Annotated in this window: 58 protein-coding genes (1 of these 58 only partly in view); 25 read left to right on the top strand and 33 right to left on the bottom strand. The window is 57.0% G+C overall.

Annotated elements, in window-relative coordinates:
* Positions 1–308 precede the first annotated feature (308 nt).
* Entirely contained in the window at positions 309–872 is a 564-nt protein-coding gene (gene smrA, locus AC1VYI_RS14395) for a DNA endonuclease SmrA (protein WP_023311482.1), read from the top strand.
* Between the two features lie 27 nt (positions 873–899).
* Here smrA and tcp read toward each other — a convergent pair whose 3' ends face one another.
* On the bottom strand, positions 900–2,561 hold the full coding sequence (gene tcp / locus AC1VYI_RS14390; RefSeq protein WP_023311483.1) for a methyl-accepting chemotaxis citrate transducer: 1,662 nt from the start codon (positions 2,559–2,561) through the stop codon (positions 900–902).
* A 144-nt stretch (positions 2,562–2,705) separates the two neighbouring features.
* On the opposite strand from tcp, the gene AC1VYI_RS14385 reads away from it, so the two are divergent.
* Positions 2,706–3,572: an aldo/keto reductase family oxidoreductase gene (locus tag AC1VYI_RS14385; RefSeq protein WP_023311484.1), complete on the top strand. Its 867-nt coding sequence runs from the start codon at positions 2,706–2,708 to the stop codon at positions 3,570–3,572.
* Between the two features lie 45 nt (positions 3,573–3,617).
* On the opposite strand, the gene AC1VYI_RS14380 is transcribed toward AC1VYI_RS14385, so the two are convergent.
* The gene (locus AC1VYI_RS14380) at positions 3,618–3,818 is read right to left on the bottom strand and encodes a hypothetical protein (RefSeq protein ID WP_023311485.1); all 201 of its coding nucleotides are present in this window, start codon (positions 3,816–3,818) and stop codon (positions 3,618–3,620) included.
* Positions 3,819–4,149: 331 nt separating this feature from the next.
* On the opposite strand from AC1VYI_RS14380, the gene umuD reads away from it, so the two are divergent.
* Together umuD and umuC are read left to right on the top strand one after the other, a co-directional pair.
* On the top strand, positions 4,150–4,584 hold the full coding sequence (gene umuD, locus AC1VYI_RS14375; protein ID WP_023311486.1) for a translesion error-prone DNA polymerase V autoproteolytic subunit: 435 nt from the start codon (positions 4,150–4,152) through the stop codon (positions 4,582–4,584).
* The gene (umuC, locus tag AC1VYI_RS14370) at positions 4,568–5,830 is read left to right on the top strand and encodes a translesion error-prone DNA polymerase V subunit UmuC (RefSeq protein ID WP_023311487.1); all 1,263 of its coding nucleotides are present in this window, start codon (positions 4,568–4,570) and stop codon (positions 5,828–5,830) included. Before umuD ends, umuC begins: the two co-directional genes overlap by 17 nt.
* 12 nt (positions 5,831–5,842) lie before the next feature.
* On the opposite strand, the gene AC1VYI_RS14365 is transcribed toward umuC, so the two are convergent.
* Both AC1VYI_RS14365 and AC1VYI_RS14360 read right to left on the bottom strand, forming a co-directional pair.
* On the bottom strand, positions 5,843–6,112 hold the full coding sequence (locus tag AC1VYI_RS14365; RefSeq protein ID WP_045356947.1) for a hypothetical protein: 270 nt from the start codon (positions 6,110–6,112) through the stop codon (positions 5,843–5,845).
* Positions 6,113–6,195: 83 nt separating this feature from the next.
* Complete coding sequence (locus AC1VYI_RS14360) at positions 6,196–7,083, bottom strand: LysR family transcriptional regulator (protein WP_134866425.1); 888 nt, start codon at positions 7,081–7,083, stop codon at positions 6,196–6,198.
* A gap of 97 nt (positions 7,084–7,180) precedes the next feature.
* Here AC1VYI_RS14360 and AC1VYI_RS14355 point away from each other — a divergent pair, with 97 nt between their 5' ends.
* Complete coding sequence (locus AC1VYI_RS14355; protein ID WP_134866423.1) at positions 7,181–8,236, top strand: SDR family oxidoreductase; 1,056 nt, start codon at positions 7,181–7,183, stop codon at positions 8,234–8,236.
* Positions 8,237–8,312: 76 nt separating this feature from the next.
* Positions 8,313–8,759, top strand: a complete 447-nt coding sequence (locus AC1VYI_RS14350) for a hypothetical protein (protein ID WP_134866421.1) — start codon at positions 8,313–8,315, stop codon at positions 8,757–8,759.
* Between the two features lie 2 nt (positions 8,760–8,761).
* Here AC1VYI_RS14350 and AC1VYI_RS14345 read toward each other — a convergent pair whose 3' ends face one another.
* Positions 8,762–10,198: an aminotransferase-like domain-containing protein gene (locus AC1VYI_RS14345; protein ID WP_134866419.1), complete on the bottom strand. Its 1,437-nt coding sequence runs from the start codon at positions 10,196–10,198 to the stop codon at positions 8,762–8,764.
* Between the two features lie 96 nt (positions 10,199–10,294).
* Between AC1VYI_RS14345 and AC1VYI_RS14340 the strand changes: the two genes are divergently transcribed.
* The gene (locus tag AC1VYI_RS14340) at positions 10,295–11,062 is read left to right on the top strand and encodes an arylamine N-acetyltransferase family protein (protein ID WP_134866417.1); all 768 of its coding nucleotides are present in this window, start codon (positions 10,295–10,297) and stop codon (positions 11,060–11,062) included.
* 22 nt (positions 11,063–11,084) lie between these two features.
* On the opposite strand, the gene AC1VYI_RS14335 is transcribed toward AC1VYI_RS14340, so the two are convergent.
* From AC1VYI_RS14335 to AC1VYI_RS14320, 4 genes are all read right to left on the bottom strand, one after another.
* The gene (locus AC1VYI_RS14335; RefSeq protein WP_134866415.1) at positions 11,085–14,162 is read right to left on the bottom strand and encodes an efflux RND transporter permease subunit; all 3,078 of its coding nucleotides are present in this window, start codon (positions 14,160–14,162) and stop codon (positions 11,085–11,087) included.
* Positions 14,159–15,307 (bottom strand): efflux RND transporter periplasmic adaptor subunit, encoded by a 1,149-nt coding sequence (locus AC1VYI_RS14330; protein ID WP_134866413.1) that lies wholly within the window; start codon positions 15,305–15,307, stop codon positions 14,159–14,161. Before AC1VYI_RS14330 ends, AC1VYI_RS14335 begins: the two co-directional genes overlap by 4 nt.
* A gap of 78 nt (positions 15,308–15,385) precedes the next feature.
* Positions 15,386–16,582, bottom strand: a complete 1,197-nt coding sequence (locus tag AC1VYI_RS14325; protein WP_063409427.1) for a sensor histidine kinase — start codon at positions 16,580–16,582, stop codon at positions 15,386–15,388.
* Positions 16,579–17,274 (bottom strand): response regulator, encoded by a 696-nt coding sequence (locus tag AC1VYI_RS14320; RefSeq protein ID WP_134866411.1) that lies wholly within the window; start codon positions 17,272–17,274, stop codon positions 16,579–16,581. The genes AC1VYI_RS14325 and AC1VYI_RS14320 overlap by 4 nt, the downstream gene beginning before the upstream one ends.
* A gap of 124 nt (positions 17,275–17,398) precedes the next feature.
* Here AC1VYI_RS14320 and AC1VYI_RS14315 point away from each other — a divergent pair, with 124 nt between their 5' ends.
* Complete coding sequence (locus AC1VYI_RS14315; RefSeq protein ID WP_134866408.1) at positions 17,399–18,184, top strand: MipA/OmpV family protein; 786 nt, start codon at positions 17,399–17,401, stop codon at positions 18,182–18,184.
* 28 nt (positions 18,185–18,212) lie between these two features.
* Here AC1VYI_RS14315 and yajD read toward each other — a convergent pair whose 3' ends face one another.
* On the bottom strand, positions 18,213–18,560 hold the full coding sequence (gene yajD / locus AC1VYI_RS14310; protein ID WP_003857471.1) for an HNH nuclease YajD: 348 nt from the start codon (positions 18,558–18,560) through the stop codon (positions 18,213–18,215).
* A 178-nt stretch (positions 18,561–18,738) separates the two neighbouring features.
* On the opposite strand from yajD, the gene AC1VYI_RS14305 reads away from it, so the two are divergent.
* On the top strand, positions 18,739–19,764 hold the full coding sequence (locus tag AC1VYI_RS14305) for an LLM class flavin-dependent oxidoreductase (RefSeq protein ID WP_032657621.1): 1,026 nt from the start codon (positions 18,739–18,741) through the stop codon (positions 19,762–19,764).
* Between the two features lie 28 nt (positions 19,765–19,792).
* Positions 19,793–20,740, top strand: a complete 948-nt coding sequence (locus AC1VYI_RS14300; protein WP_134866405.1) for a zinc-dependent alcohol dehydrogenase family protein — start codon at positions 19,793–19,795, stop codon at positions 20,738–20,740.
* A 3-nt stretch (positions 20,741–20,743) separates the two neighbouring features.
* Here AC1VYI_RS14300 and AC1VYI_RS14295 read toward each other — a convergent pair whose 3' ends face one another.
* Complete coding sequence (locus AC1VYI_RS14295) at positions 20,744–21,778, bottom strand: AI-2E family transporter (RefSeq protein WP_023311501.1); 1,035 nt, start codon at positions 21,776–21,778, stop codon at positions 20,744–20,746.
* 133 nt (positions 21,779–21,911) lie between these two features.
* Between AC1VYI_RS14295 and AC1VYI_RS14290 the strand changes: the two genes are divergently transcribed.
* From AC1VYI_RS14290 to mdtI, 3 genes are all read left to right on the top strand, one after another.
* A complete protein-coding gene (locus tag AC1VYI_RS14290) occupies positions 21,912–22,082 on the top strand; it encodes a protein YdgV (protein WP_085930315.1) in 171 nt (56 codons plus the stop codon).
* A gap of 118 nt (positions 22,083–22,200) precedes the next feature.
* Complete coding sequence (gene mdtJ / locus AC1VYI_RS14285) at positions 22,201–22,563, top strand: multidrug/spermidine efflux SMR transporter subunit MdtJ (RefSeq protein ID WP_023311502.1); 363 nt, start codon at positions 22,201–22,203, stop codon at positions 22,561–22,563.
* Entirely contained in the window at positions 22,550–22,879 is a 330-nt protein-coding gene (mdtI, locus tag AC1VYI_RS14280) for a multidrug/spermidine efflux SMR transporter subunit MdtI (RefSeq protein WP_024909144.1), read from the top strand. Before mdtJ ends, mdtI begins: the two co-directional genes overlap by 14 nt.
* Positions 22,880–22,917: 38 nt before the next feature.
* On the opposite strand, the gene AC1VYI_RS14275 is transcribed toward mdtI, so the two are convergent.
* The 5 genes from AC1VYI_RS14275 to AC1VYI_RS14255 all read right to left on the bottom strand — a co-directional run bounded on the left by AC1VYI_RS14275 (position 22,918) and on the right by AC1VYI_RS14255 (position 27,524).
* Positions 22,918–23,739: a trypsin-like serine peptidase gene (locus tag AC1VYI_RS14275; protein ID WP_226483737.1), complete on the bottom strand. Its 822-nt coding sequence runs from the start codon at positions 23,737–23,739 to the stop codon at positions 22,918–22,920.
* 102 nt (positions 23,740–23,841) lie between these two features.
* The gene (ydgU, locus tag AC1VYI_RS14270) at positions 23,842–23,925 is read right to left on the bottom strand and encodes a small membrane protein YdgU (RefSeq protein WP_021241182.1); all 84 of its coding nucleotides are present in this window, start codon (positions 23,923–23,925) and stop codon (positions 23,842–23,844) included.
* Positions 23,926–24,019: 94 nt separating this feature from the next.
* On the bottom strand, positions 24,020–24,484 hold the full coding sequence (gene asr / locus AC1VYI_RS14265) for an acid resistance repetitive basic protein Asr (protein ID WP_032657610.1): 465 nt from the start codon (positions 24,482–24,484) through the stop codon (positions 24,020–24,022).
* 227 nt (positions 24,485–24,711) lie between these two features.
* The gene (locus AC1VYI_RS14260; protein WP_134866403.1) at positions 24,712–26,196 is read right to left on the bottom strand and encodes a carboxypeptidase M32; all 1,485 of its coding nucleotides are present in this window, start codon (positions 26,194–26,196) and stop codon (positions 24,712–24,714) included.
* A gap of 74 nt (positions 26,197–26,270) precedes the next feature.
* Positions 26,271–27,524, bottom strand: a complete 1,254-nt coding sequence (locus tag AC1VYI_RS14255; protein ID WP_023311508.1) for an MFS transporter — start codon at positions 27,522–27,524, stop codon at positions 26,271–26,273.
* Between the two features lie 121 nt (positions 27,525–27,645).
* Here AC1VYI_RS14255 and AC1VYI_RS14250 point away from each other — a divergent pair, with 121 nt between their 5' ends.
* From AC1VYI_RS14250 to bioD, 3 genes are all read left to right on the top strand, one after another.
* Positions 27,646–28,578 carry a LysR family transcriptional regulator gene (locus AC1VYI_RS14250; protein WP_134866401.1) on the top strand — a complete coding sequence of 311 codons (933 nt, stop codon included), beginning with the start codon at positions 27,646–27,648 and terminating at the stop codon, positions 28,576–28,578.
* A gap of 94 nt (positions 28,579–28,672) precedes the next feature.
* On the top strand, positions 28,673–29,893 hold the full coding sequence (mlc, locus tag AC1VYI_RS14245; protein WP_023311510.1) for a sugar metabolism global transcriptional regulator Mlc: 1,221 nt from the start codon (positions 28,673–28,675) through the stop codon (positions 29,891–29,893).
* Between the two features lie 130 nt (positions 29,894–30,023).
* A complete protein-coding gene (gene bioD, locus AC1VYI_RS14240; RefSeq protein ID WP_134866399.1) occupies positions 30,024–30,719 on the top strand; it encodes a dethiobiotin synthase in 696 nt (231 codons plus the stop codon).
* On the opposite strand, the gene clcB is transcribed toward bioD, so the two are convergent.
* The 9 genes from clcB to AC1VYI_RS14195 all read right to left on the bottom strand — a co-directional run bounded on the left by clcB (position 30,654) and on the right by AC1VYI_RS14195 (position 39,736).
* Entirely contained in the window at positions 30,654–31,964 is a 1,311-nt protein-coding gene (gene clcB / locus AC1VYI_RS14235) for a voltage-gated ClC-type chloride channel ClcB (protein WP_134866397.1), read from the bottom strand. The genes bioD and clcB overlap by 66 nt on opposite strands.
* A gap of 102 nt (positions 31,965–32,066) precedes the next feature.
* The gene (osmV, locus tag AC1VYI_RS14230) at positions 32,067–33,215 is read right to left on the bottom strand and encodes an osmoprotectant ABC transporter ATP-binding protein OsmV (RefSeq protein ID WP_134866395.1); all 1,149 of its coding nucleotides are present in this window, start codon (positions 33,213–33,215) and stop codon (positions 32,067–32,069) included.
* Positions 33,215–33,862 carry an osmoprotectant ABC transporter permease OsmW gene (osmW, locus tag AC1VYI_RS14225; RefSeq protein ID WP_134866393.1) on the bottom strand — a complete coding sequence of 216 codons (648 nt, stop codon included), beginning with the start codon at positions 33,860–33,862 and terminating at the stop codon, positions 33,215–33,217. The genes osmV and osmW overlap by 1 nt, the downstream gene beginning before the upstream one ends.
* Positions 33,863–33,870: 8 nt before the next feature.
* Entirely contained in the window at positions 33,871–34,770 is a 900-nt protein-coding gene (gene osmX, locus AC1VYI_RS14220; protein WP_134866390.1) for an osmoprotectant ABC transporter substrate-binding protein OsmX, read from the bottom strand.
* Positions 34,771–34,788: 18 nt separating this feature from the next.
* Entirely contained in the window at positions 34,789–35,499 is a 711-nt protein-coding gene (gene osmY, locus AC1VYI_RS14215; protein WP_023335513.1) for an osmoprotectant ABC transporter permease OsmY, read from the bottom strand.
* A gap of 276 nt (positions 35,500–35,775) precedes the next feature.
* The gene (locus AC1VYI_RS14210) at positions 35,776–36,513 is read right to left on the bottom strand and encodes a YoaK family protein (RefSeq protein WP_226483739.1); all 738 of its coding nucleotides are present in this window, start codon (positions 36,511–36,513) and stop codon (positions 35,776–35,778) included.
* Positions 36,514–36,666: 153 nt separating this feature from the next.
* Positions 36,667–37,290: a glutathione S-transferase family protein gene (locus tag AC1VYI_RS14205; protein WP_134866388.1), complete on the bottom strand. Its 624-nt coding sequence runs from the start codon at positions 37,288–37,290 to the stop codon at positions 36,667–36,669.
* Between the two features lie 84 nt (positions 37,291–37,374).
* Positions 37,375–38,559, bottom strand: a complete 1,185-nt coding sequence (locus AC1VYI_RS14200; protein WP_134866386.1) for an MFS transporter — start codon at positions 38,557–38,559, stop codon at positions 37,375–37,377.
* Positions 38,560–38,608: 49 nt separating this feature from the next.
* Entirely contained in the window at positions 38,609–39,736 is a 1,128-nt protein-coding gene (locus tag AC1VYI_RS14195; protein ID WP_134866384.1) for an alpha/beta hydrolase, read from the bottom strand.
* A 114-nt stretch (positions 39,737–39,850) separates the two neighbouring features.
* Here AC1VYI_RS14195 and AC1VYI_RS14190 point away from each other — a divergent pair, with 114 nt between their 5' ends.
* Positions 39,851–40,735: a LysR family transcriptional regulator gene (locus AC1VYI_RS14190; RefSeq protein WP_226484500.1), complete on the top strand. Its 885-nt coding sequence runs from the start codon at positions 39,851–39,853 to the stop codon at positions 40,733–40,735.
* Between the two features lie 65 nt (positions 40,736–40,800).
* On the opposite strand, the gene AC1VYI_RS14185 is transcribed toward AC1VYI_RS14190, so the two are convergent.
* Positions 40,801–41,037 carry a tautomerase family protein gene (locus tag AC1VYI_RS14185; protein ID WP_134866382.1) on the bottom strand — a complete coding sequence of 79 codons (237 nt, stop codon included), beginning with the start codon at positions 41,035–41,037 and terminating at the stop codon, positions 40,801–40,803.
* 42 nt (positions 41,038–41,079) lie between these two features.
* Here AC1VYI_RS14185 and AC1VYI_RS14180 point away from each other — a divergent pair, with 42 nt between their 5' ends.
* Positions 41,080–41,604 (top strand): winged helix-turn-helix transcriptional regulator, encoded by a 525-nt coding sequence (locus tag AC1VYI_RS14180; RefSeq protein WP_134866380.1) that lies wholly within the window; start codon positions 41,080–41,082, stop codon positions 41,602–41,604.
* A gap of 398 nt (positions 41,605–42,002) precedes the next feature.
* On the top strand, positions 42,003–42,458 hold the full coding sequence (locus AC1VYI_RS14175; RefSeq protein WP_023311524.1) for a hypothetical protein: 456 nt from the start codon (positions 42,003–42,005) through the stop codon (positions 42,456–42,458).
* A 43-nt stretch (positions 42,459–42,501) separates the two neighbouring features.
* On the opposite strand, the gene AC1VYI_RS14170 is transcribed toward AC1VYI_RS14175, so the two are convergent.
* On the bottom strand, positions 42,502–42,912 hold the full coding sequence (locus AC1VYI_RS14170) for a YybH family protein (RefSeq protein ID WP_134866379.1): 411 nt from the start codon (positions 42,910–42,912) through the stop codon (positions 42,502–42,504).
* A 288-nt stretch (positions 42,913–43,200) separates the two neighbouring features.
* On the opposite strand from AC1VYI_RS14170, the gene AC1VYI_RS14165 reads away from it, so the two are divergent.
* From AC1VYI_RS14165 to AC1VYI_RS14155, 3 genes are all read left to right on the top strand, one after another.
* Positions 43,201–44,321, top strand: a protein-coding gene (locus AC1VYI_RS14165; RefSeq protein WP_087451024.1) for an IS3-like element ISSen4 family transposase whose coding sequence is annotated in 2 segments (ribosomal slippage) — positions 43,201–43,459 and positions 43,459–44,321 — 1,122 coding nt in all. Because the reading frame shifts where the segments join, the coding sequence is not laid out codon by codon here.
* Between the two features lie 134 nt (positions 44,322–44,455).
* Positions 44,456–44,758 carry a hypothetical protein gene (locus AC1VYI_RS14160; protein WP_226483741.1) on the top strand — a complete coding sequence of 101 codons (303 nt, stop codon included), beginning with the start codon at positions 44,456–44,458 and terminating at the stop codon, positions 44,756–44,758.
* Between the two features lie 138 nt (positions 44,759–44,896).
* Complete coding sequence (locus AC1VYI_RS14155) at positions 44,897–45,607, top strand: YnfC family lipoprotein (protein WP_069719330.1); 711 nt, start codon at positions 44,897–44,899, stop codon at positions 45,605–45,607.
* Positions 45,608–45,806: 199 nt separating this feature from the next.
* Here the strand turns inward: AC1VYI_RS14155 and AC1VYI_RS14150 are convergent, their stop codons facing one another.
* Together AC1VYI_RS14150 and AC1VYI_RS14145 are read right to left on the bottom strand one after the other, a co-directional pair.
* Positions 45,807–46,124: a YebG family protein gene (locus AC1VYI_RS14150; protein WP_024909116.1), complete on the bottom strand. Its 318-nt coding sequence runs from the start codon at positions 46,122–46,124 to the stop codon at positions 45,807–45,809.
* A gap of 70 nt (positions 46,125–46,194) precedes the next feature.
* Positions 46,195–46,548: a helix-turn-helix domain-containing protein gene (locus AC1VYI_RS14145; RefSeq protein WP_134866376.1), complete on the bottom strand. Its 354-nt coding sequence runs from the start codon at positions 46,546–46,548 to the stop codon at positions 46,195–46,197.
* Positions 46,549–46,884: 336 nt separating this feature from the next.
* Between AC1VYI_RS14145 and oqxA the strand changes: the two genes are divergently transcribed.
* Together oqxA and oqxB are read left to right on the top strand one after the other, a co-directional pair.
* Positions 46,885–48,060 carry a multidrug efflux RND transporter periplasmic adaptor subunit OqxA gene (gene oqxA / locus AC1VYI_RS14140; RefSeq protein WP_023311529.1) on the top strand — a complete coding sequence of 392 codons (1,176 nt, stop codon included), beginning with the start codon at positions 46,885–46,887 and terminating at the stop codon, positions 48,058–48,060.
* Between the two features lie 23 nt (positions 48,061–48,083).
* The gene (gene oqxB, locus AC1VYI_RS14135; RefSeq protein WP_045354781.1) at positions 48,084–51,239 is read left to right on the top strand and encodes a multidrug efflux RND transporter permease subunit OqxB; all 3,156 of its coding nucleotides are present in this window, start codon (positions 48,084–48,086) and stop codon (positions 51,237–51,239) included.
* Between the two features lie 97 nt (positions 51,240–51,336).
* Here oqxB and oqxR read toward each other — a convergent pair whose 3' ends face one another.
* From oqxR to AC1VYI_RS14120, 3 genes are all read right to left on the bottom strand, one after another.
* Positions 51,337–51,816 carry an efflux pump transcriptional repressor OqxR gene (gene oqxR / locus AC1VYI_RS14130; RefSeq protein ID WP_029739386.1) on the bottom strand — a complete coding sequence of 160 codons (480 nt, stop codon included), beginning with the start codon at positions 51,814–51,816 and terminating at the stop codon, positions 51,337–51,339.
* 137 nt (positions 51,817–51,953) lie between these two features.
* Positions 51,954–53,342, bottom strand: coding sequence for a sensor histidine kinase (locus AC1VYI_RS14125; protein ID WP_134866374.1), 1,389 nt, complete (start codon positions 53,340–53,342; stop codon positions 51,954–51,956).
* A complete protein-coding gene (locus AC1VYI_RS14120; protein ID WP_045354785.1) occupies positions 53,342–54,019 on the bottom strand; it encodes a response regulator in 678 nt (225 codons plus the stop codon). The genes AC1VYI_RS14125 and AC1VYI_RS14120 overlap by 1 nt, the downstream gene beginning before the upstream one ends.
* 203 nt (positions 54,020–54,222) lie before the next feature.
* On the opposite strand from AC1VYI_RS14120, the gene AC1VYI_RS14115 reads away from it, so the two are divergent.
* Positions 54,223–55,059 (top strand): MipA/OmpV family protein, encoded by an 837-nt coding sequence (locus tag AC1VYI_RS14115; RefSeq protein ID WP_134866372.1) that lies wholly within the window; start codon positions 54,223–54,225, stop codon positions 55,057–55,059.
* A gap of 122 nt (positions 55,060–55,181) precedes the next feature.
* Here AC1VYI_RS14115 and AC1VYI_RS14110 read toward each other — a convergent pair whose 3' ends face one another.
* Positions 55,182–55,450, bottom strand: the end of a protein-coding gene (locus AC1VYI_RS14110) for a hypothetical protein (protein ID WP_223604024.1). Its footprint extends 280 nt past the window's final position; 269 of the gene's 549 nt are visible here — the last part of the coding sequence; the start codon falls outside the window, past its right edge — the gene reads right to left on this strand; its stop codon occupies positions 55,182–55,184.

Raw genomic sequence — 55,450 nt, 5'->3', positions numbered from 1 at the left:
ATAGTACACACAGCAGTACGTCCTTTCGCCAATCCTGAGTATTATTTCCATGAGGCAGGTATATTTAGGTATAACACCTTTCCCGAAAAATGAAAGGCGGGCGAGTGATTGATTTCACGAAATTTTAACATAAATCACGTATTTTATCTTTGCTGAAATTTTAGTTAAGTCTGATTTAAGTTTATTTAATAATTACTATATATATTCATCAGGTTAATATTATTGCCACGCATCGCCCTGTAACGGTGATTGAGGCCGGTCTCTGGCGCAGGTATAGTACAGTCCTCAGATGTAGCCGGAGGATGTCCATGAACCCTGACGACAAATCATTTTTTCTTGACGCCATGGAAGATGTCCAGCCCCTGAAGCGCTGCGCGGATATTCACTGGCAGCCCAGCCGCAATACGCGGACGCGCGAGGAGGTGGATAGCGAACAGCTGGATAACTTCCTGACGCTGGATTTTCTTGACGTGCTTCCCCTGGAAGAACCGCTGGCGTTCCAGCGCGAAGGGGTACAGCAGGGCGTTATTGATAAGCTGCGCACGGGTAAATACGCCCGCCAGGCCAGCTTAAACCTCCTGCGTCAGCCCGCCGAACGCTGCCGTCAGATGCTCTATTCTTTTATTCGCCAGGCCGGACGCGACGGGTTACGCAATCTGATTATCATTCACGGGAAAGGGCGCGAGCAGAACTCGCATCCCAATGTGGTGCGCAGCTATCTTGCGCGCTGGTTAACCGAGTTCGAGGAAGTGCAGGCCTTCTGCGTGGCGCTGCCGCATCACGGCGGCAGCGGGGCATGTTATGTTTCACTGCGAAAATCGGATGAGGCAAAACAGGAAAACTGGGAGCGGCACGCCAAGCGCAGCCGCTAGCGGGCGATCTCCTCGCCCGCCGGTGACTCAGAACGTTTCCCAGTTGCTGTCGGTAGAGGCGGTTGTTGTTGCCGGGCGCAGCAGCTGTGGCGTTTTCAGATTGGCCGGGCGCGGGGCGACCGCTTTTTCTTTGCCGTTCAGGCGAAACGCGGCTACCGCCTGGCGCAGCTGCTCGGACTGATCTTCCAGTGCGGCAGCCGCTGTGGCGGACTCCTGCACCAGCGCGGCGTTTTGCTGCGTCACGCTGTCCATCTGCGAAACGGCCAGGCTCACCTGCTCAATGCCGCGGCTCTGCTCGTCAGAGGCAGATGAAATCTCACCCATAATATCGGTCACGCGGGTCACGGCGGCGACAATTTCCTTCATGGTGGTGCCAGCCTCGCTGACCTGCTCAGAACCGGTATTCACCCGGCTGACGGAGTTCTCGATAAGCCCTTTGATCTCTTTCGCCGCCTGCGCGCTGCGGCTCGCCAGCGTACGGACTTCACCTGCAACAACCGCAAAACCACGGCCCTGTTCCCCGGCGCGTGCCGCTTCCACCGCTGCGTTAAGCGCCAGAATGTTGGTCTGGAACGCGATGCTGTCGATCACGCCGGTAATATGCGCAATTTGCTGCGAACTGTCGGCGATTTCGTTCATGGTGCGAACCACGTTATCCACGACGTGACCGCCGCGCGCGGCCGTTTCAGAGGCGTTTTTCGCCAGCAGCGTGGCCTGACGGGCGTTATCGGAGTTCTGTTTAACCGTCGCGGTCAGCTCTTCCATGCTGGCGGCGGTCTCTTCCAGCGAGGCGGCCTGCTGCTCGGTGCGGGCGGAAAGATCGTTGCTCCCCGCAGCAATTTCGCCTGCGCCGGTGTAGATGGAATCCGTACTTCCCCGTACGGCGCTGACGGTGGTCACCAGCGACTGCTGCATCTCATGCAGGCCGGCGGCCAGCTGGCCCATCTCATTGCGACCCGAGATAGCGATCTCCTGCGTCAGGTCGCCCCCTGCAATGGCGCGAATATGGTTCATAATGGAGTGGAGGGGTTTTAACAGCAGATGTTGTAAACCCTGCCAGATGACCACCAGAACCGCGATAACGGCCAGCAGAATAGCCGCCAGCGTCCACTGCATCTGCGTGAAGCTGCTCTGGTTCTCTTCGGTTGCGGCCTTCAGCAGGGTGTTGTTTTCGGCGCGCCAGCGGTTATAGACCGCTTCCATCTCGTCCTGCGCCTGCTGCGCGTCCAGATCGCCATAGGCCTGGTAGTTGTCGGCACGCAGATACTCAATCGATAAGCGCATCACTTCGTGCATCTGGTTCCAGGACTTCTGCATCTCGTCGGTTAATGCCGCCTCCTGGCCGTTAACCTGCGGCAGCTTCTGCCACTCTTTGTTATAGGCTTCGGCTTTTGCCAGCGAGTCGGCTGCGGTGCCAAGCAGTTTATTGATCGCTGCAAGGGAAGCCGGGTCGCGCTGGTTTTTCAGGTAGCGGATCGCCACGCGGGTGACGGTGACGCGTGTTTTCACCAGCGTGTTTACGCTGTCGCTCAGGCTTTCCTGCTGGGCATTGAGCACGCCGGAATTCTGGAAGTTATGGCGATCGTTGCTAACGGCAGAGTAGAACAACCCTCCCGTGACAACTTGCAGCAGACAGAATATGGTGAGGGCAAAGATAATACCGGTAATCACGTGCAAATTTTTCAGCATAGCGGTCGTCCGTTAGAAAGGATGCAGAGGTACACCAATACTATCGTCGTATAGAATTTAAACTTTAATTTAACTCGCGCTTAACTAAGGGCTCCGGTAAGGAACCTGTTGTAAATCCGGATCATTTTTATGAGGAAGGTTAACATGAGCAGCATTGATAAAAGCGGGACGTACGCGCTCGGGACGCGGACGGTAAAACGACTGGGCTACGGTGCGATGCAGCTCGCCGGGCCGGGCGTCTTTGGCCCACCGAAGGATAAGCAGGCCGCGCTGGACGTGCTGCGCGAAGCGGTGGCGGCGGGGGTGAACCACATTGATACCAGTGATTTTTATGGTCCTCATGTCACTAACCAGCTTATCCGCGAGGCGCTTCACCCGTACCGGGACGATCTGACGCTCGTCACCAAGATTGGTGCCCGCCGCAACGACAAAGGTGCCTGGCTGCCGGCCTTTTCCGCGCAGGAACTGACGCAGGCGGTGCATGACAACCTGCGTAATCTACAGCTGGACGTGCTGGACGTGGTGAATCTGCGGATCATGTTCAGCGCGCACGGGCCGGCGGAAGGGTCGATTACGGAACCGCTCTCCACCCTGGCCGAATTACAGCAGCAGGGTCTGGTGCGTCATATTGGCCTGAGCAACGTCACGGCAACCCAGGTTGCGGAAGCCCAGAAGATGGTGCCGGTGGTGTGCGTGCAGAACATGTACAACATTGTGAACCGGGGTGACGACGCGCTGGTGGATCTGCTGGCGCAGCAGGGGATCGCGTATGTGCCGTTCTTCCCGCTGGGCGGCTTTACGCCACTGCAATCTTCCGGGCTGAAGACCGTCGCGGATTCACTTGGCGCCACGCCAATGCAGGTTGCGCTGGCATGGCTGCTGCAACGTTCCCCGAATATTCTGCTGATCCCTGGCACCTCTTCCGTAGCGCATTTACGGCAAAACCTCGCGGCGGGGGAGCTGCGGTTGCCGCCTGAAGCACTGGAAACGCTGAATTCGCTGATGGATTAAAGGTGACACGCGCAAAGCCTGAAGGATGCTTCCGGCTTTGCGCGCTTAGGCTCCTGTCTGACTTTTCTGCCTGTGCAGCGCTAATGCTTCCGCCACAATCTCCTGCTTGCTCTTACGCGTCTCAAAGGCGGTGGTTCTGATGTACTCCATCAGATCGGGATCGATGCGGGCGCTCAACATCCTGAGATCGGCCTCCTTTGCCAGACCGCGTGCAACACGCTTGTCTGGATAGTCACGGGCTGGCATTGAAAATATTCTCCAGTAAGTCTTGTTAATTCGTTCGGTAAAATATGCTTTTATCTGACTTAAAAGTCAACGTGCAGTGATTTGATAGTGATTTAATTTACAAATAAGTCATTGTGAAGTATTTGCTATATGACTTTTTAATGACTTATATTGGCGCGTCTCTTAATGCATTCCGGGGAGAACCGTGGGGGCGGGTTATCGGCGGACGATGTTGCTAAATTAAAACCGCTCAAACTTCAACGCGTTTGGGTTCGCCTTTGGAAATGACCTTGATCCTTGTCCATAATTCGTAATACTGTATTTATATACAGTACCTGGCGAGAAAGGCATTATGGACACTCTCTTTTCTTATCACCCAAAACAAAACATTGAATTACCTTTGTTTTTAGAGCGCGTGGCCTGTGGTTTTCCCAGCCCGGCGCAGGATTATGTGGAGGATCGTCTCGATCTTAACCGGCTGGCAGTCAGACACCCCAGTGCGACCTATTTTATCAAGGTGAGTGGAGACTCCATGATTGGGGCGGGGATCGGCGACGGCGATCTGCTGGTGGTCGATCGCTCGTTAAATGCCGAACACGGTGATATCGTCGTGGCGTCGGTCGCCGGTGAGTTTACGGTGAAAGAGCTACAGACCCGTCCGGTTCTGAGACTTCTGCCGCATAATGCCCGCTATCAGCCGATTACCTTTCAGTCCGAAGAGGAGCTGCAGATCTTCGGCGTCGTCACCCACACGCTCAAAACGCATAAACATGTTCGCGCTGGTTGATGTGAATAGCTTTTACGCCTCCTGCGAGAAGGTCTTCCGCCCCGATCTGCAGGGGAAACCCATCGTGGTGGTGTCCAATAACGACGGCTGCATTATTTCGCTGTCGCGGGAGGCAAAGCAGTTCGGCATAAAAATGGGTGAGCCGTATTTTAAATTCAAAGAAAAGCTATACCCGTCAAAAGTTTACGTCTTTAGCTCGAACTATGCGCTGTATGCCGATCTCAGCAGTCGGGTCATGCAGACGCTGACCGATCTCGCCCCGGCAATCGAGATTTACTCCATCGATGAGGCGTTCGTGAACGTTTCAGGGGTCAGCCACTGCCTGTCGCTGGAAGCGTTCGGTCACCAGATGCGCACAGAGGTCTTAAAAAATACGGGCCTAACCGTTGGCGTCGGTATTGCCCCGACCAAAACCCTTGCAAAGCTGGCCAACTATGCGGCGAAACGATGGTCCGGCACTGGCGGCGTGGTCGATCTCTCAGGCCGCGAGCGGCAGCGTAAGCTGCTGGAAAAGGTTCCGGTAGAGGAGGTGTGGGGAGTAGGGCGGCGCATCACGAAAAAGCTCAACGCTATGGGGATCACCACGGCGCTGGAGCTGGCGGAAGCGTCGTCCTGGGTCATCCGCAAACATTTCAACGTGGTACTGGAACGTACGGCCCGCGAGCTGCGCGGTGAGCCCTGTCTTGATCTGGAGGAGTTCACCCCCACGAAGCAGCAAATCATCTGTAGCCGTTCGTTTGGACACCGTATTACCCAATATGAAGAGATGCACCAGGCTATTTGCGCCTACGCGGAACGCGCTGCGGAAAAACTGCGCGGCGAGCATCAATACTGTCGTTTTATCAGCGTATTTGTTCGCACCAGCCCGCATGCGGACAACGAAATTTATTACGGCAATCAGGCTTCTGTCACCCTGATGACGCCCACCAATGACTCGCGCGATATCATCCGCGCCGCCACGGAGGCGCTGGGGCGCATATGGCTCGACGGCTATCGCTATATGAAAGCCGGGGTCATGCTGGCGGACTTTTTCAGCAGCGGCGTCGCCCAGCTTAATTTGTTTGATGATAATCGCCTGCGCGCCAACAGCGCGGCGCTGATGGAGATGATGGACAGCGTAAATCATTCCGGTAAAGGGAAGATATGGTTCGCCGGGCAGGGTATTGAGAAATCCTGGGCGATGAAGCGTGAGATGCTGTCACCGGCCTATACGACGCGGTACGCCGATTTGCCGGTGGCGAAGTAGAAGATGGTTGCGTTATTTCTTTTGCACCAACCAGGTTGCCGCAGCCGCCAGCGCGCCGATCAGCGGCATTTCGCCCGCTCCGGCCAGGAAGTTATAGCGATCGATCTCGTTATTTTTACGGATATCCGCAAGGCGGGTAAGCGCCTCTTTTTCATCCGCGGCGCCAATCTCCTCAAACTGTTTTTCAAACCCCTGAGCGATGAGCTGAGCGGCCGCATCGGTGTTTGCGCTCTCGATCGCAATCAGGTTCGGGCCTTTTTGGAAAAAACGATAATCCGGCATAAGTGCTCCAGAAAGAGGAGGATACGGTAAAAATACTCTATTCCTGGCGGTTGAAAAATGCACGTCATTTACGGCAGAAACAATCAGTTTTTCTTCAGTATTTCAGGCAGCAACTGCTCAATCACGCTGACGACCTTTCTGACGCGCTGCGGAATAAAGCGGGCATCAGGATAGACAGCATAGAGGAAGCGATCGGGTAACCGCCAGTCGGGCAGCACCGGTACCAGCGTGCCCGCCTGCAGCGCCCTGGCCACGAGCGGTCGCTGCATGCCGCCGATACCGATGCCTGACTCCAGCGCCTGCAGCAGCGCGTCGCTGGTGTTGGCACGGAAAACGGTATTCACGTTGACCTCGACCGTTTCCTCGTCAGAAATCAGGCGCAGGGGGGCATCCAGCGGAATACCGCTGAACCGTACGTGTGGCAGCGTGGTCAGTTCGCTGACGGTGTGTACCGCCTGAGAACCGGGAGCGGCAAACAGCGCGGCTTCAATACGCGCCAGCACGCGAGCCGCGTGCGCCTGCGGAGGCTCGCTGCTCAGCCGTATCGCGACATCCACGCCCTCCGTCACCAGATCGGCAAGGCGGTCATCCAGGGAAATCATCAGCTGCAGTTCGGGATGCAGGCGCTGTAGCGCCAGCAGATGCGGCAAAATGATCTGCCCCAGGCCGCTCGGCAACTGGACATGGACGCGTCCCTGAACGCGATGATCGGCAGGATGTAAACGCCTTTCCGCTTCCCCCATAGCGTCCAGCACAAGCTGCATATCTCGCCGGTAACGTTCACCCTGTTCGGTCAGCTTCATCGTACGCGTCGTACGGTGCACCAGCACCACGCCAAGCTCATCCTCAAGCGCCGCGATCTGTTGACTGACGGCGGACTGCTTAATACCGGTCTGACGGGCGGCCGCTGAAAACGAGCCCGCTTCAGCGACGCGTAGAAAGGTAGAAATGGCGGTGAGCTTATTATTCATTTAATGATTCTGCTTATAAGTGCCATCGGTTTCAGGGGATATCTCCAGAAAAAATAATAGATCACACTGCGTCTGTCACCCTTTCCGGAGAAACACCATGAATAAGATGCAGCAACACAACGTCGCCCTGGTCGCGGGGGCCAGCGGCATTGTCGGCAGACAGCTGGTCAATACGCTCCTGCACCATCAGTGGGAGGTGATTGGCCTCAGTCGCCGCGAGGTAACCCATCCGGACGGCATTCCCGTGGTGAACGTCGATTTACTGGATGCGAAGGATACCGCACGGGCGCTGCACGCCCTGAACGGTGTCACCCACATCTTTTACAGCGCCTGGGCGAATGCGGCGAACTGGACGGACATGGTTGAGCCGAACGTCACCATGCTGCGTAATCTGGTCAGCACCCTCGAAAAAACGGCGCCTTTGCAGACGGTAAGCCTGATGCAGGGATACAAAGTCTATGGTGCGCATCTGGGGCCGTTTAAAACCCCGGCGCGGGAAAGCGATCCCGGCGTGCCGGGTGCCGAATTTAACGCCGCGCAGCTCGCGTGGCTCAGCCAGTTTCAGCGGGGAAAACGCTGGCACTGGAATGCCATCAGGCCGGGCGTGGTGGGGAGCGCGGTACCGGGTAATGCCATGAACCTTGCGCTGAGCATCGCCCTGTACGCCTCCCTGTGCAAGGCGCTGGGGTTACCGCTGCGTTTTCCCGGTACGGAACAGGCCTGGCACAGCATCGTTGACCATACCGACGCCGGGCTGCTGGCCGAGGCCACGGTGTGGGCCGCCGCGTCACCTGCGGCACAGAATCAGGCGTTCAACGTAAACAATGGCGATATCTGGCGCTGGAGCGAGCTGTGGCCGCGCATCGCACGCTGGTTTGAACTGGACTCTGCGCCGCCGGTGAGGCTGTCATTTCATCAGCTGTTTAACGACTATCGCGGCGTATGGCGCGAGCTTGCCGAAGAGCGGCTGGTGGAAGCGGATATTCTGCAGCTGAGCGACGGGCGGTTTGCCGATTTTGTCTTTGGCTGGAATTACGACATGTTTGGTGACGGGAGCAAGCTGCGCAGGACGGGCTTTACGCAAATGCAGGCGACCGATGCGATGTTTTTCCGCCTGTTCGCGCAGTTGAGAGCCGCGCGGATTATTCCCTGACCGTAAGGGTTGTTGTCATCAACGATCGGCGCGTTATACTCACGCGTTAATAAAAAAGGTATGGTGGGGCAGAGGGATGCACGAGAGTTTAAAAATGATATCAGTCGCGCTGCCCCTCATTGCGCTTTTCATTCTGTTAAGCTTTTTTGTCAGACGCATTCGCCAGGCAAAACGCATCATTTCAGACTGTAACGGGATGAAAAAGATATCTGCCAACCCCTCAATATTTGGCGGGAATGCAGGTAAAACCTGGTTTTATGATGACCTGTTTTTATATGAAGTTAAAAAAAACGCCACCCGTAAGATTGCGCTGGCTAACATCATTAAAATCGGGCCGGGAAATACCGAAATAAATAGCAGACGGGTCTGGATTGTTATTTACCGTGATGGTGCTAATGAAAAGCAAGTACAGTTTTATAACAATCTCACCCTCTGGAATCACAACTTCACGGCTTTTCTGGCAGCGGTAAAAAGTGCCAATCCTGAAGCAGTCGTTAAAGAACGATCAATCCTCAATCTGTGAAATTATCCCTGCCGGGCGGCCAGCTCGTGACACAGCGCGCCAATCTGTTCTACGGCGATCAGCAGGCGGGGCGTGGGTTCGTTTGCGCAGTTTAGCCGCAGAAAGTGCGTGAGTTCTGCGGCAGGTGAAAACAGGGGGCCAGGGCTGACGCCAATACCCAGCGCCAGCGCGCGACGGTGCACCTCCAGCGCGTTGACCCGCTGAGGCAGTTCAACCCACAGCAGGAAACCGGCAGCGGGTACGTTAACGCGCGTACCGGGCGGAAAGCTCGCCTTGACCTGCGCCACGACGGCGCGAACGCCCTCTGAGATCCGGCGCTTCAGCCGCCGCAGATGGCGATCGTAGTCGCCGCTCGCCAGAACGTCGCTCATCGCCGCTTCCAGCAGCGGGGCGCCAGCCCATTCTCCGGCCATGCGGGCCTGTAAGACCTGCGGGGAGTAGCGTCCGGCGGCGATCCAGCCGATTCGCCATCCGGGCGCAAGCGTTTTAGACAGGGAACTGCAGTAGATCACATTCCCGCTCAGGTCGAACGCCTTGCAGGCCGGAGGGCGTTGCCCCTCGCCGACCAGATCACCGTAAACATCGTCCTCAATTAAAGGAATTTCAGCCTCTTCAAGCAGGGCAACCAGTTCCTGCTTGCGCGCGACGGGCATGCTGGCACCCAAAGGATTTTGCACCGTGGGCGAGGCCAGAACGGCCGCGGGGCGGTGGCAGCGAATAGCGTCCGCCAGCGGTTCCAGCAGCAGGCCTTCTACAGGGTCGGTGGGGATCGCTAAAGCCTTCAGGCCTAAATCCTCCAGCAGCAGGAGCGTACCAAAGTAGGCTGGCTGCTCAATCGCCACGACATCACCCGGCTGGCACACGGCCCGAAGTGCCAGGCGCAGCGCCTGCGTCGCGCCTGCGGTAATAATGAGATCGTCCGCGCCGAACCGGGCTCCCCACTGGGCAGAGCGCGCGGCAATCTTGCTTCGCAAATCCCGCCTTCCCGGAGGCAGGCTGTAGCTCTGTCCATGCGCGTCCAGACGACGGCCCGCAGAGTGCAACGCCCGCTGCAGCGCATCTCCCGGCAGCCACGCGGGATCGGGCAGGGCGGCGCCCAGCGGGATCAGCCGGGCTTCTGCACTGCTGAACAGCGACCGGGCCACGGCGGACATGGTGACGGGGACCGGGCCCGGCGAGGAACGCGCGGGCTCCGCGCGCGGAGGCTGGCTGGTCTGACGGATGTAATAGCCTGAACGCGGGCGCGCAACGATCAGCCCCTCAGCCTCAAGGCAGCGGAGGGCCTCCAGCGCCGTCGGAAGGCTAACGCGCTCGCGTTCGGCCAGTTTGCGCGCGGAGATCATCCTGTCACCGGCGCGCAGCGCGCCGGACGTAATGGTAAAACGCAGCATATCCGCAATACGGCGATAGTGAGGAGAGGACCGGGACGGGGCAGACATGGGGAACTGTTCAGGCTAATTTTCGATAAAACTGACTATACAGCCAATGATGCGCGCCATCTATAGTGTCCGGCATGTTCAGGACAAGGAGGCATTATGCAAAGCGATAACTTCAACATTTCCACCTATTTCAAACGCATAAACTATACCGGACCGGCGGGTGCCGATACGGTCACCCTGCATGCACTCATGCGCCATCAGCTCTTTTCCGTTCCCTTTGAAAATCTGGACGTACAGGCGGGCAAAGTTGTCTCGCTTGCGCCAGACGATATCGCCGATAAGGTGTTAACGCAGGGGCGCGGCGGCTACTGCTATGAGGTAAACGGGCTTTTTGCCATGGCGCTGGAGGCGTTAGGGATCCCTTACCGCTTCGTGGCGGCGCGCCCGATGTTCTACCCCGCGCGGCGGCCGAAAACCCACATGGCGATCGTTGCTGAGGTAGATAGCCGACAGTGGCTTTGCGACCTCGGTTTCGGCAGCTACGGTATTCGTGCGCCGATGGCGCTGGACACGCTTGATGTTGAGATCGTACAGGATTTCGACACGTTCCGACTGAGCCGCAGCGCGGAGGGTGAGTATTTGCTTGAGGCGAAGGTTGAGGGAGAGTGGGCCCGGCAGTACGGCTTTGATCTCACCCCTCAGGAATGGATTGATTTCGTTCCGGCCAACTACCTTAACTCCACGCACCCGGATGCCATCTTTGTGCAGAAGAGGGTGGTGGTGCAGCACAGCCCGGAGGGACGCCAGATTTTGCTGGGCGATGTGCTGAAAACCATCACGGCGAACGGCACTGAAACGCGGCAGCTGGCGGAGGAGGAAATCCGCCATGTCCTGAAAGACCGTTTTGCGCTGACCGCCGCGTAATCTGCCGGGAAACGGTGGAGCCTCAGCGCAGTCCGTCTTCTGCGGCGTTGCGCTGAGCTCCCCACTGTAACAGCAGGCTAAACGACGCGGGTAACACGGTCAGCGTCACCAGCGTCGCGACCAGCAGCCCGCCGATAATGGCATAGGCCATTGGCCCCCAGAAGACCTGATGAGAGATCGGGATCATGCCCAGAATGGCGGCGCAGGCGGTCAGAGAGATGGGTCTGGCCCGGTGTTCCGCGGCCGCCATAATTGCGGCATCGATTGCCATCCCCTGAGCAAGATTGCTGTCAACTTCGCTAATCAGTATCACCGCGTTGCGCACGATCATCCCCGCCAGGGCGATGACGCCCAGCAGCGCGACAAACCCCATCGGCGTGCCGCCGGGCAGCATAGCCAGCACGATCCCCGGCAGGCCAAACGGGGCCATCAGGAGGGCCAGCAGCATCCGGGAATATCGCCGCAGCTGAAGCATCAGCAGCAACAGCATGAGGACCAGCGTTACCGGAAGAACGGTAAAGACGGAGCTGTTCCCCTTGTCCGATTCGGCAACCGCGCCGCCCTCTTCAATGCTGTAACCTGCGGGCAGGCTCGCGCGCAGCTTGTCGACCGCCGGACGCAGCGCCACGGATACCGCTTCAGCCTTCAGGCCCGGGGCAAGGTCCGTTTGCACCGTGATAAAGGGCACGCGCTGGCGACGCCAGATGACCGGATCGTCCACGCCCCAGACCGGCGTCGCGACGGCGCTTAGCGGAATTTTTTTACCGTCATTCCCCTGAATCGTGAGCGAGGAGAGGGTGGCGGTGCTGTGACGTGCATCGTCCGTGGCCCGCAGCACCACGTCGACAAGGCGGTCGTTATCCCTGATGGAGGTGACAACGCTGCCGGACCAGACGGTGTTCAGCGTGCGGGCGAGGCTTTCTGACGATATTCCCGCCGCCCTGGCCGCCGTCTGATTCACCTTAAGGGTGATGACCCTTTCAGGCTCTCCGGCCGTCTGGTTAACGTCGCGTGAGAACGGGGAGCGGCCAATCGCGTCCGTGAGACGGTTCGCCAACGCCCGAACCTGCAGATAATCCGGCCCGCTCACCCGGTATTTGATGGGCCAGCCGACGGGCGGCCCCAGCTCAAGGGGCGACACGCGCGTGATGATGTCGCTAAACTGCGTCGCCAGGAGCCTGTTGAACTGCGCATGCAGACGATCCCGCGCCTCAAGATCCTTAGCCACCACGACCATCTGGGCGATATTTTCATTTTCCAGCAGCACGTCCATCGGCAGGTAAAAACGGATGGCGCCCGACCCGACGTACGTCGAATAGCGATCGATGTTGCCGTTGCCGGCCAGCGCCTTTTCCAGCTTTTCCACCTCTCTTAGCGTTTCCGGCTGCGACGCGTTGGCCGGAAGCGTCAGGCTGACCAGCAGCTCAGGCCGGTCCGATGCGGGGAAAAACTCGCCCTGCATAAACGTCGTGCCGTACGCTGACAGCCCCAGCGCGGAAAGGGCGAACAGCACGGTAGCGAGCCGGTGACGCAGCGCCAGGCGTAAAAGTCGTCCGTACCCGCGCGCGATCCTGCCGGGTCCTGCCGCGTGATGTCTGACTTTTTCCGGCAGCAGCCACGTGCCCGTCAGCGGCGAAAACAGGATCGCGACGGCCCAGGAGCAGAGCAGGGCAATGAGCACCACCGCAAACAGGGAAAAGCAGTATTCACCGGCGCTGGAGGCCGCAAAACCAACGGGAATAAAGCCGGCAATCATCACCAGAGTACCGGTGAGCATCGGGAAGGCCGTCGTTTTGAACGCATGGGTGGCCGCATGCCGACGGGAATCCCCCGCTTCCAGCCGCGAGACCATCGTTTCAACGGCGATCATGGCGTCATCCACCAGCAGGCCCAGGGCAATGATCAGCGCCCCGAGCGAGATGCGCTGAAGGCCGATGCCTGCGAGCATCATGCCGGCAAACGTCATGGCGAGCACCAGCGGGATGGCCGTCGCCACGACCAGTCCGGCCCGTAAGCCCAGCGAGACAAATGAAACCGCAAGCACGATAATAACGGCTTCGATAAGCACCCGGATAAATCCGCTTACCGCGTCACTGACCACCGCTGACTGATCGGCAACTTTCACCATCTCGATACCGTGCGGCAGCCCGGCGCTGAGGGCCGCCATTCTGGCATTCAGCGCAGCGCCGAAACGCAGCATGTTGCCCGTTGGCGCCATCGACACCGCCAGCCCGATAGCCGGCTTGCCGTTTACCCGGTAGGCCGGGGCCGGTGGCTCGGCGATTTCCCGGGTGACGGTGGCAATGTCGGTCAGCGGAATATAGCGATTGTTCACGTGCAGCGTGACGGCGCGTAAGCTCTCTTCGGTCGTGAGCGCCCCGCTGACCTTGATCGCCATGTTCTCTTTTTCGGTACGCATCGTTCCTGCCGGGACAACCGCATTTTGCGCCCGGAGGGCGTCGGCAACCTCCTGAATATCAAGCCCCATCCCGGCCAGGCGCGCCGGAGAAAAGGCGAGAACCCACTGCTCCTGCTGTTCGCCCAGCAGGGTGGTTTTGCCTATATCCGGCAGGGACATCAGCTCGCGACGAATTGTCTCTGCGCGATCCCGCACCTCCCGCAGGGTGAAACCCTCGGGAATAAAGGCGTAAATTGTGCCGAACGTGTCGTCAAACTCGTCGTCCACGGCAGGGCCCTGCACCCCTTCAGGCAGGGACGGCGCGATGTCCTGCATTTTTTTGCGAACCTGATACCAGATATCCGGCACGCGTTGCGGGGGCGTATCGTCACGGAGGTTGACGTGAATAACGGTGCGTCCGGCACGGGTTTCACTTTCGAGATAGTCCAGCCAGGGCGTTTCCTGCAGCTTTTTTTCAAGCGTATCGGTCAGCAGGCGGGTGGTATCCGCCACGGAGGCTCCCGGCCACTGCGCGGAGACGACGGCCGTTTTAATGGTAAAAGCCGGATCTTCGTTACGCGGCAGCTTCTCATAGCAAAACACGCCCATCGCAATTACCAGCAGCATGAAAAAGCTGACCATCTGCTGGTTCTTCAGCGCCCAGGCGGAGAGGTTAAATTTGGCTTCCGGTCCGGTATTCATGGCTGAACCTCCCCAGGCACCACCGGCTCGCCGGACCGCAATGTGCTCACGCCCGCCGTAATCACCCGGTCGCCCGGCTCAAGGCCGGAGGCAATCATGACGGAGGTGGCCGTATAGCTCGCGGGCACCACCGCGCGCAGCTGCGCCCGCGACTGCGGGGTAATCACAAATACGGCCGGTTTGTCGCCGACGCGGGTCAGTGCTGACGCGGGGAGGGTGTAGCCGCGCGGGGCAGACGATGGCAACGTGACGGTTACGCTGGCGCCCAGCGCCATGGCCGCCGGCGGGTTTTGCAGGGTGGCCCTGACGCGCCAGGTGCGGGTCTGAGGATCGGCCTGCGGGGTGATATCCCGCAGCGCGGCAGACGCCTGTACCGACGGGTCGCTGAGGAGGGAAACCCGCAATTCTGTCTTATCCAGAGGCGGAATCGCATCCGGAGTGGCAATATCAAACGCCACGTCGCGGGCTTCACCCGTTGCCAGCGTCAGTACGGACTGACCGTCGCTGACAACCTGCCCCGCAGAGGCGTTCACGGCCGTGATGACGCCCGCCTGCGGCGCGATCAGGCGCGTCCAGCCGAGGCTTTCGCGGGCATTTCGCCACGCGGCCTCGCTGCTTTTTAAGCGCGCGCGGGCGACAAGCCAGTCGGCACGGGCGCTGTCGAGCTGCGTGCGGGCGATAGCACCCGTTGGCATGAGCTTTTGCATTCGACTAACATTAAGCGCGGCGACCTGCGCCGAGGCTTTGGCACCTTCACAGTCGGCCTCAGCGCCGTCGAGCTGGTTTTTCCCGGTTGTATTGTCAAGCGTGGCCAGCAGCTGTCCGGCAGTGACCCGGTCGCCAATATCAACGCTGCGCGTCAGTATTCGGCCCCCGGTCCGAAAGCTCAGGGTCGTTTCATCGTGGGCATGGATCTCACCGGTTCTTTCCAGCGCGGGAAGGGTCTGGGCGGCCCCGACGACGACGTAGCGTACCGCTCGCGCAGGGTCGGGCTTATTTTCGTGTTTATCACCGCAGCCGGTCAGCGGAAAAATCGCCAGCGCAAGCAGGGCCAGGGGAAGAAAATGCAGCCAGGAAAGGGTGCGCGCCACGCCGTACAAATGATGCAGGCAGTGGCGGAGGGAGAGAAAAAATTCGTCTGACATAACGCCGCTCCATAAAGGGAATGGCGTTATTAAACGCGCGCTACGTCGAGAAAGATTCGACGTTCTGTCAAGGCTTTATCAAGAGTGGATATTTTCATTACCGGACGGGTGCCAGGGCAACAAAATGCGCACGGCGAGGCCGCCGGTTTCCGGCAATGACGCGCTAATCTCACCCCCATGCGCCTCGCAAATCGCCCGGGCGATGGACAAACCGAGGCCGCTGCCGCCGGAATGCCGCGCGCGGGACTGCTCCTCGCGGCTAAAGCGTTTAAACATTTCCGGTAAGAACTGGGGCGACACGCCCGGCCCGTCATCGGTAAATTCGAGGATGTAATGACCGCTGGCGTAGTGCAGCGCCACCTCAAGGTGGCCTCCCTCGCGCCCGTAACGTAGCGCATTTTCCATGAGGATGGTAACGACCTGTCCAAGACGGAACGCATCGCCTCTGAAGGGGCTGGTGCGCGGGTTGCGAAGCGTTATCCGAAAATGATGCGCGTCAGCCTCGGGCATGATCCAGGCAGCCCGCTCCTGAATCAGCTCATCGAGGCAAAACGGCTGGTCCTCCAGCACGAGGTTACCCGCGTCGGCGAGCGACAGAAGGTGAAGCTCATCGGTGAGGCGGTTGAGGTGCTGGAGCTGTTTCATCACCATGCCGAGCTGCGCCGGGCTGGCATCAAACACGCCGTCTAACATGCCCTGCAGACGCCCGATGGCGGCCGTCAGGGGCGAGCGCAGCTCGTGCGCCATCGCGACGTGCGAGGCGCGGAGCTCTTTTTCATAGCGGGCGAGCTGTCCCGTCATGGAGTTAAAGTCGGTCGCAAAGCTGACCATTTCCGCCGGCGCATCCTCGATCAGTTCCGCCTGACGGCCAAACTGCCCGTCGGCGACATCCTTTGCCGCATCGCGAAGGCGGCTGAACTGCAGCGCCAGCGGCCGGGCGTGTTTGAGCCCCATCACCACGATAAACGGGATCATCACCAGCACCAGCAGGGCCACCGTGGCCCAGTCGGCTGAGGCGATAGACGGCGTGGAATAGCTCAGGCCCCACCAGGTGTCCACAATCGAGTGGAAGCGGGCCGGATTGGCCTGCGGGTTCTGGCTGAGCGTCAGAAACTCCTGGCGGACCGCCGCTGGCATTTTGCCCATTATCCAGTAGTTCTGAACCGCATAGCGTAGCCACATGCAGGTGGCAATGACGATCACGCTGCCGATAGCCAGCGCCAGGATACGCGCGCAAATCCAGCGCCACAGAGAGGAGTGCTGATTTTTAATCATGGCTGTCTGAACCTGTAACCCACGCCGCGAACGTTGATCAGCACGCCGGAGATCCCCGCCGCTTCCAGTTTTTTACGCAGGTTATAAATATGGGTGTCCACCACGCGCTCCAGCGCCTCGCTTTCCGGCAAACAGTGCTCCAGTAAATACTGGCGGGAGAACGGGTGCACCGGAGATCGCAGCAGCGTTGCCAGAAGCGAGAATTCCGTTGGCGTAAGATCGAGCATCACGGGCGCGTCGCCGCCGTTATCCACGCTCGCCACAATGGCGGCCACGTCCACCTCCAGCGTTTGCCAGCGAAGGATTGCTTCGTCCTTCTCTTTTTTACTGCTGCGCCGCAGCACCGCCTGCACCCGAGCCACCACTTCGCCCGGATGATAAGGCTTCACAACGTAATCATCGGCACCGTATCGCAGGGCGCCAATGCGGTCAGGGGTATCCCCCATGGCCGTGACCATGATCACCGGCACATCGCTTTTACGACGCAGGCCAGCCAGCACCTCGGTGCCGTTAAGCCCCGGCAGCATCACGTCCAGCAGAATGAGGTCGGGCTTCCACCGCTGCGCCATATCCAGCCCGGAATGACCGTCTCCGGTAATGGTCACGTCGTAATTTTCCCGCCGTAAATAGGCCTCGAGCACGCCAGCCGCATCGGCGTCATCTTCAATAATCAGCACTCTTCTGGACAACATCCGTTCACCTTGACCATTTCTTAACACTATCCCGACGATTCATTGATTCAGCCAAATCATACTGCGCCAACGTTGTGTGGCCGCCTCCGTATCAGGAGGCGCCAGCGTCCGTATGGAGAGCAGTATGATAGCGATAAAAAAAGTCCTGTATATGTCCGTCCCGCTTCTGATGGCCGTGGCTTCCGGCGCGCAGGCGGAGGATGGCACCGCGTCCGATTCCCTCACCGTCGGGCTTGGGGGGCAGTATGCCCCGCGTTACTCAGGCTCAGACAAGCAGGTGTGGCAGGTGGTTCCTGTGCTGCAGGGACGCAAAGGCGCTTTCTTTATTGATGCGCAAAAAGGGGTGGGATATGACCTGCAAAACGACAGCGGCTGGTATTTCGAACACACGCTGGGCTATGACTTCGGAAGGGCTGAGAAAAATTCTGGCTGGCGTGAGGGCGCAAACAATCTGAAAGGGATGGGGGACATTGAAGCCACCCTGAATACCGGCCTTGCCGTGGGCTGGCAGGCCGCGCCATGGCTGAGTATGGAAGGCAAAGCGACGCTGCCGTTAACGGACATCCAGGGGGCAAGCTATCAGGCCTCCGTGACGCTAATCCCCTTACAAAATAATCAGGATACGGTTGCCTTTCAGTCAGCGGCCCTGTTTGGCGACAGCCGTTATCTGAATACCTGGTATGGAGTCAGCGAGCAGCAGAGCCGCCGCACCGGCTATCGCCGCTATGCTGCGCCGGGTGGATTCTATGGCGTCGACACCAGCCTGACCTGGAGCCATCAGTTCGATGCCCACTGGGGGACGGTGCTGAGTGCGGACTATACCTGGCTGGGCGATCGTGCGAATAACAGCCCGATCGTGATGCGGCGCAATGAGGGGGCTGCAACCGCCGCTATCACCTGGACCTTTTAAATTCGAGGAGCACGAGGGGGCGAGAGGATTATTTCTTCTTATCCATCATCGCTTTTAAATCGGCAAACGGGTTAAACGTGGCGACGCCCACGTCTTTTTGCGCGTCTTCCCCGGCCACCACGGTGGTGCCGTACTGATCCGCTTCGGTGTATTTCGAATGTTCGTGATCGTGGCAAAACAGGCACAACAGCTCCCAGTTGCTGCCATCTTCCGGGTTGTTGGTATGGTCGTGATCGATATGGTGAACCGTGAGTTCACGCAGATTTGAATAGACAAACTCGCGCGAGCAGCGTCCGCAGACCCAGGGATAGATTTTTAATGCTTTTTCGCGATAGCCGCTTTCCAGCCGCGCGTAGTTTTTGGGGATCAAAGCCATTGCCGGTTTTACCTGCCATGAAAAGAGTGGGGAAGATTATATCCCATTATGGGGCGGAATGAAGAACCACGCTATTCTGTCAATTTATTTGATGCTTTCCGTTAAATAAACGGCATTTATTCATATCGGGTAATGCGTAAAGTGGACAGAACGCAACGTATTATCAGGAAAAATGGTTATGAAAAAGATCGGATTTTTATCCTTTGGTCACTGGACGCCTTCTCCGCAGTCCGGCACGCGCTCGGCGGCAGACACGCTGCTGCAGTCCATCGATTTAGCCGTGGCGGCTGAAGAGCTGGGGGCAGACGGCGCGTATTTCCGCGTGCACCACTTTGCCCGACAGCTTAGCTCGCCGTTCCCTCTGCTGGCGGCAATAGGCGCAAAAACGAAAACCATCGAAATCGGTACTGGCGTGATTGATATGCGCTATGAAAATCCGATGTACATGGCTGAAGATGCGGGCGCGGCGGATCTGATTTCCGGCGGTCGTTTGCAGCTTGGCATCAGCCGCGGCTCGCCGGAGCAGGTCATTGATGGCTGGCGCCATTTCGGCTATGTCCCGCAGGAAGGAGAAGACGAATCGGATATGGCGCGCCGTCATACCGAGGTGCTGCTTGAGGTGCTGCGCGGTGAAGGGTTTGCCAAACCTAACCCACAGCCTATGTTCCCGAATCCGCCTGGGCTGCTGCGCCTGGAGCCGTATTCTGAAGGGCTGCGCGAGCGTATCTGGTGGGGCGCCGGTTCCAATGCGACGGCCGTATGGGCCGCAAAGCTGGGAATGAACCTGCAAAGTTCAACCCTGAAGGACGATGAAACCGGCGAGCCGTTCCATATTCAGCAGGCAAAACAGATCCGCGCGTACCGTCAGGCCTGGAAAGAGGCAGGGCATACGCGCCAGCCGCGGGTGTCGGTCAGCCGCAGCATTTTTGCGCTGATGGACGACCGCGACCGGATGTATTTCGGTGCCAGCCGCAACGACAGCGATAGCGTGGGCTATCTTGATGAGAAAACGCGCGCGATCTTCGGGCGCAGCTATGCGGCGGAGCCGGACAAGCTGATTGAACAGCTGAAAAAGGACGACGCGATTGCCGAAGCCGATACGTTATTGCTGACCGTGCCGAACCAGCTCGGTGTGGATTACAATGCGCACGTGATTGAGTCTATTCTCAAACACGTCGCACCGGCAATGGGCTGGCGCGAGTAGTCGTTCCGCTATCAGCCGTGAGATCGTAATGGAAAATCTGGCCCTCTGGTACCGCCGTTTTGGCGAGCCAGAAACCGTTCTGCAATCTGAAACCGCGCCGCTGGGGGCGCTTGCGCCGGGTCATCTGCGCGTGCGAATGCTGTTTTCTCCCGTGAACGCGTCCGATCTTATTCCCATTACCGGCGCCTACCGCCACAGAACCCCGTTACCGGCGGTAGCGGGGTATGAAGGTGTCGGCATTGTCACCGACGCGCCCGCGTCCTTTGCGCATCTGCTGGGTAAACGCGTCCTGCCGCTGCGCGGTCAAGGCACCTGGCAGCGCTATGTTGATTGCCCGGCAGAGTATGCTATCCCCGTTCCGGACGCTGTTGACGCACATCTGGCCGCACGGGCCTATATCAACCCGCTGGCGGCGCAGATGATGCTTACCCGCTATCCGCCTGAAGGAAAGCGGGTGCTGCTGACGGCTGCCGGGTCGGATTGCGCCATTCTGCTGGGGCAATGGGCACGTCAGGCAGGAGCGGAAGCCGTGTACGGGATCCACCGTTCCTCCGTTCACGCTGAACGGCTGGAGGCGATGGGTATCATTCCCGTCGCGCAGCATGACGCGCAGCGGATTGGCACCGTCGCCGCGCGTGCTGACGTCGTCTACGATGCCACCGGCGGGCCGCTGGCGGAAGCGATCCTCAGCGCGATGCCCGAGCAGGGCATGTTTGTCTGCTACGGGCTGCTCTCCGGGCAAACGTTCAGACAGCAACGGCCCGCGCCGCGCGTGGCGTGGTTCCATATCCGAAACGGTCTGGATGCGCTCAGCGCTGAGGCGTGGCGCGCGGAGTTTGACCGCATCTGGCTTAATTTGCCCGCCAGCGGGTACAGCGACGTCACGGTGTATCCGCTGGCGGAATGGCGGAGGGCGATCGGTACGTATCGCGAAGGGGGAAGGACCCGCAAGCCCCTCCTGTCGATGGCGGACTGACCGCTATTTATGGCTCATATCGCTCAGCAGCACGGCGATGGTTTGCCCGCCCGCCGTCTGTTCCAGGCCAATCTTGACGATAATGGTCAGCGGGACGGAGAGCAGCATTCCAACGGGCCCGAGCAGCCAGCCCCAGAAAATCAGGGACAAAAAGACCACCAGCGTGGAGAGTCCCAGCCCTCGCCCCATCATGCGTGGCTCAAGAATGTTACCGAACACCAGGTTGATGACCAGATAGCCGGCCAGCAGGATCAGCGCGTCATAAAACCCGCTGAAAACCAGCACCTGAAGGATAGGGGGGATCGCCGCCAGCACGGAGCCGATGTTGGGAATGTAGTTAAGCGCAAACGCCAGTAACCCCCAGACAAAGGCAAAGCGAACGTCCAGCGCCAGAAGCATCGCCCAGACGACACCGCCCGTGACCAGGCTAATCGCCGTTTTCAGCACCAGATAGCGGGAGACGCTGTCCAGCGCGCGTTGAATCGCCCCCATGCCTTCAACCGGACGGACCATCATCTGCTGCAGCTTTGCCGGCAGCTGCGGCACCTCCAGCAGCATGAACACCACCGTTAAAAACAGCAGGAAAATGGAGGTCATGGCATTGGAAAGCTGCGCCAGCAGGCTGGTGACGATCGTCATGGCCGCGTTGGGGTCGATATATTTCAGGAGCTCCTCAACCGAGACTTCGATACCCGCGCGCTGCAGCCAGGGTTCCAGCTGGAGCAGCGGTATCGCCAGCGAAGAACGGTACTTCGGCAGCGTTCGCGCCAGCTCATTGAGCGAGGTCCCCAGATACGCCACCAGCAAGACCATCGCCACAATGATGATGCTGATAAGCAGCGTGATTGCCAGCACGCGCGGGATGCGCAGGCGCGTCATGCGCTGCACCAGCGGGTTAAGAATCACCGCGATAAACAGGGCCAGAATAAAGGGCACAATAATGTCGGCGGCAAAACGAACGCCTGTCAGTATGATCACCAGCATGCCCAGCATGATGACAATTTTTAACCCGTTCAGGGTAATAATGGGTTTAGCCATGGTGACTCCGAATTTTTCTTTATATTTATAATAAAGGTGAAAGGCGTTGCAATAAACTAACCAAAATCAAACGGTATGGGTAAAGAATTGCAAAGACTTTGAGTAAAATCCTGGCTTATGGTACAAATCTGGTGTGTTTAACTACCGAGGACAATTTTCATCCGCAAAGACGAGAAGCAACAACGCGGATAATTGTAATTTTATGGACAATATGTTCAGGACGTACTCTTCAAACAATACCGCTGTCTACTCCACCTCCTTCTGCCTGCTTTCTGGTGAGCAACACTGGCGCACCGCACTATAGTCATTCCTTCTGCCTGAGCTGGCGCTAAGAGCTTAGCTATCTGATTTCAATTCGTTTTTTTTGGGTTTGCTGCATGCAGTGGGCCACGATGGATTATATTCTCAAGCAGGAGAAAAACATGTTTTACTGGATCCTATTAGCGCTGGCTATCGTCGCTGAAATTACCGGCACGCTGTCTATGAAATGGGCAAGCGTCAGCGATGGCAACACCGGTTTTATTTTGATGCTGGTGATGATTTCGCTTTCTTATATTTTCCTCTCGTTTGCGGTGAAAAAAATTGCGCTGGGCGTCGCGTATGCACTGTGGGAAGGGATCGGTATTTTGTTGATTACGCTGTTCAGCGTGCTGATATTTGACGAAACATTAACAACAATGAAGGTCGCCGGATTAACGACGCTGGTCGCGGGTATTGTGCTGATTAAATCGGGTACCCGTAAGCCTGGCAAACAGCAGAAGGAGCAGAACCATGCAACAGTTTGAGTGGGTTCATGCGGCCTGGCTGGGGCTCGCCATCGTGCTGGAAATCCTGGCGAACGTTCTGCTGAAATTCTCGGATGGTTTTCGCCGTAAACTGTACGGCCTGATGTCGATTGCCGCGGTTCTGGGGGCGTTCAGCGCCCTGTCCCAGGCGGTAAAAGGGATCGACCTGTCGGTGGCCTATGCGCTGTGGGGCGGTTTTGGTATCGCCGCCACGCTGGCCGCAGGCTGGGTGCTCTTCGGCCAGCGCTTAAACAACAAGGGCTGGATGGGGCTCATCTTGCTGCTTGCCGGCATGATCATGATAAAACTCGCCTGATAACGTTGCGATCCTTAGTTTCAGGCCTCCGCGCTGGCTTACTGTGTAGCCAGCGCTTCCAGCTGGTCGCGAAAACCGGTAACGGACAAGGCGCGGTTGTCGGCGCGCCACCGGTCTTTTGCCGCCGGGGCAGAGCTCTGGACACCAATCAACTGCCAGCCCTTGTCGCTTTTCAGCATCAGCGGTGAACCACTGTCACCCGGCAACGTATCGCACTGATGCGAGAGTACGCTGGTTTGCGCCCAGCCCGTCACAATACAGTCGGTGTGCGTATAAAGCGTATCCAGATGATCGACAGGATAGCCTGACTGCGTCACCTTTCGGTCGGCGGCTTTCAGCGCGGCGGTGAGGGCGGCCTTGTCGCCGTCAAATAACGGCAGCGGCGTAATGCCCGAAGGCGGGTAGCGTAAAACGATCAGGCCATAATCCCACGAGGCGGCCGCCGGTGGCACTATCCAGCCGTCGCCATCCGGCTTCAGGCGTTTGCCGAGAGACGGATCAACCCTTCCCTCAATGCCGTGGATTTCATAGCGCCAGGTCCCTTTTTGCGACACAAACCGCAAGGCAACCGCTTTATCCGGCTTGCCGTTTGGCGGCGTTAACAGGCAGTGGCCTGCCGTCAGGGCAAGCTGTGGGGTGATCAGCGTCGCAGTACATAAGTTACCGCTGGCGGTTTCAAGCTGGCCTATAGCATCCCAGGGGGCCTGGGTGGGATCGGCGACGCGCGTACGATCGTCATGACCGAAAAAAAGCGTCTTTAGCTCTTTCGCGCTAATGGTGTCATCACCGCCATCATCCGCATGTGAGAATCCAGAAAAAAGACCAAACGTTCCCAGTAACAACACAACAGATTTACGCATATCACACTCTGGTGGGGGTAATTATGATTATTAAAAGTGAACCCTATGAAAATACTATAGACGGGACAGCGCTAAAGTGGGAGTAAAATCAGCGTGCTACAATCAGGAAAGATAAAAATGGCTGGCGATGAGCGCGCATAAAATAAGCAGGATCAGAATCAGCTCAAACCGATAGCGTCGCAGCATACGCCCTCCGGAAATAAAAAAACGGCGCGGAACCTGTTCCGGTTCAGCGCCGGTTTACCAACGTGCCCCGAAGGGCACGGTTAAGCTTGTACTCTTACGCAGCTGGCTGTGCAGCTGGTTTAGCAGCTTCGTGTTTTACTGCTTTTTTGTGATGCTTTTTAGCAGCCTGAGCTTTCTGTTCTACAGCTGGTTTGGTCGCTTTTTTGTGGTGCTTTTTAGCAGCCTGAGCTTTCTGTTCTACAGCCGGTTTGGTTGCTTTTTTGTGGTGCTTTTTAGCAGCCTGCGCTTTCTGCTCTACAGCCGGTTTAGCGGCTTTTTTGTGGTGCTTTTTGGCAGCCTGAGCTTTCTGCTCGGTTGGTGCTGCGGTTGCTGGTGCAGCGGCTTCTTTTTTCGCTGCAGCTTTGTGATGTTTCTTATGATGAACCGCTTTTGCTGGCGCAGCGGTGGTGGTTGCAGCAGGCGCGGCAGCCGGTGCTGCAGTTGCGGTAGTGTCAGCAGCAAATGCAGCAGAAGACAGACCCATAGCAGCGGCAACAACCAGAGCTAATACTTTATTCATTCTCATACCCTCGAATTTGGTTTTTCATTTAACCCCACTGCGGGGCCGTTGAAATAACTATATCCCTGTAAATTCGAGGTTTCCGTGAGTGATTGGTATCGGCGTGTAACCGTATGTACATTGCCGGGGTTCTGCACGGACGACTCCCTCTCCCTTGAGGGAGAGGGCTGGGGTGAGGGGGAACATACGGTTCTTTTACTGGAGCTCCCTCACCCCGGCCAAACAGATTACAAATAGCGCGAGGTCAGATGTTCGCGGAAGTAACGGATATTCAGATCTTCACCCGTCGCCTGGGTGATTAATTGCGACGTGCTGAAGCGGCTGCCGTGCTGCCAGATGTTCTGACGCAGCCACTCAAAGAGTGCGGAAAAATCGCCTTCGGCGATGGAGGCCTGCAGACCCGGCAGTGCGGTTCTGGCGGCATGGAACAGCTGCGCGGCGTACATTGCGCCAAGCGTGTATGACGGGAAGTAACCAAAACCGCCGTCGGTCCAGTGGATATCCTGCATACAGCCGTTGCGGTAGTTGTCTTTGGTGGATAATCCGAGCCAGGCCTGCATTTTCTCATCCCACAGGGCGGGAATATCGTCCACCTCTATCTCGCCGTTGATCAGCGCGCGCTCAATCTCATAGCGCAGCACCACGTGCGCCGGGTAGCTCACTTCGTCCGCATCGACGCGGATATAGCCAGGTTTCACGCGCTGGTTCCAGGCAATAAAGTTCTCTTCGCTAAACGCCGCCTGGCTGCCAAAGCGGGCGTGTACCGCAGGGAGGAGATGCCTGAGGAAAGCTTCACTGCGCCCCAGCTGCATTTCAAAGAACAGGCTCTGTGACTCATGGATCGCGGTTGAGCGCGCCAGGGCAATCGGCTGTCCTGCCCACGCGCGCGGCAGGTTTTGTTCGTAGCGGGCGTGTCCGGTTTCGTGGATCACGCCAAACAGCGCGCTGAGCAGCTCATCTTCGTCATAGCGCGTGGTGATGCGCACGTCTTCCGGGACGCCGCCGCAGAACGGGTGCGCGCTCACGTCCAGGCGACCGCCGTTAAAATCGAAGCCAAGCATCTTCATGGCTTCCAGGCCCAGCTCACGCTGTGTGGCCGTCGGGAAGGGGCCCTGCGGGGGAATAAACGACCGTTGAGCCTGTTTTTCCACCACGTTTGCCAGCAGGTCCGGTAGCCAGGACTTCATATCGCCGAACAGAACGTCCAGACGCGCGCTGGTCATGTCGGGCTCAAAAATATCCAGCAGCGCGTCGTACGGCGTACAGCCTTTGGCTTCAGACCGCAGGCGAGCCTCTTCGCGGCTGAGTTTTACCACCTCTTTCAGGTTGGCGGAAAAACCCTGCCAGTCGTTGGCGGGACGCTGAGTACGCCAGGCGTGTTCACACTTGCTGCCCGCCAGGGATTTGGCTTCCACCAGCGATTCCGGCAGCAGAGTGGCCTGCTGGTAGTGGCGCGTCATTTCGCGCAGGTTGGCCTGTTCGACATCATTCAGATCTTCACCTGCCGCCGCCGCTAACAGGTCGCCGACTTTTTTATCGGTCAGGATCTGGTGTTGCAGGACGCTCATCTCCGCCAGCGCCTGGCCGCGCGCGGCGCTGCCGCCCGGCGGCATCATGGTGAACATGTCCCAGCTGGCGATGGAGGAGAGGTGAGAGAAGCGGGAGAGACGCTGGAAGGTGCGGGTGAGTTGTTGGTAGTTATTGTTTTTCATGAAGTCCTCGTGTCTGAATCAGCCGATGACAAAAATTAGCATCGGCTTGATTTAAACACGAAGGCGCTGGAATGTTAATGCAGACGTTTATGCAAACTGGTGCCCACCAGCAGCGCCGCGCACAGCATCAGTGCGATAAACCCGCCCACGCCGTTCCAGCCGTAGTAATGCCAGAACACGCCGCCGAGGGTCCCGGCGATGCTGGAACCCAGGTAATAGCTAAACAGATACAGCGATGATGCCTGTCCTTTGGCGCGACGCGCGCGCGGGCCAATCCAGCTGCTGGCGACCGAGTGGGCGGCGAAGAACCCGGCGGAGAAGAGCAGCATCCCGGCAAAGATGAACCACAGCGAGGATAATAGCGTCAGCAGCAGGCCGAGTAACATCACGCCCGTGAATACCAGCAGTACCGGCCCGCGTCCATAGCGTGCGGTCATCGCCCCGGCTTTTGGCGAGCTCCAGGTGCCGGTGAGATAGGCCACAGAAAGCAAACCGACAACGGCCTGATTCAGATGCCACGGCGAGAGCATCAGGCGGTAGCCAATATAGTTAAACAGCGTGACGAAGGCGCCCATCAGCAGGAATCCCATCAGAAACAGGCGCGGCAAACCTTTGTCGCGCCAGTGCAGGCGGAAGTTGATAAACAGCGTTTTCGGGCGTAGCGATGTCGGCCGGAAATGACGCGATTCCGGCAGAATTTTCCAGAACATCAGGGCCGATGCCAGCGCAAAACATCCGATTACCGCCAGCGCAATACGCCAGTTAAAGAAGTCCGTAAACACCCCGCTCAGCAGGCGGCCGCTCATTCCGCCAATCGAGTTCCCGCTGATGTAAAGCCCCATAGAGAAAGCAACAAAGCTCGGGTGGATCTCCTCGCTGAGGTAGGTCATCCCGACCGCCGCCACGCCGCTGAGCGAGAGCCCAATCAGCGCGCGCATTACCAGAATGCCGTGCCAGCTGGTCATCATGGTCGAGAGTAACGTACAGACCGACGCCAGCATCAGCGCGGTCACCATCACCGGTTTACGGCCAATGGCGTCGGACAGCGGCCCGGTAAAGAGCAGCCCAATCGCCAGCATGCCGGTAGAAATAGAGAGTGAAACGCTGCTGCTGGCAGGCGATACGCCAAACTCATGAGAGAGAACGGGCAGGATCGGCTGAACGCAATAGAGCAGGGCGAAGGTCGCCAGACCGGCGGAAAAGAGCGCCAGCGTGACGCGCATAAATTGGGGGGTACCACGTTTAATGAACTGGACCGGCTGCGGTGCTGCGGGTAAATCATTGATATCTCTTGCCGGATCGATATCAATAGTCGTTGTACGGCTCACACTGTTTCCTTGCTTAAACATCCCCGTGATTTCTGGTGACGGGTATGACCACATGTTCAGGGTAGGAAAATGTAAATATTCTGTCTAATATATTAATAATCTCAAATGATACTTTAAAAATATGAATATCGAGCTGCGTCATCTTCGCTACTTTGTCGCCGTTGCCGAGGAGCTGCATTTTGGCCGCGCGGCGGCACGGCTGAATATCTCTCAGCCACCGTTAAGCCAGCAGATTCAGATCCTGGAACAGCAGGTCGGGGCGCGCCTTCTGGCCCGCACCAACCGCAGCGTGAGCCTGACGGCGGCGGGTAAGCAGTTCCTGATCGACAGCCGACAAATTCTGAGCATGGTCGATGACGCCGCCGCCCGTGCAGAACGGCTCTATCTCGGAGAAGCCGGAGAGCTGCGAATCGGGTTTACCTCGTCCGCGCCGTTCATCAGCGCCGTCTCGGAGACCCTTTCGTCATTCCGTCGCCACTTTCCGGATGTTCATATTCAGACGCGCGAAATCAATACCCGCGAGCAGATTGCGCCGCTGAATGAGGGTTCGCTGGATCTGGGGCTGATGCGTAATACCCAGCTGCCGGACACGCTGGCGTGGGAGGTGATCCTGCGCGAGCCGCTGATGGCCATGATCCCGCACGATCACCCGCTGGCGTCGCGTCCGGCGGTCTCGCTGGCAGAGCTGGCAAAAGAGCCGTTTGTCTTTTTTGACCCGCAGGTCGGGACGGGCCTGTATGACGATATCCTGGGGCTGATGCGCCGCTACGATCTTGCCCCGGTCATCACCCAGGAGGTAGGGGAAGCGATGACCATTATCGGCCTGGTCGCGGCCGGTCTGGGCGTGTCTATTCTTCCGGCCTCCTTTAAGCGGGTGCAGCTGCGCGAAATGCGCTGGGTGACCATTGCCGAAGAGGATGCCGTTTCCGAAATGTGGCTGGTGTGGTCAAAACACCGTGAACAGAGCCATGCCGCACAGCGCTTCAAACAGCAGCTAATGAGCGCCTCTGCCGGGCGGCATTTTCACGGAAAAGAGGGTAAAAATGTGCGGTAAATCACATGGCTAAGTAAATATTTGACGACGGCCATGGAAGTGCTTCACCATAGCAAACAGTTTATTTCGAAGCTCGAAAATAAGGGAGTACGAGGTGGTTGCTGATAGTCAGCCAGGGCATATCGATCAGATTAAGCAGACCAACGCTGGCGCGGTGTATCGCCTGATTGATCAGCTTGGTCCGGTTTCGCGTATCGATCTTTCGCGCCTGGCACAACTGGCACCTGCCAGTATCACCAAGATTGTCCGCGAGATGCTGGAAGCGCACCTGGTTCAGGAGACGGAAATTCAGGAACCGGGCAGCCGTGGCCGTCCGGCAGTCGGGCTGGTGGTTGAAACGGAAGCCTGGCACTACCTCTCACTGCGCATCAGCCGGGGGGAGATCTTCCTTGCGCTGCGCGACCTGAGCAGCAAGCTGGTGGTGGAAGACCGGCTTGAACTGCCGCTCAACGCGGAGGAACCGCTCCTCGACGCGATTGTCTCGCATATCGATCACTTCTTTATCCGCCATCAGCAGCGGCTTGAACGCTTAACGGCGATTGCCATCACCATGCCGGGAATTATTGATACCGAAAATGGTATTGTTCACCGCATGCCGTTTTACGACGATGTTAAAGAGATGCCGCTGGGTGAGGTGCTGAAAAATCATACCGGCGTGCCGGTCTATATTCAGCATGACATCAGCGCCTGGACGATGGCGGAGGCGCTGTTTGGCGCGTCGCGCGGCGCGCGGGATGTGATTCAGGTGGTCATCGACCATAACGTTGGGGCGGGCGTGATTACCGACGGACGTCTTCTCCACGCCGGGAGCAGTAGCCTGGTGGAAATTGGCCACACCCAGGTCGATCCGTACGGCAAGCGCTGCTACTGCGGGAACCACGGCTGTCTGGAGACCATTGCCAGCGTGGAAAGCGTGCTTGAGCTGGCGCAGGTCAGGCTCAGCCAGTCCATGAGCTCCTCGCTGCACGGACAACCCTTAACGGTGGATTCCCTCTGCGCCGCCGCGCGCCAGGGCGATCTGCTGGCGAAGGACATTATTACCGGCGTGGGTAATAACGTTGGCCGCATTCTGGCCATTATGGTGAACCTCTTCAATCCACAAAAAATCCTGATTGGCTCACCGCTGAGCCAGGCGGCGGAGATCCTCTTCCCTGCAATCTCGGCCTGTATCCATCAGCAGTCGCTTCCCGCCTACAGCAAAAATATTGCGGTAGAAAGCACACAGTTTTCCAACCAGGGAACCATGGCCGGCGCGGCGCTGGTCAAAGATGCCATGTATAACGGCTCGCTGTTGATCCGCCTGTTACAGGGTTAACTCTTTTCCGCTGATGTAAGAAAAATTGCGCTATCTCAAGCCGGGTAGCGCATGCATCCCGTAGACTTCCTCCACTGAATTATTTACCTGGTTTATATTTTCGAAGCATACCCAAGAGGTGGAGTGAGTCATGCTTAAGCGTTTCTTTGTTACTGGTACAGATACCTCTGTCGGCAAGACCGTCGTATCCCGCGCATTGCTGCAGGCGCTGGCAGCAAGCGGTAAAAGCGTGGCAGGGTACAAACCGGTCGCAAAAGGGAGTAAAGAGACGCCAGAGGGATTGCGTAATAAAGACGCCCTGGTGCTGCAAAGCGTCTCGTCGCTGGAACTGCCTTATCACGCGGTCAATCCCATTGCGTTAAGCGAAGAGGAGAGCAGCGTAGCGCACAGCGGCCTGATTAATTATCCCCTGTTGTCCAACGGACTGGCGAACCTGAGCGAGAAGGTTGATCACGTGGTGGTGGAAGGGACGGGCGGCTGGCGCAGCCTGATGAACGACCTGCGCCCGCTTTCTGAATGGGTCGTGCAGGAGCAGCTTCCGGTGGTGATGGTGGTGGGTATCCAGGAAGGGTGCATCAACCACGCGCTGCTGACGGCCCAGGCGATTGCCAATGACGGCCTGCCGCTGATTGGCTGGGTGGCAAACCGCATCAACCCGGGCCTGGCGCACTACGCGGAGATTATCGACGTGCTGAGCAAAAAACTGCCCGGACCGCTGGTGGGTGAACTGCCTTATCTACCGCGCGCCGAGCAGCGCGAGCTAGCGCAGTACATCGATCTCTCTGCCCTCGGTGGCGTGTTGACCGTAGACCGAGTCGTGGCGTAACGTCCGCGACAGCACGGACGCGACCACGCAGGCGACCAGCAGGCCGGGCAGTAAAAGATACTGCCCGGTCATTTCACAGACCATCAACGCCGACATAATGGGCGCATGCGTGGTCGCGGCAAGTAGCGTTACCATCCCCGCCAGCCCCAGCAAAATCGCCGTCTCAGAGCCCGGCAGCCACAGCGCGAACAGCTGCGCAAACAGCATCCCTGTTGCCATCCCGACAAACAGCGTAGGCGTAAACACCCCTCCGGGCGCGCCCGATCCGCTACTCGCCAGCACCGCCAGCAGCTTACAGATGAACACCCCGGCAATCACCGAAAGCAGCGGCGGCGCGAGCAGAAAAGCCTGAACCACGCTGTAGCCATTCCCCCACACCTTAGGCGTGAGGAGAGAAAGCAGCCCGACGATCGCACCGCCCAGCGCCAGCTGCCACGGCGGCGAAAGCTTGAGGCGCAGGAAAAGCCCGTGGCTGACGTCCATCAGCCACATCAGCAGCGGTCCGCAGAGGCCCGCCACCAGCCCCATCGCGACGAGAAGAGCATAATCGGCCGCGGTAAGGATGCCGCTCAGATGGACCGCGTAAAGCGTACCCGCGCCCGGAGCCAGGAGCTGCGTCGTAAGCAGCGCCACCACCGCCGCAATCACCACGGGGCCGAGCGAGGCCAGCATCAGCGTGCCAAACAGAATTTCCGCGATGAACAGGCTTCCGGCTAACGGAGCATGGTAGGCGCTGGCCATCCCGGCGGCGGCGCCACAGGCTATCCATAATTTCCACTCGGATTTGGGCGTAAAGCGCCGGGCGAATAGGGAGGCGGCGAGGGCGGCAAGCAGGATCATCGCCCCTTCACGCCCGATGGCGCTTCCGCTGGCAACGACCAGCAGCGAGGCAAGGGATTTCACAAGGCTGGCGCCGTAGTCAAACTGGCCGTCTCCGGTCTCCAGCGCCTCCATGTAATCGGTAGGGGCATGAGGCCGCTGCGCGGTCAGACGCTGCCATCCCCAGAGCAGCAGACCGGCAGCCAGCCCGCCCAGCGCCGGCGTCAATGCGCGTCGCCAGGGCGAGAGCGACGCGGCGGCATTCACCAGGCTGCCGCTGTCGTTGCTGAGAAGCAGCCACTCCAGCAGGTACATGCTGTGGCGGAATACCGCAACGGCCAGCGCGGCCAGCGCGCCGGTGACGGTGGCAATCAGCAGTCGGCGAAACATCGCGCGGATGTCGGGGTAGGTATGAAGACGTTGCATGGGGTGCGTTTTTACGGGGACGATACGATATTGTGGCGGGAAATCGCAGGGTTAGCAAAAGGTCTGCGTGCGAAAAGGCCGGGCGATGCCCGGCCAGAAAGGTTAGGTGTCGCTATGAATATTCAGCGCCCGGCGCGTGCGTCCGGAGCTCAGGTACTCGGCAATATAGTCCTGCGAAATCTCGCCGTTGTAACGACCGTCCTCATCCACGATCGGCATCCAACTGGTATTACTCTCATACAGACGTGAAAGCACCACGCGCAGGTTGTCTTCCGCTTTGCCGGTCATGCGGAACGGATGCAGGATGTCGGCGCAGGTACCGCTCGCGTTACGCGCTTCGCGACGCTTCACAAAGCCCAGCGGTTTGCCGTGCTCGTCGACCACCGTCACGGCACGAATGTCGTTATCATCCATGGTCGCAAAGGCTTCGGGAAGCGGAGTAGAGCCCCGCACCGTAATGGTCGGCTGCTGGTCGGTGACGTCGCCAGCCGTTACCAGCAGCAGACGCTTCAGCGTCCGGTCCTGGCCGACAAACGAGCCGACAAACTCATTCGCCGGTTTCGCCAGCAGTTCATCCGGGCTGGCGCACTGCACGATTTTCCCCTGACGGAACACCGCAATACGGTCGCCGAGCTTCAGGGCTTCGTCGATATCGTGGCTCACCAGCATGACGGTTTTTTTCAGCTTGCGCTGCATCTCCAGGAACTGGTTCTGGATCACCTCGCGGTTGATCGGGTCCACCGCGCCGAAGGGTTCATCCATCAGCAGCACCGGAGGATCAGCAGCCAGGGCGCGGATCACGCCGATACGCTGCTGCTGGCCGCCGGACATCTCGCGCGGGTAGCGGTTGAGGAACTTATGCGGATCCATCGCCACCATATCCATCAGCTCTTCGGCGCGGGTTTTGCAGCGCGCTTTATCCCAGCCCAGCATGCGCGGCACGACGGTGATGTTCTCTTCGATGGTCATATTCGGAAACAGGCCAATCTGCTGGATCACGTAGCCGATGTTGCGGCGCAGGGTGACGGTGTCCATCCCGCTGGTGTCTTCACCGTTGATCAGGATCGTCCCGCTGCTTGGGGTAATGAGGCGGTTAATCATCTTCAGGGTGGTGGTCTTTCCGCAGCCGGACGGGCCGAGCAGGACGCACATTTCCCCTTCGGGCACGGTCAGGTTAACGTTGTCGACGGCCTTAAAGGTCTGTCCGTGCTTCTGTGAAAATTGTTTGGTGAGGTTTTCCAGTTTTATCATTATCGAATCCCCTTTGGAGTCAGAACCACCTGCAGACGGTGCAGCAGCCAGTCGAGCACAATCGCTAAAAGACAAATCATCAGCGCGTCCGCAATCAACATGCGAATATCGCTTCCGCCAATGCCGTTGAGCAGCAGCAGGCCCAGTCCGCCCGCGCCGATCACGGCGGCAATCGCCATCACGCCGATATTCATCACCACGGCGGTGCGGATGCCGCCGAAAATCACCGGCAGTGCCATCGGGATCTCAACCCAGCGCAGCCGCTGCCAGAAGGTCATGCCGATGCCGCGTCCGGCTTCGCGCAGGCCCGGCGGCAGGCTGTCGAGCGCCGTATGGGTGTTACGCACAATCGGCAGCAGCGAGTAGAGAAACACCGCCGTAATCGCGGGCAGGGCGCCAATTCCCTGACCGATCAGCGAAAACAGCGGGATCATCAGCCCAAACAGGGCGATGGACGGAATGGTCAGCACGATGGTGGCTATCCCCAGCACCGGCGTCGCCAGCCACCTGTGGCGGACAATCAGAATGCCCAGCGGTACGCCGATGATGATGGCTAAACCTACGGCCAGCGCCACCAGCCACAGGTGCTGAAGGGTGAGGGTTAAGAGGTAATCCCAGTTGTCCAGAATGTAGTGAATCGTCTCCATAGCGCCTCCTACAGCAGCTGTTTGCTACGCAGGAAATCGCGGGCGACCTGCTGCGGTGACTGATGGTCGATATCCACCTTCTTGTTCAGCTCGGTGATAACGTCGTTGTTGAGCTGCGCCGAGAGGGTGTTGAGCGCCTCTTCCAGCCCGGGGTTGGCCTCCAGCGTGTCCTTACGCACCACCGGCGTCACCGCGTAGCTCGGGAAGAAGCCTTTATCATCTTCCAGCACCTTGAGGTCGAAGCCTTTCACGCGCCCGTCGGTGGTGTAAATCAGACCGGCGTCAACGAAGCCGTCGCGCACCGCGTTATAGACCAGACCGGGGTCCATCTGTCGGATTTGCGGGCGGTCCAGATCCATCCTGTAGGCCGCCTGAAGCGGCTTCATGCCGTCGCTGCGCCCGGCAAATTCCAGGTCCAGGCCAAGTAGCCAGTTTTTGCCCGGGTTGGTTTTACGGATCTGCTCAATCTTCGCCACCATCTCCGACATGGTGTTGATGTGTTCCGCCTCGGCGCGCTTGCGCTGCATGGCGAAAGCGTAGGTGTTGTTCATGTCGGCGGGCTTGAGCCAGACCAGACCGTGCTTTGCGTCCAGGCGTTTCACCGTCTCGTAAGACTCCTGCGGCGACATGCGCTTGTTGATATGGTTAAAGATGATCAAGGACGTGCCGGTGTACTCCCAGGTCATGTCAATCTGCTTGTTGATCATCGCGTTGCGGGAGATCACCGTGGCAATGTTGGTTTGCGGCTGGACCTGGAAACCTTTTTTCTGCAGGTACTGCACGGTCATCGCCGAGAGAATGTGCTGCTCGGTAAAACTCTTGGTCGCCAGAATCAGCGGGGCCGCCATCGCCTGGCCGGTGAACAGCGCCGCGGCACACATCGCCGTTAGGCCGGATATCAGTCTCATAAAAGCTCCTTGTTATTGTTATCGAGCGAGATGGGGACTCATCACGCGACCCAGCGCCGCCAGCAGGGTATCGAGGATCAGGGCGAACAGGGCGGTGGCCGCCGCGCCGAGGATCAGGGTCGGGAAATCGTTCAGGTAAATGCCGGGGAAAATCAGCTCGCCGTAGCTGCTGGCGCCAATCAGGAACGCCAGCGGTGCGGTACCGACGTTAATGGCGGTGGCGATGCGGATCCCCGAGAGCATGACCGGCCAGGCGGCAGGCAGCTCAACCTGACGCAAACGCTGCCATTTGGTCATCCCGATGCCGTTTGCCGCTTCCAGCAGCGACGGCGGGACCGAGCACAGCCCGGCGTAGGTATTGCGCACGATCGGCAGCAGCGAGGCGAGGAACAGGGCGATGATGGCGGGCGTATCGCCAATGCCAATCACCACCATCGCCAGCGCCAGAACGGCCAGCGGCGGCAGCGTATTGCCGACGTTGAAGATTTGCATCACATATTCGGCGATACCCCGCGCGGCCGGGCGGCTCAGCAGAATACCGGCTGGAATACCCACCAGCAGGGCAAAAAACATCGATGAGAAAACCAGAATCATGTGCTGTTGCCCGAGATAAACCAGGTCAACCTGGCGCGCCCTGATCGTTTCCAGCCCAATGCCCCAGACGAGGAGGGCGAGAACCACGATAATGGCGCCGACAAACAGCAGCGAACGTTTGAGTAATGGGTGCATTGCGGTGTGTCTCCCTGTGCGCATGCGTTATAGCAACCATCGGTTGCCTGTTGTTATGCCATGTTTCGGCAGGGGTATTTCACCTATAGCAAGCGTTTGGGAAGGGTTCCAGCGAAGGGGTAAAATCAGTAACCCTATGAAAACAGTGACAACCTTGTGTTAGGCCTGATGGCATAAGGGCTGATTGAGGGTCAGGCAGAATAGTCCTAAAGCGAATCTTTAGATGTGACGGTGTCACATCTAAAGGGCTCATACGCCGGATATCGGTCATTAACTTCACAGAGAGGCACGAACCCGTCGAACCCGCGTCGAGACGGTGATAATTGAAACGATAGCGACCACGGCGAGCATCAACCCGAGCGCCAGCATGGCGTTAAACCCGATCCACCTGAACAGCAGCAGCCCCGCGATACCGCCCGTAATAAACGAGAAAAGGGTGGTTAAGTGGGTTTTCAGCTGGCTTTTTTGCGCCGCCGTATCTTTGGAGCAATCCCTGCGCAGCATCGCCACCAGTACCGAGGCCAGGGAGATCCCCGCGTCCGTCAGCGTGCCGGTAATGTGCGTCGATCTCACCCGTCCGCCGGAAAGCTGCGTGGAGGTAGAATTATGAATGCCCATCAGAAAGCAGAGAAAAAGAATTATCTCGCGGTTGCTGGTGAGGGCATGAAAATACATTTCGTAGAAAGAGACGCCGGTCAGTAATATCCCCTCGACAAACAGGATCTGGCAAAAAACCAGCCTGACGTTATGGATAATCCCCCATATCACGATCGCGCGCGCAATAATGGCGCCTGCGACAAAAGAGAGAATAATCGAGCCGAAGAAAATAATATCGCTGAGATCGGTGGAGGAGACTTCGCTGGATAACTGTGATGTGTTGCCGGTCATGTGTGAGGGGAAAAAACCAAATGCCCCGAGGGCGATGGCGTTTAGTAAACCTGCCGAGGTCGCCAGCCAGAGAGCAAGCCGGCGATCCTCCTTATGCGTTCGTTCTTTCTTGAGTCTAATCAGCAAGAATACCTCCAGGTTGAGCGTTGCCTGACTATTCAGGCTAGCAAAGCAGTGCAACGGGCTGTCCAGGATATGGCTTAATTATTATTCCCTCTGACGACTTTCAGGGTTTCGTAATTAAATAAAATAGCCTTGCTCAACATGGGGGCGTAAATTTTAAATCATGCCGTTATTGCCGTGACGCAAAAACGCCGGGCGCTGGTTGAGTCGCTCGAACCAGGCCTCAATCGCCGGCACGTCAGGTTTATTAAACGGCGTCATCTTCCAGCGATTCACCGACAGCCCAAGCACCACGTCCGCAAGGGTAAACGTTTCGCCTGCCGCAAAGGCACCGGTGCGCTGCAGCTGGTTTTCCAGAATGGTGACACAGTGGTTCCACTCTTTGATTCCCGCCGCAATGCGCTCAGGGTCGTTAAAGTCCGGGTTTTTACGCCCCAGCGCCGGGAAGACATAGCGCCAGGCGTTGTTAAATTCAGTGGCCTGCCAGTCCATCCAGCGCTCAACGTTGGCGCAGGCCTGCGGTTCAGCGGGCAGCAGATCGTGACGTTCGGCCTTGCGCGCCAGATAACGGCAGATGGAATTGGACTCCCACAGCACGAAATCGCCATCAATCAGCACCGGCACCATGGCGTTAGGGTTCAGGGCGCGAAAGGCATCCGTTTCCGTTGAGGCAAAACCGCTGCCGTAATCTTCCTGTTGATAGGCTATGCCTGCTTCTTCGCAGGTCCAGAGCACTTTACGAACGTTGATGGAGGTGGTTTTGCCGAGGATGGTAATCATTGCGCAGGTGTCCTTTAATGGATGTTATTGTTTAAAAACAATACACGAACGGTGAAGAAAAGCGTCAAAAAATCATCCGGCGCGTTATTTGTGAAGACGCGAAAGCAGAAACGTTAGCGCTGCCGCAAAGAGGAGCACTATGCCACTCAATGCAAACGTGCTCTGCCAGCTATAACGATCGAACGCTATACCGCCCGCCGTTGAGCCGAGCGCAATGGCGAGCTGGATCACCGCAACCATCAGTCCACCGCCGGCTTCAGCATCCTTCGGCAGCGTTCGCGCAATCCACGTCCACCACCCCGTCGGTGCTGATGTTGCCAGCATCCCCCATAGGCCTGACAGCAGGGCCACAATCCACACGTTATGCCCGGCGAGAATCAACGCGACTGCGATGGCCGCCATCAGTAGAGGGATCGCGATCAGCGTTATGTAAAACGCGGCATTAAGCACCAGGGCAACGAAAAGGGTGCCCACAAAACCCGCAACGCCTATGGTGAGCAAAATCAGCGACAGCCCGACTCCGCTCACCCGGGTGACGGTTTCAAGGAACGGGCGCAGATAGGTAAACAGCGCAAACTGCCCCATAAAGAACAGGCCGCAGGCCAGCAGACCAACGGAAACGGCAGGCTGGCGGAATAACCGAAAAACACTTCCTCGTGATGTACCGTTTTTACGCGCGTTCATGTCAGGCAGGCTTAAACACTGCCAGATGAACGCGACTTTCGCCACGGGCACCAGACAAAGAAATGCGCCGCGCCAGCCAATAATGCCCCCAAGATAGCTGCCAAGCGGGGCGGCCACCACCGTTGCCAGCGCGTTACCGCCGTTGAAAATGGCCAGCGCGCGCGCAACCTTATGCGGCGGAACAAGGCGAATGGCCGTTGCGGCAGACATGGACCAGAACCCGCCTATAGCGATACCGATCAGCGCGCGGCCTGTCATGTAAACCAGATAGTTTGGGGCGAAAGCGATAATCATCCCCGAGAGCGCCATCAGGAGCGTCATGCCCAGAAGAAGGTGTTTGCGGTTTATATTCCCGGCAAGCCGGGAAAGGAAGAGGCTGGTCAGCACCGCCAGCGCGCCGGAAATCGCGATCCCCTGGCCAGCGAGACCCTCCGTAACGCCCAAATCTCTGGCAAGGGGGGTAAGCAGGCTGACGGGCATAAATTCCGAGGCAATCAAGATAAATACGCACAGGGTCATGGCAAAAACGCCACTCCAGTGTGCATGCTCTGTGTTCTGTGATGTGGTGCGGCTCAGTGTAGACATAGTCAGATTTCACAAAGAGCCACCCGTATAGGGCGAGTGGCGTAGAGATTTATTTCAGGTTGGTTTTGAAGAACTGCTCAAACTGGCCGAAGGGGATCTTCCCGGCAGCATTATCGTAGAGATCGACATGGTTTGCGCCCGGAACAATCACCAGTTCCTTCTGCTTGCTGCCGACCGCTTTAAAAGCATCTTCAGCAAAGTAGCGGGAGTGTGCCTTTTCACCGGTTACGATAAGCGTTGGGATAGTAATTTCCCCGGCGTAGCTCAGCAGCGGCATATTCATAAATGATAATGGCGTGGTCGCGGTCCACGCGCCGGTGGAGTTGACGGAGCGCGCATGGAAGCCGCGCGGCATACGGTAGTAGTCAAAGAACTCTTTGAGTACCGGATTCGGGTTGTCAGGTAACGTCTCCGGCAGAATACGTTCAGCTGCCGTCACCTTACCGTTCTCATCGACATAAATGTCATGGCCGCCGTGCGCGAAGGTACCGTTCTCAGCATCTTTCCAGCGCTGTGCGTTCAGATACTGCAGAACGGCACGGCGGTCAGACGTTGAATAGCGATCTTTCCCGTCACCCACGCCGTGGCCCATCGCCCGGCTCATGTCATACATCACGCTGGTGGCGACCGCCTTCACGCGGGTGTCCATGGATGCTGCGTTGAGCGCCATACCGCCCCAGCCGCAGATGCCGAGAATACCAATGCGGTTACGATCAACCTCTTTCTGCAACCCAAGGAAGTCCACCGCCGCGCTAAAGTCTTCGGTGTTGATATCCGGAGACGCTACGTTGCGCGGCTGGCCACCGCTTTCGCCCGTATAGGACGGATCGAACGCCAGGGTCACAAACCCATTTTCTGCCAGGGTTTGCGCATACAGGCCGCTGGACTGCTCTTTGACCGCGCCAAATGGCCCGCTGACCGCAATCGCCGCCAGCTTGCGGTCGCCGCGGTTTTTGGGAAGATACAGATCGCCTACCAAAGTGATCCCGTATCGGTTCTGGAAGGACACCTTACGGTGATCGACTTTGTCACTTTCGGCGAAGGTTTTATCCCATGTGCTCACCATCGAAACAGGCGCGTTTGGGTTGGTGGTTTCTGCATAACTCATTGTTGTCACTCCACTTAATGATGCACATAGCAGCATCGCAACGGACAGTTTTTGGGTAAATGTTTTCATAGAAATGAACCCTGGGTTGTTGTGTTGCGGTCATTATAGTTAGCAGAAATAGTGCTGATTAGAGGGCGAAAGCTGCTAGGATTCATATCATATTGTTATAAATGGGTGGGGATGATGGCGAAACGGGAAAACTATAATGAGCTGTACCTGTTCATGCAGGTGGTACGGGAGGGGAGCTTCACGGCGGCCGCGCTTCGGCTTGGGCTGGCGCAATCCGGGATCAGCCGCTCGGTTCGCGAGCTGGAACAGCGATTGGGCGTTCAACTTCTGGTCCGCACCACGCGCAAGCTCTCGCTCACCCATGCCGGGGAACAGCTTTATCAGACCGCCGAGTCTGCATTCGATACGCTCGATACGGGTCTGGCGACCCTGGCACACTATCGTCAGACGCCGTCCGGCACGGTGCGTATTAATGCCAGCCAGCACGCTATCGATAAGTGTCTGCTGCCAAAGCTCGCCATTTTTAAACAGCGTTACCCGGACATCAGGCTGGAACTGATGAATGAAAGCCGCTTCGTCGACATTATCGCCGAGCGGTTCGATGCGGGTGTCAGACTGGGGCCGGAAGTGGGGCAGGGAATGATTGCAGTGCGTATCACGCCTGATATGGAAATGGCCGCGGTGGCTGCCCCGGAACACTTCAGACGCTACGGTTTTCCGCAGACACCAGCCGATTTAGTGGCTCATCCCTGCATTGCTTACCAGTTTGCCGACGGTAGTGACTATCAGTGGGAACTGGTGCAGGACGGGAAAAAAATCACCCATCGGCCAGAGGGGCAATGGGCGCTGTCTGACAGCTACATGGAAGCCGAGGCCGCCCGGCTGGGGCTTGGGCTGGCCTATGTCCCGGTGGAGCTAGTGGCTGACGATCTGGAGCGCGGAACGCTTATCCGGGTGTTGCAGCGCTATAGCCTGCGCATGGACGGGTTGTATCTCTATTATCCGCACCGCAACGTGTCGCCTGCCCTGAGGGCTGTGATCGATACGCTGAAAATTTAGGGCGGCATAACATCACGAGAGCGGACATTCAAACTGCCCGCCGGTGAGCTAAGCCTAAAAATAAATCAGGACCGCTGTGGTGAGGCAAGTTTTGCAGCAATCATTTCAGATGTGGGCTGTATTCCCCCAAGACTCCACTGTTCCGGTTCATGCTCGTCAATACGGATCAATACTGAACGCCGGAATTCAGGGTCGCCGTTTCCCTCAATTTCAACAATAAGGTCAGTCATACGACGTAGCAGTTCTTTTTTTTGCTCCGAATTCATAATTCCTTTAATGGTTTGCACATTTACGAAGGGCATTGTATTCTCCTTAAATAACTGAGTCTTTAAATCATACTCAGGTTGCGAGGCAAACGAAGAGATGTCAAAAAAAATAAATCATTACCGTACTTATTACCTGAGCTTTGTGGGTTAGCGGCGGCCGCTGAGCTTCTTGGCGATCAATGGGTTTTGTTGATTCTGAGAGAGGCGTTTTATGGGGTAACACGCTTTGAAACGATACGGGATCATACAAAAATCACCAGGCAGACGCTGGCGAACCGGTTAAAAAAAATGACTGAACTCGGCCTGCTTTGCAAAATCCCTTATCAGGAAGAAGGGGCGCGTGAACGGTATGAGTATGTTCTCACCGCCAAAAGCCGCAGCCTTGCGCCGATTCTTTTCTCTTTGATGGAGTGGGGTCATAAAAACATACTGCACGACGCACCGCATATTGCGTTAACAGACAAAGAAAGTGGAGAAGTGGTTAATAGCGCCTATGTTACCGCCGACGGTAAGTTCGTTGACCCTAAAAACGTTCGGTTAACGTTTCACGACAGCCAATACTTAGCCGCCATGCCCCAGGCGCCTGACCATACTGACGCTTAAAGCTGCGGTTGAAGGACTGCCGGGAGTCAAAGCCCAGCGAGAGCGGTGATTGATACCCTTAAAATTTAGGGCAGCGTTGTCATTCTGGAAGGCGCCTCGCAAACCGCAAAGTAACCTTATGAAATTCAGCGTTATGTCTTTTCCTCAACGGGTCGCGGTCGTAAAGTGCCTGCGTTGCGGCACATCCGCAATCGGGCGTAGGAACCCGCATCTACAGAGCGATATTTATATGTCGCGACAGCGCCGATCTCGTTAAAATTGCGGTGGCGCTGACGGAGCAGCCGCAAGGCTGGCCGTTTTCTCTGTGGGCGGTATTCCTACCTCTGTCAGCGCTACCCCCTCGAGCGTAGGAACTCATCGGGTGGTTCACCCAATTTATACACTGAGGATGCCTTACGATGGCGACTATCCCAACCCTGACTTACCTTCCATCTGACGAAAACGTCATTCTGCAACGTATCTCCCGACCGCTTCCGGCCGATGCCGATCTTTTTGTCGTCGCCGACAACTGCGCCGCGCTGGTGAGCGTGCTGGTCGAAACCGATGATGTCGCGAGGCGTACTGCGCTGTGCGAGCGTCTCCTTCAGGCTCTGCGCAGGCTGCGTGAACTCTGTGATGTCGATCTTCCGCCATACCTGATTGAACAGTTGATCATGGGTGAGAAAACCAACTCCTGCGTGCCCGACTGCTGGCAGGACACCTTAACGCAGGTGGACTATGTTCTGGCGCTGACGCAAGCCGTTATGGGGGGAACGCTACCCGCTCACGTAGCGAAAGAGCTGACGGGCCTGCTGCACGATATGGTGTGGCTGCTGGCTGAGTTTGTGAAGGAGCCGCGCATTACTGCGCATTAAGGGGCTGGCGTGGAGGGGCGGCAGCGCCCCTTTGAAGCCGTGATTAACGTGATGCGTTTACCGAATCCAGAAGCGATGTACCGTAGGAGTTGTCGATAGTACAAAGCCAGCGACCGTCGCTTTCCTGCCGAAAGACATAGGTCGCGCGGCGCGACATTTCCGTTATTCCACCCTGACCATCAGGAAAACGCAGAACGGTTTCCATGATAACGAGGGCATTGTCACCGCCTTCGATCACCTGCATCTCTCCTTGTTCCACAATCAATTGGTCCTGGAAATAATCCGAGATGGCAATAAACGCGCTGCGGATGTTTTCTTTGCCTTTCACCGTCATGCCGGGCTTAACGACCAGAGCCGCGTCTTCGGCGTAGTATTCCATCAGCGCGTCATAGTTTTTGGTGGTGATGGCGTGGTCACAAGATTCGATGATGTGGTGTAGCGGATGTGGGGTCATGCGTATTTCCTCAGAGAGGGGGAAGTGTATTAACTTAACAGTCTTGCGTGTTTGTATAGCTACCAGGTTTTGTGGTTGGTAGGTTTAGCATAGAAGCGGATAGTTTTAAGGTTACGCCTGCTATGAATTGTGAGCTCAACGGGGTGATTTCTAAACTGATATCAAGTCATTAAAACCTTCATCTGTCAGGTTTTGTGTCAGCAGTCACTACAGCAGGTGACCTGCCCCCCGTTGATTAGTACACCCCGATGTTAGTAATGTCTTCATAAGCCACATGAGGACATCCCCATGAAGAAGCGTTTTTCCGACGAACAGATCATCAGTATTCTCCGCGAAGCCGAAGCTGGGGTACCCGCCCGTGAACTCTGCCGCAAGCATGCCATTTCCGATGCCACGTTTTACACCTGGCGTAAGAAGTATGGCGGTATGGAGGTGCCTGAAGTTAAGCGCCTGAAGTCGCTTGAGGAAGAGAACGCCAGACTCAAGAAGCTGCTTGCCGAAGCCATGCTGGATAAAGAGGCGCTTCAGGTGGCTCTTGGGCGAAAGTACTGACGACAGACCAGAAGCGGGAAGCCGTGATGTTGATGTGTGATGCGACCGGTCTGTCGCAACGTCGTGCCTGCAGGCTTACAGGTTTATCCCTGTCGACTTGCCGCTATGAGGCTCACCGTCCGGCTGCTGATGCGCATTTATCAGGGCGCATCACTGAGCTGGCACTGGAGCGCAGGCGTTTTGGCTACCGTCGTATTTGGCAGTTGCTGCGCCGTGAAGGGCTTCATGTTAATCATAAGCGCGTGTACCGGCTTTATCACCTCAGTGGCCTGGGCGTAAAACGCAGAAGACGTCGTAAAGGGCTGGCAACAGAACGTCTGCCGCTGCTCCGTCCGGCGGCGCCCAATCTGACCTGGTCGATGGATTTCGTCATGGACGCACTTTCCACCGGTCGCAGGATCAAGTGTCTTACCTGCGTCGATGATTTCACAAAGGAATGCCTGACGGTCACTGTTGCCTTTGGGATTTCAGGCGTTCAGGTCACGCGTATTCTGGACAGCATTGCACTGTTTCGAGGCTATCCGGCGACGATAAGAACTGACCAGGGGCCGGAGTTCACTTGCCGTGCACTGGATCAATGGGCCTTTGAGCATGGTGTTGAGTTGCGCTTAATCCAGCCGGGCAAGCCAACGCAGAACGGATTTATTGAGAGCTTTAACGGACGATTTCGCGATGAATGTTTGAATGAGCACTGGTTCAGCGATATCGTTCATGCCAGGAAAATTATTAATGACTGGCGGCAGGATTATAACGAATGCCGCCCGCACTCCACGCTGAATTATCAGACACCGTCTGAATTTGCAGCGGGCTGGAGAAAGGGTCATTCTGAGAATGAAGATTCCGACGTTACTAACTGAGTGTTGTATCTAATCGTGGGGGCAGGTCACAGGATAATAACTTCCTTGGGTAACTAAAGATTTTTTGCACAAAGTCGATAACTCCCCGGAAGACAGTCATTTGACGAAACAGTATTTATCAGAGGAAAAAGAAGTTGAGATTTCTAACATTGTTTATCCTCCTTATTGCTATTACCCTACATGCCGAAGAACATGATTATGGCCCACCTGTCTCTGTATGCCTGAACAAACATACCATTCCCTATATCAACACGATGATTCCAGCTGAAAATATTGTTAATGACGCTTATCTGGCGTGCCAGGGTGTCGTTGATGAATGGAATCATGAGAGAGAATCCTTGCCCAAAGAAATGGTAATCAAGCAGAATAAGGAGTTGCGTGATATGTATATCAGGATGATTGAGATCCGTCGGAAAGCGAGTGCACACAAAAAATGAGGGACTCTTGTATCGATTGACTAGAACAAAAAGCAGACACTTAACGGGTGGCATGGAAACGCTTTGATTATTCGTAAAATATAAGAGCGCGAATTCACATCATCGTTGAAGACTATTTTATTAATAAAGGGATGACTTATGAAAGCAGGTGTTTTTTTAAATCTATTATTATTGACGTTATCATTTGATGTCGCGGCATTTACTCAATTCAAACCGGCGGTCTTAAATGCTGCTCTTTTATTCGATCATGATGCAACAACCGGGAACGTAAAACATAGCCTCCAGTGGATGCGGGATGTTACAGGTAAACTTCAGGTTATGACAGAAGTTAGATATGATCGCAGCGGATGCTTTACGAGTATCAACATGGTTGACAAGGCAAATGATCGAGAGTTTCATTTGGTCAATAAAGATGGCTTACTGACGTCACTTAAAGGCCAGCGTATTACCGGAAAAATAAATGAGCGCTGCGAAATTACTGAGCTTGAGAATGAAAAGGGTAATTACTTACTCAGTTATAATATACGTGGCTTGCTGGAAAAAATAATGGACAAAGATACGGGCGAAGTTGTAGAGCGATATGAATATCATAACAGCCAATTCCCCGTTCGCATAATAAACTACAAAGATCCAAAAGATGAACACATCGTTTACCCATCCGGGAGTGCGCAATTCCTTGACTCAGAATTAGTGTCGAAAAGAGAGGACATCACTTTCATGGTGAAGCAAAGCTGTGCTTACACCGCTGATGGTAATGCAGATAAATGCTCGCTGATAGCATCCACTAACGACGACTATCGTGACTCAAGCCTCGTATGGATTTCTAATCACAAAAATGAATATTTCTAAATTATATTAAAAGGACTGAACCCACGTCATCTTCCCGAAAGGTTGATTAACTTACTATTTTTTTATGTAAGTGCATCATCTCCTGCTTTGGAACGATGGTATCGTTAACATCAATCAGCAGGAGAGTACTACAGACAGCCAAAAAGCCGTAAGCAGTTATCTGCTTACGGCTTCCAGAACGGTGATGATTTTCTGGCAATCAGGCCGCTTTCACCGCCCTGATTTTTTTGGCGTCAGCCGCGTCGGATTCTGTTTTATCCGCTACAGCTGGAGCAGTGAGATCGGGAAGCTTGCTGGTACGCAGAATATGCTGCACGGTCTCTTTCTGCTCGGCGAGATACAGGCCAAGATTTTCAGCCTGCGTTTCATCCATCTGCATTCCGCTTTGCAACAGCCAGTCGGTGAACGCATCTGCCATATCGAGCAGCTTGTCGTGAGCGTCAGCCTCTTTCTTACTGGCAAATGTCATTTTCTCTTCACCTTTTCTTACGACAACAAATTTTGTTTCAACAGCCATCGTGCACCTCGCTATACTGTATTTATATACAGTATAACAGCAACAGATCGATGTTGCAGCAAAATATGCATTACTGGCGAAGCTGCTGTGTTTCCGGGCCACTCATACTCCGTCGCCATGCCCCAGGCGCCTGACCATACTGACGCTTAAAGCTGCGGTTGAAGGACTGCTGGGAGTCAAAGCCCAGCGCGATCGCCACGTTCAGAATCGGTTCATCGCTGTGGGATAACCGCTCAACCGATTTTTGCAGCTTTTGCGCGCGAATATACCCGGCGAGGGGATAGCCCGTATGCTCTTTGAAGAGGCGCTGGAGGTGCCATTTTGAGTAGCCGGAACGCCTGGCGACGGACTCAATGTCCAGACGGCTATCCAGGTTGTTGTCGATCCAGTCGAGTAAATCATGCATAAATGCGCCAGTGTTCATCTGGTTACTCCCACGCTGCCTGTCAAAAAGTATCTTTGTCTGTTGCATTAAAAGGTGGCGCTTTTTTGTATTAATTGCAAGTTTTATTGTTGCATTTAAATCCCTGACCGAAACGGGTCTTTTCACATCCGCTCAAATAGCACATAAAGTGCAACAATTATTCTTGCACTTAGTTAAGCGCCTTCCTACAATCGCCGCGATAGTGTATTCGCAACTGTTACAGTTTTGTGGCGATGAACGACACAAATGGCCTTGAGATAGCCACCGGACAAAGGAAGTGGTGCAGTGCCTCCTGCTGCGTCTTGCCCGGCGGCGACAATTACCGGAATAAAAATAATGAGCCTGCAAAAAACCTGGGGTAACTTTCATCTGAACGCGCTGGGGGCCATGTTGCTCTCCGTGCTGCTCGTCGGATGCGACAACAGCGTCGCGCAAAACGCCGCGCCGCCTGCGCCCGCCGTCAGCGCTGCTGACGTGGTGGTGAAATCCATTAGCCAGTGGGATAGCTTTAACGGCCGGATTGAAGCGGTGGAGAGCGTTCAGCTCCGTCCGCGCGTTTCCGGCTACATTGATAAAGTGAATTACACCGACGGCCAGGAAGTGAAGAAGGGCGAGGTGCTGTTCACGATTGATGACCGAACCTATCGCGCGGCGCTGGAACAGGCGCAGGCGAACCTGGCGAGAGCTAAAACGCAGGCTAGCCTGGCGCAAAGTGAGGCTAATCGTACCGATAAGCTGGTCAATACCAACGTTGTCTCCCGCGAAGAGTGGGAGCAGCGTCGTTCGGCCGCCACTCAGGCGCAGGCCGATATTCGCGCCGCGCAGGCAGCAGTTGACGCCGCGCAGCTCAACCTGGACTTCACCAAAGTCACCGCGCCTATCGACGGTCGCGCCAGCCGGGCGCTGATCACCAGCGGAAACCTGGTGACTGCGGGTGACACCGCCAGCGTTCTTACCACGCTGGTCTCGCAGAAAACGGTTTACGTCTACTTTGACGTGGACGAGTCGACCTACCTTCACTACCAGAATCTGGCCCGCAGCGGGCAGGGGGCGTCCAGCAATCACACGGCGCTTCCGGTTGAGATTGGCCTGACGGGCGAGGAGGGATATCCCCACCAGGGTAAAGTGGACTTCCTGGATAACCAGCTGACGCCGAGTACCGGCACCATCCGTATGCGCGCGCTGCTGGATAACGCGCAGCGTCAGTTCACGCCGGGACTTTTTGCCCGCGTACGCCTGCCGGGCAGCGCGGAGTTCAAAGCCACGCTTATCGACGACAAAGCGGTGCTGACCGATCAGGATCGTAAGTACGTTTATATCGTCGATAAAGAGGGGAAAGCGCAGCGCCGCGACATCACGCCGGGCCGTCTGGCAGACGGTTTACGCATCGTGCGGCAGGGGCTGAACCCTGGCGATAAAGTCATCGTCGAGGGTTTACAAAAAGTGTTTATGCCGGGGATGCCGGTTAACGCGAAAACCGTTGCCATGACCGCCACCAGCGCCCTCAACTGATCCCTTGACCTGAGAATCCATCCATGGACTTTTCCCGCTTTTTCATCGACAGGCCGATCTTTGCCGCGGTGCTGTCGATTCTGATTTTTATCACAGGGTTAATCGCCATCCCGCTGCTGCCGGTGAGCGAATATCCTGACGTCGTGCCGCCAAGCGTGCAGGTGCGCGCGGAGTACCCGGGTGCCAACCCGAAAGTGATTGCCGAGACCGTGGCGACGCCGCTTGAAGAGGCGATCAACGGCGTTGAGAACATGATGTACATGAAGTCCGTCGCGGGCTCCGACGGCGTGCTGGTCACCACCGTCACCTTCCGTCCGGGTACCGATCCGGATCAGGCGCAGGTGCAGGTGCAAAACCGCGTCGCGCAGGCCGAAGCGCGTCTGCCGGAAGACGTGCGGCGCCTGGGCATTACCACCCAGAAACAGTCCCCGACGCTGACGCTGGTGGTGCATCTGTTTTCGCCCAACGGTAAGTACGACTCCCTGTATATGCGTAACTACGCCACGCTGAAGGTGAAGGACGAGCTGGCGCGTCTGCCCGGCGTCGGCCAGATCCAGATTTTCGGCTCGGGCGAGTACGCGATGCGCGTCTGGCTGGATCCCAACAAGGTGGCGGCCCGCGGGCTGACCGCGTCGGACGTGGTCACGGCGATGCAGGAGCAGAACGTTCAGGTATCCGCCGGGCAGCTTGGCGCCGAGCCGCTGCCGAAAGAGAGCGATTTCCTGATCTCCATTAACGCCCAAGGGCGTCTGCATACCGAAGAAGAGTTCGGCAATATTGTCCTGAAAACGACGCAGGACGGTACGGTCGTCCGCCTGCGCGACGTGGCGCGTATCGAAATGGGGTCCGGCAGCTATGCGCTGCGCTCCCAGTTGAACAATAAAGACGCGGTCGGGATTGGTATCTTCCAGTCGCCGGGGGCGAACGCCATTGATTTGTCTAACGCGGTGCGCGCGAAAATGGACGAACTGTCCACGCGCTTCCCGGCAGATATGAAGTGGGCGGCACCTTACGATCCAACCGTTTTCGTGCGCGACTCCATCCGTGCGGTCGTGCAAACGCTGCTGGAAGCGGTGGTGCTGGTAGTGCTGGTGGTGATCCTGTTCCTGCAAACCTGGCGCGCGTCGATCATTCCGCTGATCGCGGTGCCGGTTTCGGTGGTGGGTACCTTCAGCATTCTCTACCTGCTCGGCTTCTCGCTGAACACCCTGAGCTTGTTCGGGCTGGTGCTGGCCATCGGTATCGTGGTGGACGATGCCATCGTGGTGGTGGAAAACGTCGAGCGAAACATAGAAGAGGGGCTTGCTCCGCTTGCGGCGGCGCATCAGGCGATGCGCGAAGTGTCCGGGCCGATTATCGCGATTGCGCTGGTGCTGTGCGCGGTGTTTGTGCCGATGGCGTTTCTCTCGGGCGTTACCGGTCAGTTCTACAAGCAGTTTGCGGTGACGATCGCGATATCTACGGTGATTTCAGCGATTAACTCGCTGACGCTCTCTCCGGCGTTGGCGGCACTGCTGTTAAAACCGCACGGCGCGCCGAAGGATTTCCCGACCCGGCTTATCGATCGTCTGTTCGGCTGGATTTTCCGTCCGTTTAACCGCTTTTTCCACCGCAGCTCGAACGGCTATCAGGGGCTGGTGGGCAAAACGCTGGGACGACGCGGCTCGGTATTTGTGGTGTATCTGCTGCTGCTCTGTGCCGCTGGCGTCATGTTTAAAGCGGTTCCCGGCGGGTTTATTCCGACGCAGGATAAGCTGTACCTGATTGGCGGCGTGAAGATGCCGGAAGGTTCTTCGCTGGCGCGCACCGACGCGGTGATCCGCAAAATGAGCGAAATCGGGATGAATACCGAAGGCGTGGACTACGCGGTTGCGTTCCCGGGGCTGAACGCGCTGCAGTTCACCAACACGCCGAATACCGGGACGGTGTTCTTCGGCCTGAAGCCATTCGACCAGCGCAAACATACTGCGGCGGAAATTAACGCTGAGATCAACGCGAAAATCGCGCAAATTCAGGAAGGTTTTGGCTTCTCCATTCTGCCACCGCCGATTTTAGGGCTGGGTCAGGGGTCGGGCTATTCTCTGTACATTCAGGATCGCGGCGGTCTGGGGTATGGCGCGCTGCAAAATGCGGTAAACACCATGTCCGGTGCGATTATGCAGACGCCGGGAATGCACTTCCCGATCTCAACCTACCAGGCTAACGTTCCGCAGCTGGACGTGCAGGTAGACCGTGATAAGGCGAAAGCGCAGGGCGTATTGCTGACCGATCTTTTCGGTACGCTGCAAACCTATCTTGGCTCGTCGTACGTGAACGACTTCAACCAGTTCGGCCGTACCTGGCGCGTGATGGCGCAGGCCGACGGGCAGTTCCGCGACAGCGTGGAAGATATTGCGAATCTGCGCACCCGTAATAGCCAGGGCGAAATGGTGCCGATTGGCAGCATGGTGAAAATCACGACCACCTACGGCCCGGATCCGGTGATCCGCTACAACGGCTACCCGGCGGCAGATCTGATTGGCGATGCCGACCCGCGCGTGCTTTCGTCTGCGCAGGCGATGACGCAGCTGGACGCCATGTCTAAGCAGATCCTGCCAAACGGGATGAACATTGAATGGACGGACCTGAGCTTCCAGCAGGCGACGCAGGGCAACACGGCGCTGATCGTCTTCCCGGTCGCGGTGCTGCTGGCGTTCCTGGTCCTGGCGGCGCTGTATGAAAGCTGGACGCTGCCGCTGGCGGTGATCCTTATCGTGCCGATGACCATGCTCTCCGCGCTGTTTGGCGTCTGGCTGACCGGTGGCGATAACAACGTCTTCGTGCAGGTGGGGCTGGTGGTGCTGATGGGGCTGGCGTGTAAAAACGCGATTCTTATCGTGGAGTTTGCCCGCGAGCTGGAAATTCAGGGCAAAGGCATTATGGAAGCCGCGCTGGAGGCGTGCCGCCTGCGTTTACGTCCGATTGTGATGACCTCCATCGCCTTTATTGCCGGGACTATTCCGCTGATCCTCGGCCACGGCGCGGGCGCAGAAGTGCGCGGCGTCACCGGGATCACGGTCTTCTCCGGGATGCTGGGCGTGACGCTGTTTGGTCTGTTCCTGACGCCGGTGTTTTACGTGACGCTGCGTAAATTCGTGACGCGCGGGAAAGAAGAGGAAAGGGACGTTCTGCCCGCGTAGGAATGCTGCAGATAATAAAAAACCGCCTTCACTGTGAAGGCGGTTTTTTTACATCTGAATATGGGCCGGGTAAGCGCAGCGCCAGCCGGCAAGATCGTTACGACGTTTTTTGATACTGGGCAATAAGGTCGGGGAGCGGATCCCATCCGCTGCTGTCGGCGTTTTTGACCGCTTCCAGGGCGCTTGCCACGGTATGGCGGGCCAGTACCGCTAACGAAGCCTCCTCGGCTTCTTCGGATATCGATTTGAAGTACCAGCAGGCGTTAGCGCTGACCACGCAGCGGGCCGGCACGTCAGGGCGCGACGCCCACAGCTTTTTATCTTCGATAACCGAAAGGTAGATGTCGCGCAGGGTGATCTCTTCCGGCGGGCGACCAAGATGAATTGAGCCGTTACGGCCAAGCGTTGAGACGATAATGCCGTCACGCGTCAGCGGAACCATCAATTTGCGGATGAAGCTCGGGTTCGCTTCCAGGCCGTAGGCCAGAATCGCACTCGTGGAACGTTCACCCAATTGCTCCGCCATCGCTACGCTGAGAACCATCTGCAAAGCTGTCGGGAAGCGGTAATCTAACATTTCTCTGTCCTGGGTTGCGGTGAATCTTGTTCTTTTTGGCACCGCAGAGGTGAATAAGCAATAAACAACAATATAACAAATACGGTAATTATTTTGAAGCAATCTGCGGCATTTGCGATCGAACCCCCTGTTCTGATTTAGCAAAACGTGCGGTTCGGGAGGTCAACCGTCACCATCAGGCCACCTTCAGCGGAAGTACTCAGGTTTACGCTGCTGTTGTGTTGCTGCGCCACCGCTTTGACGATGGCAAGCCCCAGCCCGCTCCCGCTTTGCACCTGATTGGGGTCGCGGAAAAACCGGTCGAACACGCGCTCGCGCAGTTCAACCGGAATACCGGGCCCTGCATCTGAAACGCGAAGCCGCGCGAAGCCATCTGCTATGCAGACATCGACCTGAATCCGCCCGCCCTCGGGACTGTACTTCACGGCGTTCTCAATGAGGTTATCAATAAGCGACACCAGGCGTTCCCTGACGCCGGGGATCCAGATGTCATCCTCGGCGAAGAATTCCAGCTCAATCCTGCGCGCAGACGCCAGCGGTTCCAGCTCGGCCATTCGCTCCTGGATGAGCGTCGTCAGCGGCACGGTCTCCATTTCCGTATCAATGCGCGCTTCGCTGTGCATCATCAGCAGCAGCTGGTTGACGAGACGCGCTGCCCGGCTGTTGCTGCGAATCACCCCCGCAAGCAGCTCCTGCTGGCTCTCGCTGATGACCCAGGACTGCAGCGCTTCCACGTTGATGCGCATCGCCGCGAGGGGGGTACGCAGCTCGTGCGCGGCATCCGCAATGAAAACCCGTTCCCTTTCCGCGCTTTCACGCACTCTGGCAAGGAAGTCATTGATCGCATCCACCATCTGGCGAAGCTCCCTGTGTCCGGGAACGGCTTTTAAAGGGGAGAGATCGTCAGGCGTGCGTAGCGTAATTTCATTGACCACCTTGTTCCAGGGGCGCATCGCAATGCGGATTGACAGCCACGCGGGAAACAGAAGAAAAGGGAAGCAGACCAGCAGCGGCAGGATGTAGTAACCGCGTGAGTTCAGATAGATAAAGAAGTTCCAGCCGCTGGCTGGCGTGAAGAGGGTGACCTCCACGTCAGAGTGAGGGGATTTAAGGGTGCGGCTGGTCCAGGTACGATCTTCACTCTGTACGTGCTCCAGTTCGCCGAACCGGGTGTTTGTTATCCCCGCAGGTGCACCGTCGGAGGCAAAAATAACGGCATTATTCTTGCGAACGATGAGGTTAATCGACAGCACGGGATCTTCCCCTCCGCCGTAACCTTCCCGCAGGGCCTGGCTAAAGGCTTCCAGCACGGCGGTACGATCCTGCGGACGTCCGTCCATACGCTCAACCAGGGTAAAAACGGTTTCGTATGTTTTACTGCCCGTGAGGATGGGAGGGCTGCGCAGGTCCTCCCACAGAATGAAGGTTAGAAAAAGACACCACAGCAGGGTCAGCAGCAGCATCTGGGCGATGATAATTCGGCGCACCAGCGTCGGACGCCTCAGGTGATACCAGACGTTTTGCATTAACCGGTCACCTTTTGAATGGAGACGGTATCAATGACGTACCCGACGCCCCGCACCGTCCGCACATAGCCGTCGCCGATTTTTCGCCGCAAGTTTCCCATATGCACATCGAGCGCATTGCTGAGGTTCTCTTTGTTGCCGAATATCCGTTCTTCCAGAAACCGCCGCGTAATCACGCGGTCAGCGCGCAGCATCAGCGTTTCCAGCAGCGCATATTCACTCGCCGTCAGGTCTACGTGGCGCGCGCTCACCGTCACGCGGCGCGTCGGAACATGAAGCGATAAGCCTCGAATTTCTATCGCTTCATTCTCGAAACCGTAGCTGCGCCGCGCCAGGGCTCTGACTCGCGCCAGCAGCTCGGCGAGAATAAAAGGCTTGACGAGATAGTCGTCCGCACCGGCATCCAGCCCGCACAGGCGATCCTGCAGCGTACCTCGCGCCGTCAGGATGATGACCGGGATCCCCTTGAGCTGCTGACGCAAACGCGCCATCAGGCTCATGCCGTCGCCGTCGGGCAGCCCCAGGTCGAGCAAAATAAGTTCCGGCACGCAGACGTCCAGCTGATGCAGCGCATCCTCTTTGCGGCGTACCCATATGACGTCAAATCCTTGATCCGAGAGTGCGATACGTACGCCGTTGCCGAGATCCAGGTCGTCTTCGATTAGTAAAATTTTCACACTGGCAACTGTATCAACCGTGAATGAAGAACATCTTAAGAAAAAAACGGTATCAGGAAACCTGCCCGGTTTACAGCGCCTGCTCGCGCTTCAGTGTTTCTTCATGTTCGGCTCATAAGAACCTTAGGGTCGGTATTCAAAATGGGCGTTCTGGCGGTTAACCGCATGCATCGTCATCATTTGAATCCAGAAGGGCTTCTTTAATGAGAAACATCGAACTGCGTCATTCGTTCCCCCATTTACTTCCGGGCCGCAGCCTGAAAAACCTCGTGCCGGGCTTCGTTCTGGCGTTACTGGCCATGCCTGCGCTGGCGGCAGAACAGAGTCAGGGTAACGTCTTAACGCTGGGGGGCGGCGTGGACGTCGCGCCGCGCTACTCGGGTTCCGATAAAACCCGCGTCAGTGCGGCTCAGGTGGTGGACTACGCCATGGCAAACGGCTTTTTTATCGGCACCACGAGAGGGATCGGTTACGGCAACAACATCGGCAACCTGGACTACAGCGCCGCGCTGAGCTATCGAGTTGGCCGTAAAGATAAAGACGTGAGCAGCGATTCCATCAGCTCCGGCAGCGACGAGCTGCGAGGAATGGGCGAGATAAAAGGCTCGGCAATCGTTGTGCCCGGGCTGGAGTACAGGGTGACCGACTGGCTTCACCTGCAGATGCAGGCAGAGGTACCGGTTTCAGAAAGAGACAACGGTGAAGCGGTTCATTTCGGCATTTCCAGCCCGTTCTACACCTCACCAAAAAATGAGGTGACGCTGGCGCTGACCGGCAGCTGGGGATCAGGCAAGTATATGCAGACCTACTATGGGGTCAGCGCCGCCCAGTCGAGCGCATCGGGCTTTGCCCGACATGACGCCGGGGCCGGGATTTATGCCTGGTCGATGAATCTGGACTGGACCCACAGGCTCACCTCGCGCTGGAGCGTCCTTGCCTCAGCGGGCGTTACGCAGCTGACGGGGGATGCGGGTGATAGCCCCATTGTGCAACGCAAAACATCGCCCACGGGGAGTTTGAAGGTGACGTACAGTTTTTGATGTTGGCTGCGGTGGCTTAACGTTTTGAGCACGCATTTGCGGTAATTTAAGCCGCTCCGGTTGAGATGGCGGGGCGGTTCCCTTTGCAGAAAGTTACAGCACTGCACACGTGGTTGACGGATTTATCTAAAGCTCCATTGTGCCGTAATGACAAACACGGAAGGTATGATAATACCCACATCCATTCCAAAATAAGACGTAAAATTATACTGGAACCCATGATATATATAGGGCGAAAATCCTATCCCCGTTGCTTTTTTAAAATCATGGTATGAACCATGGTCACCACAATCATCGAAAGTATCAAAGAAAAATTCACCTACATAGCCATAGATTCCTTTAAAAACCCAACCGTTATCCCATCCAGCCCAGTCTCTTCTTACGCCGGCAG

Source organism: Enterobacter sp. QK-SA4, assembly GCF_056856775.1.
Note: the sequence above shows the minus strand (reverse complement) of the source record. Positions and strands in the feature narration are given on the sequence as shown.

Excerpts from the sequence above, each read along its gene's own strand:
- smrA (WP_023311482.1), top strand. The coding sequence starts at position 309 with ATGAACCCTGACGACAAATCATTTTTTCTTGACGCCATGGAAGATGTC.
- tcp (WP_023311483.1), bottom strand. The coding sequence starts at position 2,561 with ATGCTGAAAAATTTGCACGTGATTACCGGTATTATCTTTGCCCTCACC.
- AC1VYI_RS14385 (WP_023311484.1), top strand. The coding sequence starts at position 2,706 with ATGAGCAGCATTGATAAAAGCGGGACGTACGCGCTCGGGACGCGGACG.
- AC1VYI_RS14380 (WP_023311485.1), bottom strand. The coding sequence starts at position 3,818 with ATGCCAGCCCGTGACTATCCAGACAAGCGTGTTGCACGCGGTCTGGCA.
- umuD (WP_023311486.1), top strand. The coding sequence starts at position 4,150 with ATGGACACTCTCTTTTCTTATCACCCAAAACAAAACATTGAATTACCT.
- umuC (WP_023311487.1), top strand. The coding sequence starts at position 4,568 with ATGTTCGCGCTGGTTGATGTGAATAGCTTTTACGCCTCCTGCGAGAAG.
- AC1VYI_RS14365 (WP_045356947.1), bottom strand. The coding sequence starts at position 6,112 with ATGCCGGATTATCGTTTTTTCCAAAAAGGCCCGAACCTGATTGCGATC.
- AC1VYI_RS14360 (WP_134866425.1), bottom strand. The coding sequence starts at position 7,083 with ATGAATAATAAGCTCACCGCCATTTCTACCTTTCTACGCGTCGCTGAA.
- AC1VYI_RS14355 (WP_134866423.1), top strand. The coding sequence starts at position 7,181 with ATGAATAAGATGCAGCAACACAACGTCGCCCTGGTCGCGGGGGCCAGC.
- AC1VYI_RS14350 (WP_134866421.1), top strand. The coding sequence starts at position 8,313 with ATGCACGAGAGTTTAAAAATGATATCAGTCGCGCTGCCCCTCATTGCG.
- AC1VYI_RS14345 (WP_134866419.1), bottom strand. The coding sequence starts at position 10,198 with ATGTCTGCCCCGTCCCGGTCCTCTCCTCACTATCGCCGTATTGCGGAT.
- AC1VYI_RS14340 (WP_134866417.1), top strand. The coding sequence starts at position 10,295 with ATGCAAAGCGATAACTTCAACATTTCCACCTATTTCAAACGCATAAAC.
- AC1VYI_RS14335 (WP_134866415.1), bottom strand. The coding sequence starts at position 14,162 with ATGAATACCGGACCGGAAGCCAAATTTAACCTCTCCGCCTGGGCGCTG.
- AC1VYI_RS14330 (WP_134866413.1), bottom strand. The coding sequence starts at position 15,307 with ATGTCAGACGAATTTTTTCTCTCCCTCCGCCACTGCCTGCATCATTTG.
- AC1VYI_RS14325 (WP_063409427.1), bottom strand. The coding sequence starts at position 16,582 with ATGATTAAAAATCAGCACTCCTCTCTGTGGCGCTGGATTTGCGCGCGT.
- AC1VYI_RS14320 (WP_134866411.1), bottom strand. The coding sequence starts at position 17,274 with ATGTTGTCCAGAAGAGTGCTGATTATTGAAGATGACGCCGATGCGGCT.
- AC1VYI_RS14315 (WP_134866408.1), top strand. The coding sequence starts at position 17,399 with ATGATAGCGATAAAAAAAGTCCTGTATATGTCCGTCCCGCTTCTGATG.
- yajD (WP_003857471.1), bottom strand. The coding sequence starts at position 18,560 with ATGGCTTTGATCCCCAAAAACTACGCGCGGCTGGAAAGCGGCTATCGC.
- AC1VYI_RS14305 (WP_032657621.1), top strand. The coding sequence starts at position 18,739 with ATGAAAAAGATCGGATTTTTATCCTTTGGTCACTGGACGCCTTCTCCG.
- AC1VYI_RS14300 (WP_134866405.1), top strand. The coding sequence starts at position 19,793 with ATGGAAAATCTGGCCCTCTGGTACCGCCGTTTTGGCGAGCCAGAAACC.
- AC1VYI_RS14295 (WP_023311501.1), bottom strand. The coding sequence starts at position 21,778 with ATGGCTAAACCCATTATTACCCTGAACGGGTTAAAAATTGTCATCATG.
- mdtJ (WP_023311502.1), top strand. The coding sequence starts at position 22,201 with ATGTTTTACTGGATCCTATTAGCGCTGGCTATCGTCGCTGAAATTACC.
- mdtI (WP_024909144.1), top strand. The coding sequence starts at position 22,550 with ATGCAACAGTTTGAGTGGGTTCATGCGGCCTGGCTGGGGCTCGCCATC.
- AC1VYI_RS14275 (WP_226483737.1), bottom strand. The coding sequence starts at position 23,739 with ATGCGTAAATCTGTTGTGTTGTTACTGGGAACGTTTGGTCTTTTTTCT.
- ydgU (WP_021241182.1), bottom strand. The coding sequence starts at position 23,925 with ATGCTGCGACGCTATCGGTTTGAGCTGATTCTGATCCTGCTTATTTTA.
- asr (WP_032657610.1), bottom strand. The coding sequence starts at position 24,484 with ATGAATAAAGTATTAGCTCTGGTTGTTGCCGCTGCTATGGGTCTGTCT.
- AC1VYI_RS14260 (WP_134866403.1), bottom strand. The coding sequence starts at position 26,196 with ATGAAAAACAATAACTACCAACAACTCACCCGCACCTTCCAGCGTCTC.
- AC1VYI_RS14250 (WP_134866401.1), top strand. The coding sequence starts at position 27,646 with ATGAATATCGAGCTGCGTCATCTTCGCTACTTTGTCGCCGTTGCCGAG.
- bioD (WP_134866399.1), top strand. The coding sequence starts at position 30,024 with ATGCTTAAGCGTTTCTTTGTTACTGGTACAGATACCTCTGTCGGCAAG.
- clcB (WP_134866397.1), bottom strand. The coding sequence starts at position 31,964 with ATGCAACGTCTTCATACCTACCCCGACATCCGCGCGATGTTTCGCCGA.
- osmV (WP_134866395.1), bottom strand. The coding sequence starts at position 33,215 with ATGATAAAACTGGAAAACCTCACCAAACAATTTTCACAGAAGCACGGA.
- osmW (WP_134866393.1), bottom strand. The coding sequence starts at position 33,862 with ATGGAGACGATTCACTACATTCTGGACAACTGGGATTACCTCTTAACC.
- osmX (WP_134866390.1), bottom strand. The coding sequence starts at position 34,770 with ATGAGACTGATATCCGGCCTAACGGCGATGTGTGCCGCGGCGCTGTTC.
- osmY (WP_023335513.1), bottom strand. The coding sequence starts at position 35,499 with ATGCACCCATTACTCAAACGTTCGCTGCTGTTTGTCGGCGCCATTATC.
- AC1VYI_RS14205 (WP_134866388.1), bottom strand. The coding sequence starts at position 37,290 with ATGATTACCATCCTCGGCAAAACCACCTCCATCAACGTTCGTAAAGTG.
- AC1VYI_RS14200 (WP_134866386.1), bottom strand. The coding sequence starts at position 38,559 with ATGTCTACACTGAGCCGCACCACATCACAGAACACAGAGCATGCACAC.
- AC1VYI_RS14195 (WP_134866384.1), bottom strand. The coding sequence starts at position 39,736 with ATGAAAACATTTACCCAAAAACTGTCCGTTGCGATGCTGCTATGTGCA.
- AC1VYI_RS14190 (WP_226484500.1), top strand. The coding sequence starts at position 39,851 with ATGGCGAAACGGGAAAACTATAATGAGCTGTACCTGTTCATGCAGGTG.
- AC1VYI_RS14185 (WP_134866382.1), bottom strand. The coding sequence starts at position 41,037 with ATGCCCTTCGTAAATGTGCAAACCATTAAAGGAATTATGAATTCGGAG.
- AC1VYI_RS14175 (WP_023311524.1), top strand. The coding sequence starts at position 42,003 with ATGGCGACTATCCCAACCCTGACTTACCTTCCATCTGACGAAAACGTC.
- AC1VYI_RS14170 (WP_134866379.1), bottom strand. The coding sequence starts at position 42,912 with ATGACCCCACATCCGCTACACCACATCATCGAATCTTGTGACCACGCC.
- AC1VYI_RS14155 (WP_069719330.1), top strand. The coding sequence starts at position 44,897 with ATGAAAGCAGGTGTTTTTTTAAATCTATTATTATTGACGTTATCATTT.
- AC1VYI_RS14150 (WP_024909116.1), bottom strand. The coding sequence starts at position 46,124 with ATGGCTGTTGAAACAAAATTTGTTGTCGTAAGAAAAGGTGAAGAGAAA.
- AC1VYI_RS14145 (WP_134866376.1), bottom strand. The coding sequence starts at position 46,548 with ATGAACACTGGCGCATTTATGCATGATTTACTCGACTGGATCGACAAC.
- oqxA (WP_023311529.1), top strand. The coding sequence starts at position 46,885 with ATGAGCCTGCAAAAAACCTGGGGTAACTTTCATCTGAACGCGCTGGGG.
- oqxB (WP_045354781.1), top strand. The coding sequence starts at position 48,084 with ATGGACTTTTCCCGCTTTTTCATCGACAGGCCGATCTTTGCCGCGGTG.
- oqxR (WP_029739386.1), bottom strand. The coding sequence starts at position 51,816 with ATGTTAGATTACCGCTTCCCGACAGCTTTGCAGATGGTTCTCAGCGTA.
- AC1VYI_RS14125 (WP_134866374.1), bottom strand. The coding sequence starts at position 53,342 with ATGCAAAACGTCTGGTATCACCTGAGGCGTCCGACGCTGGTGCGCCGA.
- AC1VYI_RS14115 (WP_134866372.1), top strand. The coding sequence starts at position 54,223 with ATGAGAAACATCGAACTGCGTCATTCGTTCCCCCATTTACTTCCGGGC.